Annotated in this window: 46 protein-coding genes and 1 pseudogene (1 of these 47 only partly in view); 20 read left to right on the top strand and 27 right to left on the bottom strand. The window is 55.1% G+C overall.

Features of this window, described 5'->3' with window-relative positions; genetic code table 11:
- The 5 genes in view from dmpH to MEB48_RS04720 are tightly spaced (at most 11 nt apart) and all read right to left on the bottom strand, a layout consistent with a single transcriptional unit that may run on beyond the window.
- On the bottom strand, positions 1 to 593 hold the 5' portion of the coding sequence (gene dmpH, locus MEB48_RS04700; protein WP_237882348.1) for a 2-oxo-3-hexenedioate decarboxylase. The gene continues 208 nt to the left of window position 1, outside the view; the window shows 593 of its 801 coding nt (coding positions 1–593); its start codon is at positions 591 to 593; its stop codon lies off the left edge, out of view.
- An 11-nt stretch (positions 594 to 604) separates the two neighbouring features.
- Positions 605 to 1,381 carry a fumarylacetoacetate hydrolase family protein gene (locus tag MEB48_RS04705; protein ID WP_237882350.1) on the bottom strand — a complete coding sequence of 259 codons (777 nt, stop codon included), beginning with the start codon at positions 1,379 to 1,381 and terminating at the stop codon, positions 605 to 607.
- A gap of 8 nt (positions 1,382 to 1,389) precedes the next feature.
- Positions 1,390 to 2,847 (bottom strand): 2-hydroxymuconic semialdehyde dehydrogenase, encoded by a 1,458-nt coding sequence (locus MEB48_RS04710; protein ID WP_237882352.1) that lies wholly within the window; start codon positions 2,845 to 2,847, stop codon positions 1,390 to 1,392.
- Positions 2,844 to 3,548: a class II aldolase/adducin family protein gene (locus tag MEB48_RS04715; protein WP_237882354.1), complete on the bottom strand. Its 705-nt coding sequence runs from the start codon at positions 3,546 to 3,548 to the stop codon at positions 2,844 to 2,846. The genes MEB48_RS04710 and MEB48_RS04715 overlap by 4 nt, the downstream gene beginning before the upstream one ends.
- Positions 3,545 to 4,408, bottom strand: a complete 864-nt coding sequence (locus MEB48_RS04720) for a VOC family protein (RefSeq protein WP_237882356.1) — start codon at positions 4,406 to 4,408, stop codon at positions 3,545 to 3,547. The genes MEB48_RS04715 and MEB48_RS04720 overlap by 4 nt, the downstream gene beginning before the upstream one ends.
- Here MEB48_RS04720 and MEB48_RS04725 point away from each other — a divergent pair.
- Positions 4,407 to 5,444: a LysR family transcriptional regulator gene (locus MEB48_RS04725; RefSeq protein ID WP_237882358.1), complete on the top strand. Its 1,038-nt coding sequence runs from the start codon at positions 4,407 to 4,409 to the stop codon at positions 5,442 to 5,444. The genes MEB48_RS04720 and MEB48_RS04725 overlap by 2 nt on opposite strands.
- A gap of 129 nt (positions 5,445 to 5,573) precedes the next feature.
- On the opposite strand, the gene MEB48_RS04730 is transcribed toward MEB48_RS04725, so the two are convergent.
- Positions 5,574 to 6,512 carry a SphA family protein gene (locus MEB48_RS04730; RefSeq protein WP_442969061.1) on the bottom strand — a complete coding sequence of 313 codons (939 nt, stop codon included), beginning with the start codon at positions 6,510 to 6,512 and terminating at the stop codon, positions 5,574 to 5,576.
- A gap of 465 nt (positions 6,513 to 6,977) precedes the next feature.
- Positions 6,978 to 7,892, bottom strand: a complete 915-nt coding sequence (locus tag MEB48_RS04735; RefSeq protein ID WP_237882360.1) for a LysR family transcriptional regulator — start codon at positions 7,890 to 7,892, stop codon at positions 6,978 to 6,980.
- A 236-nt stretch (positions 7,893 to 8,128) separates the two neighbouring features.
- Here MEB48_RS04735 and MEB48_RS04740 point away from each other — a divergent pair, with 236 nt between their 5' ends.
- The 5 genes from MEB48_RS04740 to MEB48_RS04760 all read left to right on the top strand — a co-directional run bounded on the left by MEB48_RS04740 (position 8,129) and on the right by MEB48_RS04760 (position 14,665).
- Positions 8,129 to 9,193, top strand: a complete 1,065-nt coding sequence (locus tag MEB48_RS04740; protein WP_237882362.1) for a CDP-6-deoxy-delta-3,4-glucoseen reductase — start codon at positions 8,129 to 8,131, stop codon at positions 9,191 to 9,193.
- Entirely contained in the window at positions 9,190 to 9,726 is a 537-nt protein-coding gene (locus tag MEB48_RS04745; RefSeq protein WP_237882364.1) for a VOC family protein, read from the top strand. Before MEB48_RS04740 ends, MEB48_RS04745 begins: the two co-directional genes overlap by 4 nt.
- The gene (locus MEB48_RS04750; protein WP_237882366.1) at positions 9,723 to 10,640 is read left to right on the top strand and encodes a fumarylacetoacetate hydrolase family protein; all 918 of its coding nucleotides are present in this window, start codon (positions 9,723 to 9,725) and stop codon (positions 10,638 to 10,640) included. The genes MEB48_RS04745 and MEB48_RS04750 overlap by 4 nt, the downstream gene beginning before the upstream one ends.
- Before the next feature lie 91 nt (positions 10,641 to 10,731).
- Positions 10,732 to 13,362, top strand: a complete 2,631-nt coding sequence (mdeB, locus tag MEB48_RS04755; RefSeq protein WP_237882368.1) for an alpha-ketoglutarate dehydrogenase — start codon at positions 10,732 to 10,734, stop codon at positions 13,360 to 13,362.
- Between the two features lie 13 nt (positions 13,363 to 13,375).
- A complete protein-coding gene (locus MEB48_RS04760; RefSeq protein WP_237882370.1) occupies positions 13,376 to 14,665 on the top strand; it encodes a 2-oxo acid dehydrogenase subunit E2 in 1,290 nt (429 codons plus the stop codon).
- Between the two features lie 124 nt (positions 14,666 to 14,789).
- Here the strand turns inward: MEB48_RS04760 and MEB48_RS29330 are convergent.
- The 4 genes and pseudogenes from MEB48_RS29330 to MEB48_RS04780 all read right to left on the bottom strand — a co-directional run bounded on the left by MEB48_RS29330 (position 14,790) and on the right by MEB48_RS04780 (position 19,698).
- Positions 14,790 to 15,121 (bottom strand): annotated as a pseudogene (locus MEB48_RS29330) (OprD family outer membrane porin).
- Complete coding sequence (locus tag MEB48_RS04770; protein WP_237882372.1) at positions 15,072 to 15,365, bottom strand: hypothetical protein; 294 nt, start codon at positions 15,363 to 15,365, stop codon at positions 15,072 to 15,074. The pseudogene MEB48_RS29330 and the gene MEB48_RS04770 overlap by 50 nt, the downstream one beginning before the upstream one ends.
- 74 nt (positions 15,366 to 15,439) lie before the next feature.
- Positions 15,440 to 18,574 carry an efflux RND transporter permease subunit gene (locus MEB48_RS04775; RefSeq protein WP_237882374.1) on the bottom strand — a complete coding sequence of 1,045 codons (3,135 nt, stop codon included), beginning with the start codon at positions 18,572 to 18,574 and terminating at the stop codon, positions 15,440 to 15,442.
- A complete protein-coding gene (locus tag MEB48_RS04780; RefSeq protein WP_237882376.1) occupies positions 18,571 to 19,698 on the bottom strand; it encodes an efflux RND transporter periplasmic adaptor subunit in 1,128 nt (375 codons plus the stop codon). The genes MEB48_RS04775 and MEB48_RS04780 overlap by 4 nt, the downstream gene beginning before the upstream one ends.
- 271 nt (positions 19,699 to 19,969) lie before the next feature.
- Here MEB48_RS04780 and MEB48_RS04785 point away from each other — a divergent pair, with 271 nt between their 5' ends.
- Genes MEB48_RS04785 through MEB48_RS04795 form a run of 3 tightly spaced genes read left to right on the top strand, consistent with a single transcriptional unit; the run spans position 19,970 to position 22,777 of the window.
- Positions 19,970 to 20,731 carry a MipA/OmpV family protein gene (locus MEB48_RS04785; protein WP_237882378.1) on the top strand — a complete coding sequence of 254 codons (762 nt, stop codon included), beginning with the start codon at positions 19,970 to 19,972 and terminating at the stop codon, positions 20,729 to 20,731.
- Positions 20,731 to 21,417 (top strand): response regulator transcription factor, encoded by a 687-nt coding sequence (locus tag MEB48_RS04790; RefSeq protein ID WP_237882380.1) that lies wholly within the window; start codon positions 20,731 to 20,733, stop codon positions 21,415 to 21,417. Before MEB48_RS04785 ends, MEB48_RS04790 begins: the two co-directional genes overlap by 1 nt.
- Positions 21,386 to 22,777: a sensor histidine kinase gene (locus MEB48_RS04795; protein WP_237882382.1), complete on the top strand. Its 1,392-nt coding sequence runs from the start codon at positions 21,386 to 21,388 to the stop codon at positions 22,775 to 22,777. The genes MEB48_RS04790 and MEB48_RS04795 overlap by 32 nt, the downstream gene beginning before the upstream one ends.
- A 137-nt stretch (positions 22,778 to 22,914) precedes the next feature.
- On the opposite strand, the gene MEB48_RS04800 is transcribed toward MEB48_RS04795, so the two are convergent.
- The 3 genes from MEB48_RS04800 to MEB48_RS04810 form a co-directional block, all read right to left on the bottom strand.
- The gene (locus MEB48_RS04800; protein ID WP_237882384.1) at positions 22,915 to 23,808 is read right to left on the bottom strand and encodes an SDR family oxidoreductase; all 894 of its coding nucleotides are present in this window, start codon (positions 23,806 to 23,808) and stop codon (positions 22,915 to 22,917) included.
- A gap of 61 nt (positions 23,809 to 23,869) precedes the next feature.
- Complete coding sequence (locus MEB48_RS04805) at positions 23,870 to 24,817, bottom strand: quinone oxidoreductase family protein (RefSeq protein ID WP_237882386.1); 948 nt, start codon at positions 24,815 to 24,817, stop codon at positions 23,870 to 23,872.
- Between the two features lie 110 nt (positions 24,818 to 24,927).
- On the bottom strand, positions 24,928 to 25,296 hold the full coding sequence (locus MEB48_RS04810) for an antibiotic biosynthesis monooxygenase family protein (RefSeq protein ID WP_237882387.1): 369 nt from the start codon (positions 25,294 to 25,296) through the stop codon (positions 24,928 to 24,930).
- Between the two features lie 265 nt (positions 25,297 to 25,561).
- Between MEB48_RS04810 and MEB48_RS04815 the strand changes: the two genes are divergently transcribed.
- From MEB48_RS04815 to MEB48_RS04830, 4 genes are all read left to right on the top strand, one after another.
- A complete protein-coding gene (locus MEB48_RS04815) occupies positions 25,562 to 26,026 on the top strand; it encodes a MarR family winged helix-turn-helix transcriptional regulator (RefSeq protein WP_237882389.1) in 465 nt (154 codons plus the stop codon).
- The gene (locus MEB48_RS04820; RefSeq protein ID WP_237882391.1) at positions 26,016 to 26,489 is read left to right on the top strand and encodes a hypothetical protein; all 474 of its coding nucleotides are present in this window, start codon (positions 26,016 to 26,018) and stop codon (positions 26,487 to 26,489) included. The genes MEB48_RS04815 and MEB48_RS04820 overlap by 11 nt, the downstream gene beginning before the upstream one ends.
- A 214-nt stretch (positions 26,490 to 26,703) precedes the next feature.
- Positions 26,704 to 27,663 carry a quinone oxidoreductase family protein gene (locus MEB48_RS04825; RefSeq protein WP_237882393.1) on the top strand — a complete coding sequence of 320 codons (960 nt, stop codon included), beginning with the start codon at positions 26,704 to 26,706 and terminating at the stop codon, positions 27,661 to 27,663.
- Between the two features lie 146 nt (positions 27,664 to 27,809).
- A complete protein-coding gene (locus MEB48_RS04830) occupies positions 27,810 to 28,076 on the top strand; it encodes a hypothetical protein (RefSeq protein WP_237882395.1) in 267 nt (88 codons plus the stop codon).
- Here the strand turns inward: MEB48_RS04830 and leuD are convergent.
- The 7 genes from leuD to MEB48_RS04865 are packed head-to-tail and all read right to left on the bottom strand — an operon-like array spanning position 28,053 to position 35,485.
- Positions 28,053 to 28,715, bottom strand: a complete 663-nt coding sequence (gene leuD / locus MEB48_RS04835) for a 3-isopropylmalate dehydratase small subunit (protein WP_237882397.1) — start codon at positions 28,713 to 28,715, stop codon at positions 28,053 to 28,055. The two genes, MEB48_RS04830 and leuD, sit on opposite strands and share 24 nt — an antisense overlap.
- Positions 28,712 to 30,121 carry a 3-isopropylmalate dehydratase large subunit gene (leuC, locus tag MEB48_RS04840; RefSeq protein WP_237882399.1) on the bottom strand — a complete coding sequence of 470 codons (1,410 nt, stop codon included), beginning with the start codon at positions 30,119 to 30,121 and terminating at the stop codon, positions 28,712 to 28,714. The genes leuD and leuC overlap by 4 nt, the downstream gene beginning before the upstream one ends.
- A 24-nt stretch (positions 30,122 to 30,145) precedes the next feature.
- Positions 30,146 to 30,901 (bottom strand): hydroxypyruvate isomerase family protein, encoded by a 756-nt coding sequence (locus tag MEB48_RS04845; protein WP_237882401.1) that lies wholly within the window; start codon positions 30,899 to 30,901, stop codon positions 30,146 to 30,148.
- A 5-nt stretch (positions 30,902 to 30,906) separates the two neighbouring features.
- Positions 30,907 to 32,058 (bottom strand): CaiB/BaiF CoA transferase family protein, encoded by a 1,152-nt coding sequence (locus MEB48_RS04850; protein ID WP_237882403.1) that lies wholly within the window; start codon positions 32,056 to 32,058, stop codon positions 30,907 to 30,909.
- Positions 32,059 to 32,117: 59 nt separating this feature from the next.
- Positions 32,118 to 33,734 (bottom strand): bifunctional 3-(3-hydroxy-phenyl)propionate/3-hydroxycinnamic acid hydroxylase MhpA, encoded by a 1,617-nt coding sequence (gene mhpA / locus MEB48_RS04855; RefSeq protein ID WP_237882405.1) that lies wholly within the window; start codon positions 33,732 to 33,734, stop codon positions 32,118 to 32,120.
- A 57-nt stretch (positions 33,735 to 33,791) separates the two neighbouring features.
- Positions 33,792 to 34,598 (bottom strand): citryl-CoA lyase, encoded by an 807-nt coding sequence (locus MEB48_RS04860; RefSeq protein ID WP_237882407.1) that lies wholly within the window; start codon positions 34,596 to 34,598, stop codon positions 33,792 to 33,794.
- Between the two features lie 26 nt (positions 34,599 to 34,624).
- Entirely contained in the window at positions 34,625 to 35,485 is an 861-nt protein-coding gene (locus MEB48_RS04865; protein WP_237882409.1) for a dioxygenase family protein, read from the bottom strand.
- 106 nt (positions 35,486 to 35,591) lie between these two features.
- Between MEB48_RS04865 and MEB48_RS04870 the strand changes: the two genes are divergently transcribed.
- The 3 genes from MEB48_RS04870 to MEB48_RS04880 all read left to right on the top strand — a co-directional run bounded on the left by MEB48_RS04870 (position 35,592) and on the right by MEB48_RS04880 (position 40,089).
- Positions 35,592 to 36,521 carry a LysR substrate-binding domain-containing protein gene (locus MEB48_RS04870; protein ID WP_237882411.1) on the top strand — a complete coding sequence of 310 codons (930 nt, stop codon included), beginning with the start codon at positions 35,592 to 35,594 and terminating at the stop codon, positions 36,519 to 36,521.
- A gap of 945 nt (positions 36,522 to 37,466) precedes the next feature.
- Entirely contained in the window at positions 37,467 to 39,110 is a 1,644-nt protein-coding gene (locus tag MEB48_RS04875; RefSeq protein WP_237882413.1) for a CocE/NonD family hydrolase, read from the top strand.
- Between the two features lie 67 nt (positions 39,111 to 39,177).
- A complete protein-coding gene (locus MEB48_RS04880) occupies positions 39,178 to 40,089 on the top strand; it encodes a SphA family protein (RefSeq protein ID WP_237882415.1) in 912 nt (303 codons plus the stop codon).
- 719 nt (positions 40,090 to 40,808) lie between these two features.
- Here the strand turns inward: MEB48_RS04880 and MEB48_RS04885 are convergent.
- Positions 40,809 to 41,825: a DNA-binding protein gene (locus tag MEB48_RS04885; RefSeq protein ID WP_237882417.1), complete on the bottom strand. Its 1,017-nt coding sequence runs from the start codon at positions 41,823 to 41,825 to the stop codon at positions 40,809 to 40,811.
- A gap of 30 nt (positions 41,826 to 41,855) precedes the next feature.
- Between MEB48_RS04885 and MEB48_RS04890 the strand changes: the two genes are divergently transcribed.
- Positions 41,856 to 43,010 (top strand): site-specific integrase, encoded by a 1,155-nt coding sequence (locus MEB48_RS04890; RefSeq protein ID WP_237882419.1) that lies wholly within the window; start codon positions 41,856 to 41,858, stop codon positions 43,008 to 43,010.
- A gap of 1,592 nt (positions 43,011 to 44,602) precedes the next feature.
- On the opposite strand, the gene MEB48_RS04895 is transcribed toward MEB48_RS04890, so the two are convergent.
- Genes MEB48_RS04895 through MEB48_RS04905 form a run of 3 tightly spaced genes read right to left on the bottom strand, consistent with a single transcriptional unit; the run spans position 44,603 to position 48,122 of the window.
- The gene (locus MEB48_RS04895) at positions 44,603 to 45,589 is read right to left on the bottom strand and encodes an ATP-binding protein (protein ID WP_237882421.1); all 987 of its coding nucleotides are present in this window, start codon (positions 45,587 to 45,589) and stop codon (positions 44,603 to 44,605) included.
- Positions 45,586 to 47,469, bottom strand: a complete 1,884-nt coding sequence (locus tag MEB48_RS04900) for a Mu transposase C-terminal domain-containing protein (RefSeq protein ID WP_237882423.1) — start codon at positions 47,467 to 47,469, stop codon at positions 45,586 to 45,588. The genes MEB48_RS04895 and MEB48_RS04900 overlap by 4 nt, the downstream gene beginning before the upstream one ends.
- Positions 47,469 to 48,122, bottom strand: a complete 654-nt coding sequence (locus MEB48_RS04905) for a hypothetical protein (protein WP_237882425.1) — start codon at positions 48,120 to 48,122, stop codon at positions 47,469 to 47,471. Before MEB48_RS04905 ends, MEB48_RS04900 begins: the two co-directional genes overlap by 1 nt.
- Before the next feature lie 814 nt (positions 48,123 to 48,936).
- Here MEB48_RS04905 and MEB48_RS04910 point away from each other — a divergent pair.
- Entirely contained in the window at positions 48,937 to 49,824 is an 888-nt protein-coding gene (locus MEB48_RS04910; protein WP_237882522.1) for a LysR family transcriptional regulator, read from the top strand.
- Positions 49,825 to 49,832: 8 nt separating this feature from the next.
- Here the strand turns inward: MEB48_RS04910 and MEB48_RS04915 are convergent, their stop codons facing one another.
- The gene (locus tag MEB48_RS04915; protein WP_007937833.1) at positions 49,833 to 50,084 is read right to left on the bottom strand and encodes a hypothetical protein; all 252 of its coding nucleotides are present in this window, start codon (positions 50,082 to 50,084) and stop codon (positions 49,833 to 49,835) included.
- Between the two features lie 163 nt (positions 50,085 to 50,247).
- Between MEB48_RS04915 and MEB48_RS04920 the strand changes: the two genes are divergently transcribed.
- Positions 50,248 to 50,565 (top strand): DUF883 family protein, encoded by a 318-nt coding sequence (locus MEB48_RS04920; protein WP_237882427.1) that lies wholly within the window; start codon positions 50,248 to 50,250, stop codon positions 50,563 to 50,565.
- Between the two features lie 969 nt (positions 50,566 to 51,534).
- Here MEB48_RS04920 and MEB48_RS04925 read toward each other — a convergent pair.
- Positions 51,535 to 52,575 (bottom strand): Ldh family oxidoreductase, encoded by a 1,041-nt coding sequence (locus MEB48_RS04925; RefSeq protein WP_237882429.1) that lies wholly within the window; start codon positions 52,573 to 52,575, stop codon positions 51,535 to 51,537.
- A gap of 261 nt (positions 52,576 to 52,836) precedes the next feature.
- Here MEB48_RS04925 and MEB48_RS04930 point away from each other — a divergent pair, with 261 nt between their 5' ends.
- Positions 52,837 to 57,666, top strand: a complete 4,830-nt coding sequence (locus MEB48_RS04930; protein ID WP_237882431.1) for a M35 family metallopeptidase — start codon at positions 52,837 to 52,839, stop codon at positions 57,664 to 57,666.
- Positions 57,667 to 57,671 lie beyond the last annotated feature (5 nt).

Below are 57,671 nucleotides of genomic sequence, written 5' to 3' on the forward strand. Positions count from 1 at the left end.
GCGGCGGTGGCGACCACTTCACCGTTTTTCTCCATCACCACGCCGAGGCATTTCAGGTCGATACCCAGCGGGCTGCGGGCCTGGCCGCCGGTGACAAAGCGAGCAGACGAGGTGTTGTCGGCGATCACGCTCTTGAGGTCGAAGCGGAAGTTTTCATAACGCGAGTCGATCACCTCGACCGCCGGCAGGATGAAGTCGGTAGCCGCCAATACATCACCCACGTGTACGCCAGGACCTTTGAGCGGGTGCTTGAACACAAACGCGATCTCGGCTTCAACCTTGGGGTGAATCAGCGAATCGACGTCGATCACCGCACCATCCGCGCAAGAGCCGTAGTCGGTAAGAAAACCATGAATCGGCTCGGCGACGCCCATCTGCCTCATCTTGGCAAAGGACGTCAGGCCCATTTTCAAGCCGACAATGCGCACGCCGCGGGCTTCCTTGTTGGCCCGAATCGTATTTTGGATCGCGTAGGCATCTTCCCAGTCCATGTCCGGGTGGGCATCGGTGATCTTTGCCACGGCCTCGCGGTTCAGCTCGGCGTTTTCCAGGTGGGTGGCCAGTTCGGTGATGATTGCTGCTGAGAGATTCATGGGGTTGTCCTTCAAACAAATCGGATGGAAGCCGAGCCGATACCGCCCAGGCTCATGCGTAATTGATCACCGGGCTGTACCGGAACCATGGCAGCCAGAGAGCCGGACAGAATCACCTCGCCTTTTTTCAAGGCAATGCCCAGCTCACCCAGGGTGTTGGCCAGCCACACCACCGCATTGGCCGGGTGACCGAGGGCAGCGGCACCGGCGCCGGTGGCGACGATCTCACCGTTCTTTTCCAGGGTCATGCCGACACAGGCGAGGTCGATATCACGGAGGTCGGCCACGCCGTTACCGAGTACAAACGCTGCAGCGGAGGCGTTATCGGCCACAGTGTCCTGGATGCGGATCTTCCAGTCCTTGATCCGCGAATCGACGATCTCGAAGCACGGCATCACATAGGCGGTGGCGCGCATCACATCGGCCAGGGTCACGCCGGGGCCGATCAGATCTTCCTTAAGCACAAAGGCAATCTCGCCTTCGGCCTTGGGCGCAATGAAGTCGGCGCAAGCCAAGGCCGCGCCGTCGCTGACCAGCATGCCGCTGAGCAGGTGCCCGAAGTCCGGCTGGTCGACGCCTAGCATGTCCATCACAACCTGGCTGGTGACCCCGATCTTCTTGCCGATCACGGTTTGACCGGCGTCCAGGCGCGGTTGCAGCATCGCCAATTGGATCTGGTAAGCGTCGGCCACCGTCAGCCCGGGGAACTGTTCGGTCAATGGCGCCAGCGGTTGCTTGTCGGTGAGCGCCTGGTGCAGCTGCGCGCCGAGATGATTGAAGTTAGTCATGGCGGTACTCACAGGCGGATGCACACGTTGCGCAGTTCGGTGTAGAACTCCAGGGAATGCACGCCGCCTTCGCGGCCGATGCCCGATTGCTTGGCGCCGCCAAAGGCAGTGCGCAGGTCACGCAGGAACCAGGAGTTGATCCAGCAGATGCCCACGTCCAGCGCCGCGCCCATGCGGTGGGCGACTTGTAGGTTGCTGGTCCACACACTGGCGGCGAGGCCGTAGGGCGTGTCGTTGACCAGGCGCACCACTTCTTCTTCATCATCGAACGGCGCGATATGGCAGCACGGGCCGAAGATTTCTTCGCGCACCACGGCGGAGTCCTCCGACAGGCCGGTCCAGATGGTCGGCTGTACCCAGGCGCCTTCGGCCAACTCGGCAGGCATATTCGGGATGCCGCCGCCGGTAACCACAGACGCGCCGTCACGCGCGGCTTGTTGGTAGTAGCTCAGAACTTTCTGGCGGTGACCCACGGAAACCAGCGGACCCATGGTCACGCCTGGCTCATTCGGCGGCCCGACCTTGATGGCTTCGGCGCGCACCTTGAGGGCCGCGACAAACGCATCAAACAGCGGGCGTTGAACGTAGACGCGCTCGGTACCGAGGCACACCTGGCCGCTGTTTTCGAACACGGCGCGGGCGATGCCTGCCACGGCCTTGTCCAGGTCGGCATCGGCAAAAATCACTCCGGCGTTCTTGCCGCCCAGCTCCAGCGACACCGGGCGCACGCCCTTGGACGCGGCTTGCATGATCGCCTCGCCAGTGCCGGTTTCACCGGTGAAGGTGATGCCGTCGACGTCTTTATGTTCGGTCAAGAATGCACCGGCCGAGTGCTCACCAAAGCCATGCACCACGTTGTACACGCCCGCTGGCACACCGGCGTCGCGCATCACTTCGCCAAGCAAGGTGGCGGTGGCCGGGGTTTCTTCCGAGGGCTTCACCACCACGGTGTTGCCACAGGCCAAGGCCGGGCCGACTTTCCAGGTCATCAGCAGTAGCGGCAGATTCCATGGGCAGATCACACCGATCACGCCACGTGGGTTACGCACTGCATAGTTGACCGCCTTGCCACCGTCGGGGGTGTCCATGGTGAAGCTTTCGGTGGGCACATTGCGAATCAGGTCGGCGAAGACCTTGAAGTTGGCCGCGCCACGCGGGATGTCCAGATGGCTGGCGAGGCTGTGGGGCTTGCCGGTGTCGGCCACTTCGGCGGCCACGAATTCTTCGGCGCGTTGTTCGATACCGTCGGCCACCTTGTGCAGCAAGGCGGTGCGCTGGGCGATGGTCATCATGCCCCACGGGCCATTCAGCGCGGCACGGGCGGCGTTGACAGCGGCGTTCACTTGCTCGCGGCCGGCTTCATGGACCTGGCCAATCACGCTGTTGTCGGCAGGGTTACGGTTGTCGAAGGTGCGCACGCCTTCAACCCATTGGTTATCGATAAAGTTGTGAAAATGCTTGGTCATGGTTGGCGCTCTTCTCTTGTTATCAGGTTCAGCTCGGCATCGCCGGCCGTCAGGTAGTCCCACATGCGTTCGAAGATCCGGCCACTGTTGGTTGCCCGTTGCCGGGCCTCTTTGAGGCTCAGCCGTGGCGCCCGGTCGGCCAGACCGGTGGCCAGCAGTTGTAGTTCGATGCGGGCGGCGTCTTCGAGGTAGAAGTTAAGGGTCAGCGCTTCCACCAGCGAACCACCGACCACGATCGCGCCGTTGCCGCGCATCACCAGGGCCTGGGCGTTGCCCAGTTGCTCGGCGAGTGCCGCCGCCTGGGTGTCGTCGCGCAGCAGTTGCGGGTCATCCCACAGCGGCACGCCGTCCTTGAAATAGGCGCCCATGCCGTGACGCAGCCGTGGCGTGAGGCCGGCGCACGATAGGCTCATCACCTGCATCGGCATGCTGCGAGTCACCGCCTGCACATCGGCGCGGCGCTGGTAGATCTGTTGATGGATGCGCACCTCGCCCAGCACGCCTTCAGGCAACGGGCCATGCACCGGCACCACCGTACCGGGCTCGCCGGGCTGGATCAGGCCCATGGGTTTGGCGGCGCACACCAGAAAACTGTCGGCATCCAGGCGCAGGCTGCAATGCCCATAGGCGTGCACAAGTCCCGCCTTGGCCAACGCACGAGCGGCAACCCGCACTTCGGCCTCTTGGCTCAACGTGCTCATAACTTGAACTCCGGAATATCCGGCTTCGAGCCCCAGGCGCAGAACGAGGTGGTGCCCAGGGGAAACTGCCGGGGCTGGTGACTGGCATCGTCTTCCGGGGCGATGTGGCTGACCCCGGTGGAGTATTCGTAGGTCATGCCGTCCGGGCCTTCGAAGTACAGGAACATGGCGCCTGATGTGGGGTGGCGGCCTGGGCCGAACAGGATCTTGATCCCGCGCTCCTTCAGGAAGTACCAGGCACGCATCACGTCATCGATGCTTTCCACCTGGTGGTTGATGTGCTGCACACCGGCATGGCTGGAGGGGAACAGGGCGATCTTGTGATGCACCTCGTCGATGCGCAGCAGCGGTGCTTCGCCGATACGGTCACTGACCCGGGCGTTGGCAAGTTGGGTCCAGAAGGCTTCGTCGCGCTTGGCATTGGTGGTGCGCAGGCCAATATGGCTGAAGCCAGTGATGCCAGCATCGCGACTGGCGAAGTAACGGCTGCCGCTGGCGTGAGGACGCAGCACCAGTTCGATGTTGTTGCCGCTGGGGTCACGAAAGTGGATCAGCTCGTTGACATGGCGCACCTCCGCTTCTTCGCGGCTGCCGTGACGCACGGCAAAACCGTTGTCTTCCAGCAGCTGTGCGGCATGGTCGAGCTCATTCCCGTGGGTGAGTTCGAACGCGGTGGTGGTTTCCCGTGGGTCGCCTTCGTAGTAGCACAAGGTATGGTCGCGACTGTCGGAGCGGAAATAGATAGCGCCGCAGGCCTCGCGGGCCACTTGCAAGCCGAGCATCTGCGTAGCGTACAACTTGGCCTGGGCAAGGTCCGCCGTGCCCAGCCGCACGTAGCGGATGTCATGCAGATTGATCATGAAGGTGCCTCTTGGTTTTATTCTTGTCTGGACACAATCCTCGCCGTCAGGCACAAATAGCAGAAGCGAATTCTGTTTATTCAATCTATTTGATTTGGTTATTATCATGCGCACGGATTTGAACCTGCTACGCGTGCTGTTGGCGATTCACGATTGCGGCAATGTCACGGCCGCGGCCAAGCGCCTGGGCATGAGCCAGCCAGCAGCGAGCGCTGCGCTGTCACGCCTGCGCCATTCTCTCGGCGACCCCTTGTTCGTGCGCAGCGGTACCGCTATGGAACCTACTCCAAGGGCACGTAGCATCGTCGATCGAACCCGTGAAGTAATTGCCACCATCGACCAAGAAATTCTCCCCAGCCCTACGTTCACTCCCTTAAATAGCACGGGTGAATTTACTTTTTGCCTTAGCGAAATTGGCGAAGTCGTGTTCCTACCCTCACTTTTTGACCGCCTTCGCGCCGAAGCGCCGCATGCAAGGATTCGCTGCCTCAGCCTTGCTCCCAAGGATCTGCTGGAAGCACTTCGAGAGGGCAAAGTCGACTCCGTACTTGGTTATTTCCCAGACTTGGACGCGCCTAATATTTACCAACAACGCTTATTCTCACACGATCTTGTTTGCCTGATTCGTAGCGACCACCGTATAACCGATACGCGGCTGTCTCTTAAGGACTTTTGCAGCCTTGAACATTTGCAAGTGCGAGATGGCAGCCGTAGCCAGGAAATGTATGAAGCTTATTTAGGAAATATTGGTATTGAACGCAACATTGTCTTGGAGATGTCTCATTACATGAGCATTGCGGCAATCATCGAAAGATCGGATCTGGTAGTAGTACTTCCGCGCACCGTGGCTAATTTGTATGCACGCCATTCCGCAATCAGGTTGATCGAACCCCCTGTGGAAATACCGCCTTATAGTCTTAGACATCATTGGCATGCCCGGCACCAGAAGGATCCAAGGCATGTATGGTTAAGGAAACAGATTTGGGAACTGTTTGGTGACTACGCGATGCCTGAGGCTGAACTAAACCAGGCCTGAATCCGCGCATCTGCCCCCAACGGCACAAATAGCCTGGTGGCGCGACTACACCAACCATCGGAGCTTTGTCTCCGCCAGATTAGCATACAAACATATACCAATCATGACAGAGACAGCCCCTGCTAATGATTACCAGAATTTATATGCCAACTGAAGCCAGATTCGATCACCACTGGCACGATTTTCCACGGCTGTTTCGTGTTGCCACTTCAGAACAACTCCTATTTCTGGAGTCTGGTACTTAATTAACGGCCCAAAGGCGACCACTTGACCACGGTTTCCATCGTTATAGGTTAGACCGTTTCGCTGATCATCGCTCAATTGTTTATATAAGTACCCACTCATACCAAACTGCCAATGCGGCGTAACGTTATACGCAATATTATAGTCAGCATTAAATTCTTTACCGGAGCGATAATGAGTAGCATCATTTGTTCCGCTGATTAGGTAGCTCAACTTTGAACTTATTTCAAGATCAGGAATAGGAAAAGCGGTAAACGCATACCACGGTCCATAAGTCCAAACGTTTCGACCGGGGTTGAACAGGTCTTTTTTATCGTATTCGCCGGTTGGCGCAAATATATCAACCCCGATAAGCTGCTTGTAATTTGGCGTGCCCCATCCCAACATCAAAGGTACCACGGTCAAATCAGCGAGGCCTTGCTTGGACCCACTATGACGAACGCTACCCGTAGGGGTGCTGCCAGTGAAACTAAGATCTCCCTTTACATAGGGTAGCGCAACACGGCTGCTCATCTTGGCTCCGAACAGCGTCTGATCGTACCCATAATCAAGACGAAGCGAAATAGCCCGCACGTGAATATCAAAATCATCTATATTCTTTTTATTATGGCCGTCACCGTCCTTGGTTTGAGTGGCATGATAGTCACTCACATAAGAATAAGAACTTAATCCTAGCGGCGGACTTTTACCGGCCATTACACCATTGATACCAATCGGATAGGCACTCCCTCCTCCTTCGGTGGCCTTAACAGCTTCCATCATAAGGACTTGACTGCAGAGAATTAGACAAAGCGATTGCGCACGCAGATGGCGACTATTTTTCATCTCATTTTTCCTTTCTTATTTTTATTCTTGGAGAACTAGGTCGAAGCTATCACCTTCATAAACTTAATGGTTTTACAATCAACGCCTCTCTTTTCAACTAAATCAATCGACAAATCTATAACAAAAGAAAATCACTAACGACTTAGCAAATCAGCTGCATTAATCAGATATCAAACCATTGAGGATAGTATGCCGAAGAAAACAACTTTAAAGTCGTGGCCTGGAGGTCGGAGCGTTGATGAAGGAAAGCGTTGAGGAGGATCGTTCACGATGAATCACCTCTATTATTTTTGTTAGAGTGAAATTATCGTGATCGCGATGAGTTTCCTGAAGCAAATTCTCATTATTCATACTATTTGATTTGTTTATAGTGCGAAGTCCTTCGCAGAGGATCCTTCATCTACCTTCGCGGCGTCGATCACAATAGCGTGAACGGGCGAGACTTTACGTCGACAGCGCAGCAAGCTAGCGGAACAGCGAAACGATCTTGCTTCGTAGCCACCTGTTGCCAGGATGATGATGGAAACGCTTATGCCAGTGTTGCTCGACATCAAATGATGGAAGAGGTACGGGCGCGGCGAGAGTCTGCAGCGGTGTCAATTTATCCAGCGCCGCAGCAAGTTGGGTGGGCAGCACGGCGAGATAATCACTTTCGGCAATAAGCGTCCAGATACCCAAACAGTATGCCACGTAGACGGGCGGAAAACGCTGCACCCCGTAATGCTCAAATACAGCATCAATTGAGGCTTTCATTGATGCGTGGCCGCTTCCTTGGGGAAGATAAATCAAATGTTTTTCCTCCAGAAACTGCTCAATTGAGAGACTACCGTTAATGCGCGGGTGACCAACTCGCGCCATACAAACAAAGGTTTCCGTAAACAGCCGCTGGCGATAGAACGGCCCTTCGAACTGCTCAAAATAACCGATAGCAAGATCAATTTCGCCACTCTCCATGGCGATCTCCCGTAAACGGTGAGGGCGCACTTGTTCGGTATGGAGCTGTATCGAGGGTGCTGTTTCCGAAAAAATTCGAAATAGCGCCGGCAGCATGATGAGCTGCCCTGCATCCGTCATGAAAAGCTTGAACGTTTGTTGTGCCGTCGCGGGATCGAAGCTGGATTTGCATTCAAGAGTTGTAACGATTTGAGCCAGACTTTCGCGGATCGGCTCTGCGATGCCTTCAGCCCAAGGGGTAGGCATCATGCCTTCCGAGGTACGGACGAAAAGCGGGTCCCCCAAAGTTTCGCGCAAACGATTCAGGGCATTGCTGACTGTTGACTGGGTCAGCCCCAGACTGTGAGCGGCGACAGTGACACTGTGCGTGCGCATGATCGCGTCGAAAACTTTAAGCAGATTAAGGTCAATGCTGTTCGGGTTCATCTTTTGCTCCCAGGCGGGAATGAGATTTTTTTGATTACCCTGGGGCTGACCCGCCTAGCTTGTCAATCAGGAATGAGGCGGCTAGACGATCTTTATTCATAAACCCAATACAGAGAATCCCAGTTGTCAATTCGACGGCTACACCGGGTATTCGTATCGTCTTCAGGCCACGTCCAATCTTCGGCCCCTTCACAGTCTCGCAAGGGGAAAATAAAAACAATGTGGAGAAGACCTCTATGAATTTTAGAGTGACTTTGCGGCAAAGCGGCCGCACATACCATGCTGCGCAAGGGACAAGCATTCTTTCCGCAGGCTTGTCGGCAGGGCATTCTCTGGCATACAGCTGCCGCGCCGGCGTTTGCGGTACGTGCAAATGCAAAGTGCTGGAGGGCAACGTAGATCACGGTAACGTCTCGCAAGCCTATCTACCCGAGAGTGAAAGAAAACAGGGATTTGCTCTGATTTGTCAGGCAAAACCTCTCTCCGACGTTGTGATCGACGCCCAGGAGCTGAGCGGTCTGGCAGGAATCCGCTCGAGAATAACGCCTTGTCGCGTAGTGAAGCTTGAGCGTGCGGCATCCGATGTCATGGTTGTGCGCGTTCGCTTGCCGATGAACGAAAATCTCATGTTCGTCCCTGGACAATATGCGGACTTTTTGTTGCCCGGTGGCGAGCGACGAACCTATTCCATCGCCAACGCGAGCAGTGCGCAAGGCGTGACCGAACTCGAGTTTCACATGCGGTACATGCCTGATGGTTTGTTCACCACGCATGTCTTCAACGCCATGGGCGTTCGTGATTTGCTGACGCTTGAAGTACCGCTGGGAACCTTCTTCATTCGTGAGGAAAGCAAGAAACCCATGATTTTTATTGCGGGGGGAACCGGGTTTGCACCGATTAAGTCGATGCTTCTCGACGTCTTCGCCCGACGCGTTCATGAAGTACGCCCTACCCACCTTTACTGGGGTGCACGAACACAGGAAGGGCTGTACATGCTGGACTTGGCTAGAGAATGGGCCGCCCGCTATCCGAACTTCACATTCAGCCCCGTCGTTTCCGATCCTATTGAGAGCGGCATCTGGGACGGTCGCAAGGGGCTGGTTCATAACGCCGTGCTGGAGGATCACGCCGATCTGAGCGGATACCAAGTGTACGTCAGTGGCGCGCCCGTACTGGTCGAGTCAGCAAAACGCGACTTCATCGCAGATCGGGGTCTTGATCCACACAATTTTTTCGCAGATGAATTCCTGCCCGCAACTAATAAAAAAGCCGCTTTGATGAACGAGGAGTGCATTTCATGAGCAGTGCCCGCGAACTGACTGACGAGCTATTTGTAGAAACTAAAAACAGCACATCCGTGGTAAAGCCATATGTAATGTCTCATGGAACGTTGCCTTGTATAGACCTTGGACAATCGCGGCGCTTTTACGAAGAATTCCTCGGCTTGGAGTGCGTTCAACACGGGATTACTTCGATGGTGATCCGTTGCGGTATGAAGTTTCACATTGTGTGCGTACGCGTTGGGGAAGACTGTGAGCCCTGCCAGATGCACAACCATTGGGGAGTGGACGTCGCTTGCGAAACTGAAGTTGATGCTGCCTATGAAGCCGCGGTCAACCTCAAGGAAGTTTATGGCATTCGTGAAATCATGAAGCCTGAACAACGCCATGGGGTCTATTCCTTTTACATGATTGATCTCAACGGAAGTTGGTGGGAAATCCAGCATTATCCGGGCTTCCAGAACGACGATCTGTTCGATTTCGGTGATCGCTTCAGACCTGACGGCCAAGCTGTCACGGGTACGCCTGGGCAGACAGGGAGCCAAACCTCATGACTTACGCGCTCGCCTCTATCGCGCACCAAGGCAAACTGAGAGCTGCGATCAAAATAGGTCAAAAGCTATGGATTCTGGCAATGGCTGCCAAGCAGCTTGGTGAGAACGCTTTGCCGGAACAACTTATCGGGATTTTTCAGAACTGGAGCGAAAGCCAAGTCATCCTGCGCCGCATAGCTGCTGCGGCGGCCGCGGGCGATCTGGCGGATTTTGCTCTGGACGAACACGACGTAGAGTTCGCTCTTCCGCTGCAATATCCCAACAAGGTGTTCTGCGTGGGCGCCAACTACGCGGATCATCTAAAGGAGATGGGAGTAGTGATGGATAAGGTAGAGGGCCGCTCTCCATTCTTTTTCGTCAAGCCCGCTTCGACCTGCCTGACCGGTCCCGGCAAAAGTGTTCACAGACCGGCCGGATGTAACGACTTCGACTGGGAGGTTGAAGTCGTCGTGGTATTCGGACGCGGTGGAAAAAATATCAGTCCCGAGAAAGCGCTTGAACATATTGCGGGCTACACCCTGGGTATTGATTTCACCGCGCGCGATCAATTCCTTGCCCCTCATCTACCCTTCAATTACGACTTTGCACTCGGGAAGTGCCAGGATAAAGGTACCCCCATCGGGCCGGTCATCGTGCCAACCGATTTCGTGAATGGTCAAAATATTCACTTTTCCTTATCCGTCAATGGCGTCAAAAAACAACAAGGCTGCACGGCCGACATGGTCTATTCGCTTGCCGAACAGATCGCGGGAATCAGCAGGGCTATCAGCATTGAACCCGGCGACATCATGTTCACCGGGTCTCCGGCGGGCGTCGGTGCGGCGAGCGGTGAGTCACTCGCTATAGGTGACCGAGTCGTCGTAGAAGCGGAGATTATCGGACGCATGGAGGTCGTCATTCAGCCGCCATTGTAATCAGGGCGTTCTAGGTCCTGACTCTTTCATCGAAGTGATAATACAGAGATGCATACCCTGCGCGGCCTATGCAATCTCTGAGGGATTAGTTATGTCACAAGAACAACATGATAGCGATCCTCAAGAAACCCAAGAGTGGCTCGAAGCGCTACAGGCTATCGTTGGTACTGTAGGCAAAGCACGAGGGTCTTTTCTACTCGACAGACTCAACAGTAAGGCACGGCTGCTCGGTGTTGCCGATAGTTTATTGCCCGTCACGGAGTATCGGAACACGATCGGCCTTGAACACCAAGCGCCCTACCCTGGCAGTTTGGAGATAGAGGAGCGCCTGACCGCTATTATCCGGTGGAACGCGCTGGCGATGGTGACCCGTGCCAACAAAGCTTACGGGGAACTGGGCGGCCACATAGCAAGCTACGCTTCGGCCGCCGAAATCTTCGAAGTGGGCTTCAATCATTTTTTCCGTGCCGACAGTGATACGGGAAAAGGCGATCTGGTGTTCTTTCAGCCCCACTCAGCGCCTGGGGTGTATGCACGCGCGTATCTGGAGGGGCGGCTGCAAGAAGAGCAATTGCAGCGCTACCGCCGAGAGGTCGATGGCGGCGGTTTGTGCTCTTATCCTCATCCTTGGCTGATGCCGGACTTCTGGCAGTTTCCAACCGGTTCGATGGGCATCGGCCCGATCAGTGCTATCTACCAGGGCCGCTTTCTTCGTTATCTGGAACACCGCGCAATGGCGCAAACCGCTGAACGCCGGGTATGGGGTGTATTCGGCGACGGAGAGATGGATGAGCCAGAGTCGATTGCCGCGCTCTCCCTGGCTGCCCGCGAAAAACTCGACAACGTTACCTTCGTAATCAACTGCAACTTGCAACGCCTGGATGGCCCGGTGCGCGGAAATGGGCAGATTATTCAGGAGTTGGAAGCGCTGTTCCGGGGCGCCGGCTGGAACGTTATCAAGGTCGTCTGGGGGTCTGACTGGGATGCCCTGTTCGCCCGTGATCACAGTAATGTGCTGTTGCGCCGCTTTGCATCAACCGTAGATGGTCAATATCAAACCCTGGGCGCGAATGACGGCACTTACAATCGAACGCGATTCTTCGACCTTGATCCGGAGTTGCAGGCACTTGTCTCGCACATGACCACGGAGGAAATCAACAGTCTGCGCCGAGGCGGCCATGATTTTCGCAAGCTATACGCAGCTTTCGCGGCAGCACGTGATCATAAAGGGCAGCCCACGGTAATTCTGGCCAAAACCAAGAAGGGTTTTGGCATGGGGCATGCCGGGGAATCTCGAAACACCTCTCACCAACAGAAAAAACTCGACATCGATGCGTTAAAAACTTTCCGCGATCGTTTTGGCTTGCCTCTTGACGACAGCGCCTTGGAAGAAATGCGGTTCTATAAACCTGCCGAAGACAGCGCTGAGATGCGTTACCTCCGTGAGCGGCGCCAAGCCCTCGGGGGATACCTTCCTCGTCGCAGCACTCATGCAGAGCCAATACCGGTACCCGGCCTGGATACTTATGCGCAATTCGCTCTACAGCCTGATGAGCGAGAAACCTCAACCACCACTGCTGTGGTGCGACTGTTCACCAATTTACTCAAGGACAAGCAACTGGGGCCGCGCATCGTGCCAATTGTCGCTGACGAAGCCCGTACTTTCGGCATGGCCAACTTGTTTCGCCAGATCGGGATTTACTCGCCCGCGGGACAACTGTACGAGCCGGAAGATGCTGGAGCGATGCTCTATTACAAGGAGTCGCGCGATGGGCAACTACTCGAAGAAGGGATTACCGAAGCTGGGGCGATCTCTTCCTGGGCGGCTGCCGCGACTGCTTACAGCGTCAGCGGCGTGGCGATGCTGCCATTTTATATTTACTACTCAATGTTCGGATTCCAGCGAGTGGGCGACCTCATCTGGGCGGCGGCGGATCAGCGCGCAAGGGGATTCCTGATCGGTGCAACAGCGGGGCGCACTACCTTGTCGGGCGAAGGCCTGCAGCACCAGGACGGGACCAGTCAGCTCATCGCGTCCACCGTTCCAAACTGTCGCGCTTATGATCCCGCATTCGCCAGTGAGGTCGCTGTCATCATCGATTATGGCAGCCGTCGGATGCTGGAAGACCAGCATGACGAATTCTACTACCTGACGGTTACCAACGAGAATTACCGGCAGGAAGCCTTGGATCCGGCTCAGCATCTTGATGTCATCAAGGGAATGCGTCGGTTCGGCAAACGCGGAGAAGGGCCATGCCAGGTCAACCTGCTCGGAGCCGGCGCTATTTTGCGTGAAGTAATTGCCGCTGCAGAAGTGCTGGCTACGGACTGGGGAGTATCGAGTGAAGTCTGGAGCGTCACGAGCTTTTCCGAACTCGCACGTGACGCCCGGGAGGTCGAGCGGCAACGGCTGTTTGGCGGCATGACCGATACGTCGAGCCATCTTCAAAGCTGCCTCTGCGGTTCTACGCCTGTAGTTGCAGCCAGCGACTATGTACGGGCTTATGCTCAACTGATCGCGCCTTATCTTAAAGCCACCTTCATTGCGCTGGGAACGGATGGGTTTGGTCGCAGCGATACCCGCTCTGCACTGCGTAATTTTTTCGAAGTGGACCGCATACATATCGTCCTGGCAGCACTGGCATCCGTTGATAGCGAAAAGCACGCGCAGGCCTGTCGACACTATGCCGTCGATGTGGCTGATGCACCTTGGAACCGTTGAGGAGAGAATGATAATGCAGCAACTGGTGGTTCCAGACATTGGCGATTTCAAAGAATTGCCCGTCGTAGAAGTCCTCATCAAAGCCGGAGATATCGTTGAAATCGAGCAACCACTTATCGTCCTGGAGTCCGACAAGGCAGTCATGGACGTACCCAGCACACAGTCCTGTACGATCCGTGAAGTTATTATCAAAGCCGGAGACAAGGTTTCTAAAGGCAGTGTGATTGCTCATATCGAGCAGACTGAACCTGGCTCGATAACGCAAAGTCCCGTTATCGAGCCAAGTCCCCTGCAAAGTCCAACATCGCTCGATGTGGACATTGAAGTGCAGGTGCCTCCTGCTCAACCATCAGCCGCCACAGAGCGGACTGCCCCGCCCGATAACGGTCAACTGACGCAGCCAGCACTGGCGGGCCCAGCGGTGCGCAAGCTTGCGCGCGAGCTAGGGGTGAACCTCGACAACATTTCTGCTAGTGGCCCTAATGGGCGGGTTCTTCGAGAGGATGTTCTGAGCTTTGTCAAAACGGAGCGCGAACGTATTGAAATGGCTCCGGGTAAAGTTGGAACTGTGCTTAATGTCCTGCCGTGGCCCCAGGTGGACTACCGCCAATACGGTGAAGTTGAACGCCGCTCGCTGTCACGTATCAAGCGAATTTCGGCGGCCAACCTGCATCGCAACTGGGTGACCATTCCGCATGTGACCAACCACAGCCAAGCCTCTATTTCCGAGTTGGAGGCTTTTCGTATCCTGCTGAATAAAGAAGCTGCTGACGGAGCCCCCAAGATCACCTTACTGGCTTTTTTGATTAAGGCCTGCGTCGCGGCACTTAAACGCTTCCCGCAATTTAACGTCAGTCTGGACGGCGAAGAAGTGGTGCAGAAGCATTATTTCCATATCGGTTTCGCAGCCGATACGCCTAATGGCTTGGTAGTCCCTGTCATCCGGAATGCAGATTGCAAAGGTATCGCCGCGTTGGCGGAAGAAATGGCGGAACTGTCGAAGTTGGCACGAACGGGCAAGCTTTCTCCGGCGCAAATGCAGGGCGGCTGCTTCTCCATTTCTTCGTTGGGAGGTATCGGCGGCGGCCATTTCACCCCCATCATCAATGCGCCAGAAGTGGCGATCCTGGGGGTTGGCCGCTCTGAGCTCCAACCGCGCTGGGACGGCAAGCAGTTCCAGCCAAGCTTGCAATTGCCCTTGTCCCTGGCATGGGATCATCGGGCAGTAGATGGCGCCGAAGCGGGACGCTTTCTCGCCTATCTGGTCATGTTGCTTGAGGATTTCCGAAGAGTGACGATCTAACGGGTACCCTCCTCCATCACCTAGAGGTCAGGTTGCTGATGGGTAACCATCAGCAACCAGGTGCATACACACCAGCTCTGCCTTTTTCATCGGCCATTCAATTGAGAGTTCCACGTGCGGACTTCTAGCGGGCTCCCAAGGGATAACTGATGATCAAGCGATTCTCATCGTAATCCGCGCTGCTGAACCCCCGACGCACACTTGCATTGCGCCAGCGCAGGGCCATGTTTTTCAGGCTGCCGCTCTGGACAACATACCCAAGCTCACTTTCACGGACCCACTCCGATCCGTCATCGACGCGTTGCAGCCTTACGTTATCGCCTTGACGTAACGCGTTATCAACGACAAACCCGGCATGTCATGACCGGCGAAATCCAGATCGTAACGCAACTGCCAGGACCGTTCCCTAATCGTCCTGTGCGGCACCCTTCTGGTAACCAAAACGCAGCCAGCCATGAGAGGGATAAACCAAGCTTGCGCTGGCACCTGCGTCAACCACACGTTGGGCTTCTTCGGCTGCCGCTTGGGTGCCTTCTCCAGTAATGTCTAATGATCGGGGTTCGCCCCCCCCCCCGACCAATTCCTTGAAGCTCTGAATCACCCAGGCTTGCTCGGCCTGGGTGAGAAACGTGTCCTCGCCCGCATGCCCCAACACCACCAGGCCCTTGGCGCCGTCGAAGTTACCCAACCAGGAACCCAACTTCTAGATCGCGTCATGGTCGCCCTTGCCGTCGCGAGTAAACGGTCTCGCTCCTTGCCCCCTAACTAAAAATATCAGCGTTCAACCCCCACTTGATTGTTTAAACCAATTGATTCATCAGGCCCGTCATCAGCCCGCGCGGGAACGTTGCGGATGCGTTTGTACAACCACTGCGCGCCATCGTCCACATAGGAAAACACCACCGGAATGACCAGCAGGCTCAGCACAGTCGAGGTGACCAGTCCCCCAATCACCACGATGGCCATCGGTGCGCGGAAGCTCGGGTCGGTTCCCCAGCCGAGTGCGATGGGCATCATGCCTGCGCCCATCGCGATGGTTGTCATGATGATTGGCCGTGCGCGCTTGCCACACGCGTTGATGATCGCTTCGTGGCGACTCAGGCCATGGTCTCGACGCGCAAGGATGATGTAGTCGAGCAGCAGGATAGAATTTTTCGTCGCGATACCCATCAGCATGATCAGGCCGATCATCGAGGGCATGGACAATGTCGATCCGGTGACAAATAGCGCCAGGAAGGCTCCTGGCACAGAGAGCACCAGGGCCGCAAGGATCGTCACCGGTTGCATGAAGTCCTTCATCAGCAGAACCAGTACCATGTAGATACACAACACCCCGGTCAGCATCGCCACGCCGAATCCCGAGGCCAGCTCACCCATTGCTTCGGCATCGCCAACCGAAGTTTGCATCAGGCCGGGCGGCAGGTTTTGCAAGCTCGGCAGGGCAAGCACAGCCTGCTCTATTTCGCCCAACGGCTGTCCATTCGTATCTATCTCGATATTGACGTTACGCATGCGGTCGTAACGCTCGATTTGCGCCGGGCCGCTGGCGATCTCAAGCGTCGCGACATTTTCCAGCGCTACCGGACCGCGCGCACCGGGCACCGGCAGACGCTTCAGCGTCTCGAGATCCTGGCGAGCGGCGTCGGTCAGCCGCACGACGATGGGTACCTGCCGCTCGCTGAAATTAAGCTTGGCAAGTTCCTGATCATAGTCTCCCAAGGTGGCAACGCGCAGCGTGTCGGCAATGGCGCTCGAGGTAACGCCCAGGTCGGCGGCCCTGGCGAAGTCGGGTCGAACCACCAGCTCAGGGCGCATCAAACTGGCGGTCGAGATCACGGCACCGACGCCCGGCAGGGTACGCAGTTCACGTTCCACCTGCCGCGCATGACGGGTGAGCAAGGCACCGTCTTCACCGGCAAGCACCAGCACATAGTTTTCCGATTCGCCCATGCCGACCTTGATGCGCGCGCCAGGCAGTACGGTAAGCGATTCACGCAGCTGGTTTTCGATCTGCTGTTTGGTCAGTCCCGGTCGGTCGTTGCGGTGCGTCAGGTTAAGCGTCAGCACCGCCGTGCGGACATTGGCGACATTGCCGCCGGCCTGCTCTATTGGGTCAGCACCGGCGCTACCGTCACCCACGGCGGTATAGACCTTTTTGACGTGCTGGTTTTGCTCGACAATCTCCCGCGCCTGCTCGGCGAGCACCAGGGTGTCGCCCAGTTTGCTGCCGGGTGCAAGCGTCACAGTTACTTGGGTCTGCCAATCGTCATCCGGCGGGATGAAGGTGCCCGGTAACACTGCCGCGAGCATCAGCCCTGCGGCGAAAAAGGTAACGGCGCTGATGGTGGTCACGGCACGATGGCGCAGGCACCAGCCCGCCCAGGACAGGTAGATGTTCACCCACCAGGCTGTCCCGCGAGCAGGCCTTTTCGGTGCGCGCATCAGGTAGGCCGCCATCATCGGCGTCAGCAGGCGGGCAACGACGAGGGAAAAGAACACCGCCGTCGCCGCCGTCCAGCCGAACTGGACGAAGAACTTGCCGACCGTACCGCTCATGAAAGCGGTGGGCAGGAACACTGCGATCAGCGTGAACGCCGTGGCGATCACCGCCAGGCCGATTTCGTCGGACGCTTCCATGGCGGCTTGATAGGGTTTCTTGCCCATCTGTAAATGACGCCCGATGTTCTCGACTTCAACGATGGCGTCGTCCACCAGCACGCCGATCACCAGGGACAGCGACAGCAGCGTGACGGTGTTGATCGTGAACCCCATCCAATGCATCACTGCAAAGGTCGGTATCGCCGACAACGGCAACGCGACAGCCGAAACGATGGTCGCTCGCCAATCCGGCAGAAACAGGAACACCACCAGCACTGCAAGCGCCGCCCCCTCGTAAAGCAAGTGCATGGATCCTTCGTAATTCTCGATTACCGGGTCGACGAAGTTGAATGCCTGAGTGATGGTGATTTCGGGGTGACGGGTTTTGAGCACCTCCAGGGCGGCACGTACACCTTTATCAACCTCTATCTCACCGGCACCTTTTGCCCGCACGATTTCGAAGCCGACCACCGGCTCGCCGTCCAGGAGCGCCGCAGAATGGGGTTCGCCGACGGTATCGGAAACCGTCGCAATCTGGTCGAGCCGGACACGCCTGCCGTCGCTCAAGGTCACGTCAAGCGAGGCGACTTCTTCAGCCGACTGCACCGTGGCGAGAGTACGCACCATTTGTTCGATACCGCCCAAGTCCACACGACCGCCGGAGGCGTCTTGCTGGACCAAGCGAAGTTGACGAGAGATGTCCAGGGCCGTGGTGTTCAGCGCCAGCAGGCGCACTGGATCCAGGTCGATGCGTATTTCCCGGGTCTCCCCTCCGACACGAGTGACTGCACCCACGCCAGGAACCGCCAGCAAGGCCTTGCTGACGGTGTTGTCGACAAACCATGACAGCGCTTCGTCGTCCATGCGCGTTGCCGAAACCGTATAAGTCAGGATCGGCGAGCCGGCGAGTACGATCTTTCTGATTACCGGGTCGCGCAGGTCGGCGGGCAGGTCGGCCCGAACCCGGGAGACCGCATCACGTACATCATCAAGCGCTTCCTGGGTGGGCTTCTCGAGGTGGAACTCGACCGTGATATTGACGTTGCCGTCGGTCAAGGTGCTCTGGATATGCTTGACGCCCTGCACGGTCGTGAGCGAGTCCTCGATCTTGCGGGCCACGTCATTTTCCAGTTGGGCGGGCGAAGCACCGGGCAACTCGGCCGACACGGTGACCATGGGCAGGTCGATGTCAGGAAAGTTCTGGACCTTCATCTTCCAGAAGCCCATCGCGCCAGCCAAGGTCAGCAAGATGAACAACAGGACGGAAGGCGTCGGATTTCGGATCGACCAGGACGATACGTTCAGGCTCATTGCGCGCTCCCGCGTGTCACGTTGAGGGGAGCCTGGACAACCCGGACGAGGTCACCCTCGGCGAGAAAGCCTCCTCCGCCTTCTACCACGGCGGCCGTACCGTCAATACCACCGGTTATCTCGATGCGATCGCCGATACGGCGCCCTACTTTGACTTTGGCTTGGGTCACCTTGAATTCCGGTCCTACCTGCAGGACGTAACTGAAACCGTCACGCTGCAACACAGCGCTTTGCGGCAACGTCATCATCCGCTCGGCACCGACATCGAATTCGCCGCGTGCAAACATCCCGGCACGCGCCGCAGTCCCTGCGGGGAGGTCGACATAGACCAAGCCGTTGCGCACTAGCATGTCGACCGTGGGCGCGACCATGCGCACCCTGCCCTCTATAGCCTCGCCATCAACCGGAATCACCTGCGCAACCTGGCCGGGACTGAATTTCCCAAGGTCCGATGCGGCAACTTCAGCGCGCCATTCGAGCCGACTGCCGCGAATCAAACGGAACAGCTCCTGGCCGGCGGGTAGTACGGCGCCCACAGTGGCATTGCGCGCTGAAATCACCCCGTCGTCGGGCGCCAAGACCTGGGTCTGGGCCACGCGCAGATGTTGCATCCGTTCGAGCGCCCTGGCCGCCTCCAGCCTCGCCTGTGCCGTGCGTTCGGCCGTCACATGCTGGTGAACCTGCTGCTTGGATAACGCCCCGCTCGATTGCAATTCCCTGGCGCGCTGCGCATTGGTCTGTGCTTCGGCGAGCGTCGCTTGCGCTTCGGCGGTGGCGGCGCGACGCTGCGCGAGCTCGGCGGCCACTGTGTCGGCGGCAAATGCGGCGAGTACCTGGCCCCGCCGGACCACATCACCAACGTTGACCTTGACCTCGGCCAGCCGCAAACCATCGGCTTCGGTGCCGACGCTCGCTTCCTGCCACGCCATGACATTGCCATAGGCCAGGATACGGATCGGCAGCATGGTTGATTGAAGTTGGGTGACGGACACAGTGAGCGCAGGCTTGGCGCGCACCTCAACCTTGCTGTGTTCAGCGTCAGGCGAAACGGCCATCATCACGATGATGATGACGCAGGCCAGGGTCACGACAAACAGAACGACATGCCGTGTTTTTCTTTTCATAGGGATCGTATTCCTGCGCAAGATGCCGCGTGTTGGCAATGCTCGCGGAGTGTTGAATCACTTCCGCTTTGGCGCGATTGCTCGAGGCAGCAACTATCCAACAAGGAATCTTTCGGAACTCTTACTAGCAAAAAGGGTGTGATCCAGGCCCAACCGTAAGTGTCCAGTAAGAAGAAGTTCTCAACGATAGGGGGGCTTTCATCCTATTACTCTGGAGACCGCCATGCGTTCCATGCCCCAGCCCACCTCGAAAACTTCAATTGCGATTCGGTTGACCGCCGCCACCTCGGCGTTTGTGCTTGGCTTGTGCTCCTCAATGGCGGCCTGCGCTGCCGAGCCTGAAGGCTCCAAATGGGGACTTGGCGTGGGTGCGGCCAGCAGCCAGCAACCGTACCAAGGCATCGACCGGGACAGCCAAGTCATACCGCTGATCTACTTTGAAAATGAATATGTGCGAGTATTCGGCCCTACCGCCGAGCTCAAGTTGCCGGGCCTGGACATTAGCGACGCCCAACGGCTCGAATTCAGCATCGTGGGTGAATACGATTTCAGTGGCTATGACGACGATGATGCCCGGATCCTGAATGGCATGAGTGACCGTAAAGGTGGCTTCTGGGCGGGAGCCAAAGTGAAATGGCGCAATAATGTGGCCGATGTCAGCGCCGAATGGCTGGCCGACGTATCGGGTAACAGCAAGGGGCAGCGCTTCGCCCTGGGCCTGGAGAGGTCATGGCAGTTTGGCGAGCACATCATGCTCACGCCACGGCTGGCGGCCATATGGCAGGACGACAAATATGTCGATTACTACTTCGGCGTTCGCGAAAGTGAAGCTCGCGTCGATCGAGCCGCCTATGATGGAAAGTCCGGCATCAACACCGAACTTGGCGTTCGTGGAAATTATATGTTCGATGATCATCATTCCGTGTTCCTGGACCTCAAGGCGACGAGCCTCTCCGATGAAATCAAGGACAGCCCGCTGGTAGACCGATCAACCGAGAACAGCATGCTGTTCGGCTATCTGTACCGTTTCTGATGAGCCGCATTCTTCTGGTCGAGGACCACGAGCGCTTGGCGCAACTGGTGAGCAAAGGCCTGTCGACCGCCGGGATCGCCGTCGACGTCATCAGCCGCATCGATGCCGCGTGGGCGGCCATCCAGCAGGTGCCTTACCAAGCGCTGATTCTCGATCGGGGCTTGCCGGACGGGGATGGACTGGTCTTGCTGCAGCGTTTGCGTAATGCCGGGCTTGGCCTGCCCTGCCTTGTCTTGACTGCGCGTGACGCGCTGCATGATCGGGTCGAAGGGCTCAACGCCGGGGCGGATGATTATTTGCCCAAGCCATTCGCCATGGACGAAATGATCGCGCGGGTGCGGGCACTGCTGCGTCGCCCGGTGGAACGTCGTCCATTGACCCCTTCCCACGGCGACCTCAGCGTGCAACCCGATACCGGCGTCATGTGCAGCGCCGAAGGTAGCGTCCCGTTGGCGCCTGCGGAGATGCAGATCATGCTGTTATTGCTGCGCAAGCCCGGCGAAATCGTCCGTCGCAGCGCCATCGAAGCAGCCGCGTGGGGCCTGAGCGAAGCCGTGACGCCGAACGCCCTCGACGTGGCCCTGCACCGAATTCGCCGCAAGCTCCTGGCGATCGGCTCCCATCAACGGATAGTCAACTTGAGAGGCCTGGGTTATGCCCTTCGTCAAGACGATTTGGCGCAATAGCATCAGCTTCAAGGTACTGCTTGCCTACGTCGCAGGTGTGGGATTGAGTATTCTGCTGATTGCACTGGGCGCGTTCGTGCTCATCACGTCAAGGAACGATATTCTGTTGACCATGGACGTCGCCGAGCGTACCCATGAACTGGCCGGCAAGCTCTTGTTCGACGCTGCGGGTCGGCCCAGCGGGTTCGACAGCAGTGAGGGTGATCGAGTCTGGACCTTCAAGAGTCTGGAAGAGGAAATCGGCTACCGCGTGCTGGATTCGAACGCAAACATCGTCCTGGCCTCCACGGACGATGCATTCTGGTCTCCCGCCGCAACCCATCATCCATCGGAACACTCTCGATTCAAATTCGAGCGAGAAGGCATCACGATGTACGCCGCCACCGCCCCTGTGGAGCACGACGGCAAGATCTGGTATTTGCAATTTGCCGCCAGCGAACGGCTGATGGAACTGCTTCATGAGGGTTTCGCCTGGCCTTTCATGGGGGCCGGCATCGTCCTTTTCAGCCTGGTGCTGCTCATCGTCTTCGGTGCCTGCGCCTACTTTACATTGGGCTATGCGCTCAAGCCCTTGCGGGAAGTTTCGGAGTCAGCGGCGGCCATCTCCCCTCGTTCGTTGCATTCGCGGTTGGAGGTCAAGACCGTGCCGTCCGAAGTGGCGCCGCTGGTCAGCAGCTTCAACAGTGCGCTTGAACGCTTAGAGCACGGCTTCCGCTTGCAGCAGGAATTTCTGGCGACCGCAGCACACGAACTGAAGACACCGTTGGCACTGATCCGTGCACAGATTGAATTGACAGAAGATTGCCAAGGCCGCGGCGCCCTGCTTAATGACGTCGCGCACATGACACGCCAGGTCCAACAACTCTTGCTGCTGGCTGAGACCAGCGAGGCTCACAACTACAGCTTCGCCGCAGTGAGTGTATTGGAGGTAGCCAAGGAGGCCGCAAACTATCTGCAACGCATGGCCGATGCTGCGGATGTGCGCGTCGTTCTAGCGGGTCATATGGATGCGCAGGACTCATGGCAGGCCGACCGGAGCGCCCTTTTCACACTAGTGAAAAACCTGCTGGAAAACGCCATTCAGCACGCCCCGCAAGGAACGGAGGTCCGAGTGGAGCTTACTGCGGATATGTTAACCGTACGCGATTGGGGCTCCGGAGTGGAGCGAGATCAATTGACACAGATTTTTGCCCGCTTCTGGCGTGGTTCCCATCGACGCGATCACGGCGCAGGGCTGGGCCTGACGATTTGCAAGGAAATCGCGCGGGCGCACGGGTGGACGCTATCTGCGCAAAGGGCGGAGCCGGGGTTGTCATTTCATGTATCCCGGCTCACTAGCGATCAGCCCTATGAACCATAGCCTGGCGGCACCACGATTACATCGATCTGACCGCTTTGGATCGACGCAGCATTGCTGCCCGTTAAAATCCCAGACATGTCGCACCGGCGTCAAGATGGCGAGGAGACTCTGCCAGGTCTGACAGATGTACAGGACTGTCAGGCACGTGCCAGCGTGGCGTTATTCGCAGCCAGCCATTCGCTGAGTTTCTGCGGCGCAATGCCGGTGAGTGCCCGGAAGTCACCCGTCACCGCAGCCACACGATGTACCTTCGTATTGGTGTCAAAGGAAGCTATTTCAACAGCTATTGCCTCCGGTATACCGGCGCCAGCCACCATGCCTCGAATCAAATCTTCCACCGATACCTGGATCACGTCCAGTGGCTTATTGACTGCGGCGCTTGCCAGTCGTGCGATGTTCTCTGTGGAGAACGCTTCCGAACCGGTTAGGGTGTAGATGCCCTTGTTGCCGTTATGGCAAGCCAGGGCGGCGGCGGCCGCCCTGCCGAGATCGTCGCGGCTGATGTAAGCGATTTTTCCATCACCTGCGGCGGTGTACAACTTGCCATCAGCCAAAGCTTGCGGCAGGCTCATAAACAAATTTTCCATGTACCAACAATTACGCAGAATGGTCCACGTCAGAGAGCTTGCAGCCAGGGCGTGCTCGGTCCCCAAATGGTCGGGCGCGATCAACAAGGGAGAATTTTTGGGCATCGGCATCGACGTATAGACCACGTGCTTGACCCCTGCGTTAATAGCCGCTTCCAACGCATTTTTATGTTGGGCCAGCCGATGACCTGGGCGCCCCAGCGTATCCGTGCTGATCAACAGCAGTCGCTGTGCGCCAGCAAAGGCCGTACTAAGAGACGCAGCATTATCAAAGTCGGCTTTGCGCACGGTGACGCCTTTGGCCGCTAGAGCACTTAGGCTTTCGGGGCTGCGGGTGGTGGCGATGATCTTGTTGGCAGGCACCTTGTTAGTATCAAGCAGATGAGCAATGACACGTTGGCCCAAGTGGCCTGAAGCACCAGTAACGAGCAGGGTATCGGACATGGATGGCTTCTCTTTTGATTGGAAATCGGGACATGCAGGCAAAGTTCAATACGGAGGCAGCTCACGGGCGAAGTACAATTCGGCGATTGTCGGATTCGTCATCCCAGGCTTCAGCCACTGCGGAGAGCGGCAGCGTCGTCACGGGTGTGTCGAATCCCGCAGCCGGTATAGCGGCAAGTAATTGCCCTGCCGCTGCGACCAGCTCGCGAATCGAAACACTACCAATGCCGCTGCCGAGAATTTCCAGGCCGGAACTACGCAGCGAGTGTGCAGAAATCGGTATTGTCTCTCCGGCAATCGAACCAAGCTGTATGTAGCGAAGCCGGGACTCTCCAAGCCGCGAGCCGCGGCCAGCGGTTGCTGCAGCAATGACTCGGCTTGCTGGTTCTCCCCAAAGATAATCCAATACCACGTCGACCTTACCTGAGAAAACCCGGCGCAGTTCCTCGTCGGCGAACTCATCCAGTGGAATTTTTTCGACACTTTCTGGCAGCAAAGCCAGCTTCGCCTTGCTGCGACCCGTGACGATAATCTTGTCTGCGCCAAGATATGCTGCAATCTGAACGGCAAGCCCTCCAGCGGAACCAGTAGCTCCGTTAATCAATACCGTTTCACCGCGCTGAAATGAGGCACGCAGCGTGAGCGCGACCCATGATGATATTCCTGCTGTGACGACCGCGGCCGCACGCTCATCGGTAACGCCTTCTGGCACTGGCACTACCGTATCTGACGATACCAACGATTTTTCGGCCATAGAGCCAAACGGCGATTTGGGGAACAAGAAGTAAACACGCCGACCGTCAGCATCAGTACCGACACCATCGATCCCAGGCACGAAGCCAGCGCTGCCAGCACTTGTGTAATGCTTACCTGCAGCAAGAGTTTTCACGATGGGGCTTAGTGGCGCGGCGAGAACATTGACCACCATCTCACCTTCATCCGCTTGCGGCTCTGGGTAGTCGCCGAAAACAGGTGGGGATCCAAACTCACTTACGAATGCAGCGCGCATTTCCGGCTTCTCCAAATTTATAGGCGGCGGAGGCAGTCAGCAAGCTGTTCGCTGCCAGGAAATGCACTGCCTCGCACATCTTCAGTAACAGGCCCTTACACATGAGGCTGTCAGCTAGTGCAGAGGTTCGGCATTGCGACCCGGCTGAATAGATGCGGTCTGGCGATAGTGCTGGATGGATAGGCAGCTAGCGAATTCGAAAATTCCGGGCTCGTGAAGGCCGTACGAAAATGCTCGACGGACTCCCATATGGCGTAATTCAGAAACGTGCAACTGCCGGCAATACCTCGATGCAGCTGGGTAGAAATATATCCCGGCTGCTTTTTCATCCAATTTGCGTCGTGCTCCCAAGCGTCGAGTAGCGCGTCAACGTCAGCCGCATCAACTGTAAAAATGTTGATCAATACGACAGGCGAAACGATGGCATTAAGTTGTTGAGTGATTGGAACGAGTGGATCGAGCGGTTCCATGGCAACCATGAGCGTCTCCTCGGACGGTATGCATTTATTGCCGCTCTTCCAGTTGAAGAAGATCTCCAATCAGCGGCTTGAGAGCAGCGTCCAATATTGGAAACCGGTTGTCAATATCTAGTTTTTCATACTGCTCCCAGCCGCTGGCCGCTCGACAGTCAAGATAAGTGCTATCGCGACGATGAATGCCTATCACTCACGTTAGCAGACGTGCAGCATTGACAACCAGTTGCCATTATGGAAAATGGTCGTCTATTTTTGGTGAGAACAGCACATGACTTCCGAAGCAGCTAAACAAGTCACGGCTTTCACATTGGCTACCTTTCGATTGAATGGCCTTCTACTCGCCTGGGGGGATCGGTTCAGCGCGGGATTTGGAATAACAAGCGCACGCTGGCAAATGCTAGGCGCCATCGCCATTGCGGGTCAGCCTCTGACGATCCCACAAATAGCAGTGAACATGGGGGTAACAAGGCAAGGCGCGTTGAAGCAACTCAATCTTCTGACCAAAGAAGGCCTGGTTACGGCAATGACCAACCCGATGCATAAGCGCTCCCCTCTATATGTACTGACTGATCAGGGCCAGCAAACCTATAGCGAGATTGAGAAAAAATGGAATGAGCACGCGGAGAGGCTTTCCACCGCAATCGATCCCCATGCGCTACATACAGCAAACGAGCTTTTTGCGCAGGTAGCGGAACTATTCGCGCAAGAACTAGAGCGTCAAGATGAAGCGTAAAATACACGCGACCGCGGCTTTCCTTAGTTTTTTCCTAGTAGCTAGCTTCTGGGCATCTACAGTTGTTTCCGAACTTTTCATGACCAAACAGGCAGTAACCTATGTCAAGGAAGCGATCGTCCTGGCTCTATTTATCTTTGTCCCAACAATAGCCATCACCGGCGTCACCGGATTTTCGATGGGGGGAAAAGGCCGTAACCCCCTGCTTGCCAGTAAGCGTCGGCGTATGCCTCTTATCGCTGGAACTGGCCTGCTCCTTCTGCTGCCCGCCGCAGTTTTTTTGTACTTTAGATCCCAGGCCGGATTATTCGATCAGACATTTTACTGGGTTCAAGGGTTGGAGCTTCTGGCCGGTGCAAGCAACCTTACTCTCATCGGGCTGAACATTCGGGACGGACTTCATCTTTCTAAAAATCGAAAGTCAGTAGTTGCTCGCCACTTTGAGCGGAAGGCCCAGCCCTGAGGCTATCTATGCGCAGCGCAACGCTCGACTGAAACCATTGTATGAATTACTGCTGGACGACATCCGCCGCGACCTGAGACGGACGTCGTTGAAAAAACGATAGCCAAACCCGAACTTGCCTTCTGGCAGCTTCAGACTTTAGGCATCAGCACACGGCAAACACTACCTGTCACGACTAACGCAGACCATACTAATTTCGACTCGGAGTAAATACATGAAAGCTGCCATCGTAAATGCCTTCGACCAACCACCACGTTATGACGAAATTGATGCGCCGCTGGCCGGATCTGGTGAAGTATTGGTGCATGTTCGTGCGGCTGCACTCAGTCAGTTGGTACGCGCCCAAGCTAGCGGCAGGCATTACACTAGCGGGAAGACGCTCCCGATTGTGCCCGGCGCCGATGGCATCGGTCTGCTTGAAAATGGCACCCGAGTGTACTTCGCCTTTCCTCGTGCTCCTCTTGGCGCCATGGCTGAAATCGTTTCCGTAAATGCTCGATACTGCGTCGCGGTGCCAGATGGCATCGACGACATTACCGCGGCAGCAATTGCCAATCCAGGCATGTCTTCATGGGCTGCTTTGCAGGAACGTGCCCACTTCAAGCCCGGCGAGCGAGTGTTGATCAACGGTGCCGCCGGTGCCTCTGGGCGACTGGCGATTCAAGTGGCCAAACACCTGGGTGCATCGCGAGTTGTGGCTACCGCACGTAATCCCGCAGTAGAAGCGGAACTGCGGGCACTAGGCGCGGATGATTTCATTCGCCTTGATCAGCCGGTTGAGCAATTGACCGCTGCGCTACGCGAAGAGATGCAGGGGCCAGGAGTTGAAATTGTCTTGGATTACCTATGGGGACAACCTGCAGCTTGCATTCTTGATGCGCTGGTAGGCCATGGAAGCGGAAGTGCAGCGCCACGTGTGCGTTTCGTTAACATTGGCGCGCTGGCCGGGGCTACGCTGCCACTGAACCCAGGAGTACTGCGCAGCTCGGGGCTGGAGATTGCTGGAAGCGGCTTGGGCAGTGTCTCTAACGAAGACCTGGTTAAAATAGTTGGGCGTTTGTTGCAGGCGGCAAGGCCAGCTAATCTGAAGATTGAAGCACAGGCAGTTGCACTGAGTGAGGTCGAATCGACCTGGCGACGAAGTGGTAGCGAGCGCATCGTTTTCACTATGTAATCTGGCGGAGTCTAAGGAAGCGCCCGGTGGAAACCGAGCGCCTACCACAGCCATGACAGATAGCTGGAACCGTCTTTTTTAAACGTTCGGCAGGAACATCCGGTTTCCAGGGAAAAGTCAGAGGAATGAGGAGTTTGTTACGGCTTTTGAAAAAACTACTACCTACAAGCCAGTCGGCGCTCCAGGCGCGCGACAATCACCCTGAGGTGCTGTCGTTATCCGGATTAATCACAAAAAGAAAATCAAACTTCTGCCAGGCATTTTCAGAAAAATTCTTTCTGCAGGATGCTTTCGTACTGTCCAATCATCTGGGCCAGGGGCTAACTGCTATTAAACAGTTTACTTTCAGGAAAAATCACGATGGCAATTTTTTACCATCATGGCGCGCATTAACCATTGTCATCATTGATTGACAGCTCATATAGCCATGGCAGTGCACGACGGCGAGATACCTCAAAAGCTCGAATTTTATCAGCATTATGAAGTGTTAGCTCAATATCATCCCAACCATGCAGTAGTTTTTCACGAGCGCTGGATTCGATGCTAAATGAATACTTAACCTCATCTGGTGTGGTGACGGTACGAGCCTCTAGATCAATAGTGATTTGATAACTAGACCTAACTCTGACTTCTTCCAGAAATAGATTGATAATTTGTTTATCTAATGTGATCGTTAGAATCCCATTCTTCAGGCAATTTCCACGAAAGATCTCAGCAAAACTTTCGGCAATGATGACCTTGAATCCGTATTCGAGCAGTGCCCAAGGGGCATGTTCGCGGGAAGATCCACAGCCAAAATTGGCTCGAGTGAGAAGGATCGACGCCCCTACAAACTTCGATTGATTCAGTTGAAACTCTTGGTTGAGCGGACGCTTAGTACAGTCCATTCCCAGCTCTCCCACATCTAGATACCGCCACTCATCAAAAGCGTGCTGGCCAAAGCCACTTCGCTTGATCGACTTCATAAACTGTTTCGGCAAGATTGCGTCGGTGTCGACGTTGTTGCGATCCAGAAGTGCGAGCTGGCTCGTTTCCCTAACAAATGGCGTCATGACATCATCTCCGCAACATTGGTCAAGTGCCCGGTCAATGCTGCAACGGCAGCCATCGCCGGGCTCACTAGGTGACTGCGACCTCCCATACCTTGGCGCCCTTCAAAATTACGATTGGAAGTTGAGGCGCACCGTTCTCCAGGATTGAGTCGGTCAGAATTCATTCCCAAACACATGGAACAACCTGGCTCTCGCCACTCAAAACCAGCAGCCAGAAAAATAGCATCTAGTCCTTCTGATTCTGCCTGTCTTTTTACCGCCCCTGATCCAGGGACTACCAATGCCTGCAGAATATTACCGGCAACTTTTTTCCCCTTCACAATGTGAGCCGCGATGCGAAGGTCTTCGATTCGGGCGTTTGTGCAAGATCCGATGAACACCTTATCGATTTGGATCTCAATCATCGGGGTACCCGGTGCAAGGTCCATGTAACGTAAGGCGCGTTCCAACCCCTGACGCTTGATAGCATCCGGTTCCATTTGTGGATTAGGCACCAGGCCTTTAATGTCCACCACCATCTCTGGGGATGTACCCCAAGTAACCATTGGTCTCACGCGACTTGCATTGATGTACAGGGTTCGATCAAAAGTTGCCAAGTCATCAGAACGCATAGTTCGCCAGTAATCGACGGCCGCGTTCCAGTTCGAATCATCTGGAGAAAATCGCCGACCTTTCAAGTAACTGATAGTCACGTCGTCAACAGCAACGAGGCCTGTACGTGCGCCGGCTTCGATCGCCATGTTGCAGAGCGTCATCCTGGCTTCCATTGTTAGCTGGAAAATTGTGCTTCCCATGAACTCTATGGCGTAGCCTGTAGCCCCAGCCGTACCAAGCTCAGCAATGATCGTCAAAGCCAGATCTTTTGCATAAACCCCAGTGGGTAACTCGCCTTCTATCTTAATGGCGAGATTTAGGGACTTGTGCATTAGCAGGGTCTGGGTAGCCAATACATGCTCGACATCGGAAGTGCCGATGCCAAAGGCAAGCGCTGCAAAAGCTCCATGCGTTGAAGTATGGGAGTCACCGCAAACAATCGACATACCTGGTTGAGTCGCCCCTAATTCAGGCCCGACAACATGGACGATTCCTTGGTCGGCTGCCCGGAACGGAAAATATACCAATGAGCCACTTTCTCGAATATTGCGATCGAGTGTTTCTACCTGCGTGCGCGCAAGAGGATCTTCGATACCTCGTTCCCAGTGTTCGGTCGGGGTGTTGTGGTCAGCAGTTGCGATGATGCTTTCATGGGCCCAGGATTTTCGCTCTGCAGCCCTCAGGCCTTCGAACGCTTGCGGGCTGGTGACTTCATTGATGAGGTGTCTGTCGATGTAAATTAAGCACTCACCACTTTCATCTTGGAACACAACATGGCTGTGCCAAAGTTTGTCGTAAAGGGTCGAAGGCATGTTCGGTTACCGTGTGGAACTGAGTCAGAGACAGGTTATCCAGCCAAGGCCTTCAAGAGTCCCGTGCGCAGGGATGTATTCGCAGCCAACCCAACCGGAATATTGGTTGAGCCGTAGGGCTTCGGCGATTTCAAGTAGGGGCAGTTCCCCTTTGTTCGGTTCATTCCTTCCTGGATACCCTGCTAGCTGAACGTGTGCCGCTTGGAGCAAATAGGAGTCAAGAAACTCCAAAGGGTCCTTTCTTTCCATCGACGCATGGTAGATATCTAAAATGTAACCAAGGCCTTGACACTGCTTTCCCCATTCCCGCACATCACTCAATGACCGCACGAAGTAATTCGGTACCGATACCTGATTGATGGCCTCAATAACTACGGTGATCCCAATATTTGCCGCCTTCTCGACCGCCCAAGATGTGTTGGCCTTAAACACTTCGCAAGCGAGCTTATAGTTTTGGCGATCGACCACGCCCGCCGTCATATGTATCAGCGGAGCTTTGCAGATGGCCGCGAAGTGAAGCCCACTCAGGAAGTCGCTCTTGAAGTTCAGCTGTTCGCCTTCCAGTGCTGCCAAGCCTTTGGTTCCGGTGCGAAGGGGCATATTGGCTAATACTTGCTTCAGGTTGTTGCGCTCCAGAAGCGTGGCGATTTCATCGGCGCTGAAGCCTTTAGTAAACATGAATTCCACAGCTTCAAAGCCGGCGTCACGTGCGGCTTCAAAGCGATCAGAAAACGACCACTCAGTAAACATCAAGCTGATATTCGCTGCGAATTGAAGCACTTTAGTCAGGCCTTCTTGCGTTCAGCTGCGCAGTACTTATCGCGTAGCTCTGCATCGTATTCGCCCAATAAAGGTGGGGCAGTCACTTCGAGCGATTGCTCTCCATCGAACGAGACGGGAGAACGAACGGTACGCCATTGCCCTTGTATCGGGTGAGGTACGCTGATCTCCAGCCGCAAATGTTTGGCCTGTGGGTCTTCCAGTGCTTCACTGGTGTCGTACATCGGCGCATGCGGCACGTCTTCAGACTCTAGGCGAAGACACCATTCGGCACGATCAAATTGCTTGAATGCAGAGCCAAGGAGATCGATCAGCAGTTCCTGGTTTTTGATACGCATCTCCCGATTGCAGTAGAGCGGGTCTTGAAAAAGATCTGGCCGCTCGATCGCGTTGGCCAGGCCTTGCCAGAATTTTTCGGGTGACGACATGTGCAGTGCGATCCATTTGTCGTCGGCACATTTCAGAACATAAGATTGCGAGACGCTTGGGCGGCTGTATGGCCCCATAACCTCGTCCGCAGAGAAGTAGTGAGTGAAAGCATCGAGGTTGAAGTGACACATCGATTCCAGCATTGAGACCTCGACGGTGCGACCGACACCGGTGGCATTGCGTTCATGTAACGCACCCAAGATGCCGTAGGCTGCGTAGAAACCGGTCAAGGAGTCGGCCATTGCGGGGCCGACTACTCGCGGGTTGCCCGGGTTGACGAGAAGGTTGAGGAAGCCGCTTGCCGCTTGCGCTACCGTGTCGTAGGCCGGGCGCTTCGATGCTGGTCCATCTTGGCCGAATCCACTGATCGCGCAGTAAATCAATCGAGGATTGATTTGGCGTAGGCGCTTTTCACCTGCCCCCAAACGCTCTGCGGCGCCCGGTCGAAAGTTCTGAATGTATATGTCGGCGTCGCGGATCATCTGATCAAAGATCGCCAGATCCTGTTCCAGTTTGGTGTTCAGCGTCACGCTGCGCTTGTTGCGGTTATACGTTTGAAAATGGGGGCTGTAGAGACCGCCCTGGAATGCTCGAAAAGGATCACCGCTACCAGGTTGTTCAACCTTGATAACTTCCGCGCCCAAGTCGGCCAGTAACATGCCAGCATTTGGCCCTGTGATGAACGTACCCTGCTCGATGACGCGAATGCCCGAGAGAACCTTGGCCATTTTATAAACTCCTGGTGCTAGCCCAAAAAGGAAGCAGTAATTCGTGAATGAATGCTGGGTCAGCTCGCGGCGCGATCGCGGTTTTGAAGGTTGGTCCTGGTCTGCAGGGAAACCGGATCTTTAACCCTCAGGGCGCGATGTAATTGGCTGAACAATGTCGCAAGTTCACGCGCATCCTTGGCTCCGCCGAATACATAGAAGTCCGGGCGTACCAATAGGCTTGAGAAGCCCGTGTCAGCGAAAAAGCGCGAGAGCTTGCCGGTAAAATCTTGGATGGCGTCGACCGAGGAGTCATGTAAATCGCTGAGATACACACAACGACCATCGATCAATTTCAGCAACGCGAGCTCTTCCTCTGTGAGCGTGGCATACGCATCTGCATTCTTCATCAGCAGCGTAAAGCCGGTACCAAGCAATGTATCCATGCGCCCCGTAGCGCCATGGGCGTGGATTTCAGCATGAGGAGCTAACCGACCAACCCAATCGCTCTCCACCGAGCTCAATGTGCCTTGCTTGAGGTGCGGGAAGGCGGCCATTGGAGGAAAGGTGCCATCGAAGAACGCTTGATCACGTTTGGCCGCCAGCTTTTTGTCGGCAACACAGACGATCTCGCCCAAGTACACCGAGGTATCGATGATGTCGGTGATGTGCGGTTTACGCTCCACCTCATAGTCGTCAAGCAATTCAGTATCGCAATGCCCTTTGAGTACCATGTCCAGTCGCCAGCCGAGATTAAGCGCGTCACGGATACCCGAGCACATGCCTTGGCCCATGAAAGGAGGCATGGTGTGAGCGGCGTCGCCTACAAGGAATACTCGGCCCTGGCTCCAGCTTTCAGCGACCAACGAACGGAAGGTGTATACAGCGTGGCGAACCAGTTCTGCTTGGTCACGTTTCACCCACCGTTCCAGCAAGCTCCACACATAGTCAGTGTCATCCAGGCACTCGCGAGACTCATCAGGCAGGCGCATGATTTCCCAGCGACGCAGTGGACGGCCATCTTTGATGCCACCTGGTACGAAGGTGGTAGGCCTTTCTGGGTTGCAGTATTGGCCTGCTGATGGGATATCAAGCACTACCCCTTCGTTGAGCAACACATCGACTACCAGCCAATCAGCTTGGAAGCCGCGATCATTCCAGGCAATTCCCAGTGAGTTTCGAACGGCACTATTGGCACCGTCAGCACCGATCAGGTACTTGGCACGCAGTTCAACGGCGCAACCTGTTTGGTTGTTGACCACTTCCACGACTACACCGTCCTCGGTGTGCGTAAATGATCTGGCTTCGTGTTGAAGCAGGACATTGACGTTGCTAAACGAGCGCACCTTTTCATCCAACGCTGCTTCAAGCGACGGCTGGTAGAAGAAGTACGCCTCGGGGCCTCCTGAGATAGAGCCGACAGTCCAATCGATATCCAGCAGCGTTTTCCACTCTTGGTTCATCCACTGATAACGCGGAGATGGGGCACCAAACGTCGCGAATGCATCCGCACAGCCGTGGGCTTGAAACGCCCGATGGATCTCGTGATCCATGCAAACAGCACGAGGCAACGGGTATGCATATGCATGGCGTTCCAGGACGGTGACGCTATGGCCTTGTTGGCCAAGAACTACTGACAGCATCCGACTAACTGGGCCATAGCCGATAATTACCACATCAGATTTAATCTGTTTCATACCAAGCCTCGTTTTTATCTTTGTAGGCGTGTTTTCTAAACGCGTTGGCGCTACCGCTTAATCGTGGGAAGTGAACCCGGCAGGAACCTGACCGGTATATTCAAATTCGCGTGTGGCTTGATAAGAGAGAGCGAAACCGATGGGGGTGGTTTGCTCTTCGTAAAGGTGGGCAACCAAGCCAGCGCTTCGCGCTAGGATAGGAACGCCACGCAAAGCGTGCAGCGGGAAACCTGCGCCCAGCAGAACTGATGGAATGGCTGCCGAGACATTCAGTTTCAATTCACGGCCATAGATGTCCGGAATCACGCTTTCGATAGCTTCTGCGATTTTCACATAAGTGAGGTCTGATCCAGCCTTTTCAGCAGTACTGAACAACGCCTCAACCCGTGGATCACGAGCTTTGTGCAGCGGATGACCGTAGCCAGGCAGAGGGCGCTTGGCCGCGCGGTATTCGGATACAACCGCCTGAGCGGCGGCAATCACTTCGGCGCCTTTACCGATACGCTGCTGAACCTCGTCGAGCAGGACACCTGCATCCGCCGATGCACCGAGGATCACCGAGCCACAACCCAAAAGACCAGCCGCGACTGCACCTTGCATAGCTTCGGGGGAAGCGGCGTAAGTCATTCGCGCTGCCTGTACGCTGGGTACAAGGCCGTGCTCGGTAATGGCGACGAGCGTGGCATCCAGAACCGCCAGGGTAGAGACGCTTGGCTTTTTACCAGTGAGCAACGTGAAGAAATATTCGCTGAACGAAAACTTGCCGATCACGTCATCACAAAGATTCAGACCGCGTACAACGATAGTGTCTTCGTTTGAGGTGCAAATAGCGCTACGCGGTACTGTTTCTTTACCAATTTTCATGTGTGGTTTCCTGAAAGATTTTTGGCTTAAGCAGCGGTCAGCCGGAAGTCAAAAGGTACGCTGTAGTACGGTGTGTTCAGGTGTTTTCCGTCGGGGGAAATGCCGGCTGGATGCTTGACGTAGTCGATGATCAAACTGGGCTTCACGCCGAACACACAGTCGGAGTCCAAGTACGGCCCATTGGCGATAAATAGTTGGGTATTGACTGAATAAAAGCCTTCAGCACTGATCTTGAAGTGGATGTGCCCTGGGCGATTAGGGTGGCGCCCTAGCTTGCCCTGCATCAGGCCTGCAGGCCCATCTTGGGGAATGGGGTAGTAGCTAGGCTTGATCGACCAAAACGAATAGCGACCTCGCTCATCGGTGTGAAACTTGCCGCGAGCTAGCATCTCCGTCTGCTCAGGCAGCTGCATGTCGTAATTGCCTTCACCGTCACCTGACCAGACATCGAGAAGAGCATTCGCCACTGCGCGTCCATCCGCGTCCAAAACCTTACCGTAGTAAAAGGCTTTCTCGCCGCAGACACCGTTTGAGATATCGGCACCCAAGGGCAATTCAGGCGCGCCCTCCCAGTAATAGGGGCCTTCCACAGTTTCTTCCAGGCAGTCGTCACCACGGTGTTGATTGATACCAGTTGTAAGGGTGGACACGCCTAACAGGTCAGACAGCAGAATGAATTCCTGGCGCTTATCGGTGCAAATGGCGCCGGTTGCAGTCAAGAATTTGATGGTGCTGATCCACTCTTCGGGAGACAGCTTCACCTCGGCAACGCAAGCGTGTAGATGCCGTACTACGCTCGTCATAATTTCTTTGAACCGGGCATCTTCACATTGGCTGAAGCTGTCGAGAACTTCTTGGAGGTGGGCAGCGGTATTAAATTCGGCCATGGGGTATCCCCTGTTGTTATTGGCTGGTGACGGTTCTGATCGCGTGAACTCAGATTAGGGGCTATCAACCACATAGAAAAGTGATAAATTTACATAAAAACAATCGATGGCATCACTGATTGAGGCTCTAATGGAACTCCGGCACTTGCGGTATTTCTCTGCCTTAGCAGAGACGCTGAACTTCACCCGCGCAGCGGATCGAACCCACGTCACTCAGTCGACGCTTTCGCATCAGATCAAACAGTTGGAGGAAGAGTTGGGCGTTCGGCTGTTTGATCGTATCGGAAAGCGAGTAGTCATCACCGAGGCGGGAGACAACCTGCTGGCCCAAATCGCGCCGGCGCTGCGCCAGATTGACGTTGCAGTTAATTCACTCAGTACCCCTGCCGGTTCGATGGAGGGCAATATCCGAATTGGAGCGACCTACAGCTTCAACACTCGATTGGTACCCCAATGCATCGCCAGCTTTATTGCGCCTAACCCAGCCATCAGAGTCACAGCGGAAGAGCTCTCCCAGGCAAAGATTGTGGAACGACTAGAGTCAGGTGACTTGGATTTGGGGATCGCTTACAGGCCTCAAGGAACGAACGATCTATGGTTTGAGCCGCTGTACAACGAGGAAATGGTGCTGGTAGTGCGCAGTGATCATCCGCTCGCCAAACGCAAGCGAGTGCGCATGGTTGAGCTGCACAATGTGCGTATGGCGCTGCTCCCCAAAATGTTTAGTACGCGGCAACAATTGGACGAATGTTTCCGGGCCTGCGGTGCACAGCCTCTGGTAGTCGCGGAGATGAATACCATCATGCCAATGATTGAGTTGATCAGGCAGACAGATCTGGCAGGTATTGTTGGTGAGACGGCTATTGAGGTTGTCGAGGGTTTGAGTATCGTCGCGCTGGAAAATCCTACTCCGATTCGAACCCCCGGTCTCCTTTGGAAACGCGGGGGTACTGAAGACTTTGCTATTAAGCAATTTGCGGCTGTGGTGCGCCGCGCGACCGAAGCCGGCGTAGGGCGCGAACGATTTAAGCCTTAACCGGCTCCTTCAATTCTGCGCTTACTTTTACTTTGATCGGAGCAGTTTCAACGCCAGAGCTATGAAAAAGCCGACGATCAATCCCGCCACCGAAGATCTCACCAATATGCCCTTGTTCCTTCGAGTTGCTTCACGTACACCTTAAAGTCCCATCGACACGCTACTGATCAGGCTCAGTGTCCGGGCCGCGGGGGGCCTGTCGGTGTTCCCCTTGGCTACGTCCTTTTCCTCCACTATCTCCGCAGGGCCAGGCCCTTTGTTCGATGGCTTCTCAGGTACTACGGACGTATCCGACTTCTCAGCGACGTGGACAACAGGGTTACGGTTTTTGGCCTTTCCTGCTCCGCCCGATGCTTGCGCACCGGGCAACGTTGATATCTCCCAGTTTCTGTGCGAAGGACGTTCCCAACGTGCACAGGGTCTCCGACCGCGCAGGATCAGGGCATGACTGGCGTATATCGCCATGCCCCGTATTGCCTTCTGCTTCGGATAACAGCATCGGCATCCCGGATTCCTGATTACGCGGCTCAATGGCTGGCCCATCGGTTTCCCCTGTCAACGCTTCACCCTGCACCTCACGGTGCAACATGCATGACTCGGAGTCTGGTTGATTCGCCATTGCTGAATGCCGATGTTCATCCCCCCGACGCGTAGGTTTAGATGCTTCACCGGTCGCGGCATTGCTCTAGAGCTGGTTGAAAGTGAAGAATTTCTCTGCAAATGATCGCTGCCATCGATTGGATTGATCGCCAACTCATTCGGACATCCATAATGCGCTATACGATTAGCTCGTAAAAATAATGAGTGATAGCATCGATTGTTGAGATCGAAAAAGGTCATTTAACTTCTCTACCCCCCTGTAGCAGACTCGATACCAGCTCAGTTCAGAGAATCCTTGCTCTGCTCGCTGAAGCCCTTTGAATATAAAAATAAGAGGCTTGAGATATGACTCATCAGAATTTCGCACGTTCTCGTGTAGGTACTCCTCCTGTGCAAGGGGGATATCCTGGTCTCAATCCTCAGACCAAGCAGGTCGCGGAAGGCATCATCTTCCAGCAGGATGTCGCGATAAAACTGCGTGATGGAACGATAATTTATGCTGACCTCTACCGTCCGAGTGATGCCCGAGATGTGCCTTGCGTAATCGGTTGGGCGCCTTATGGTAAGCATCCTCATCTCAGTTTCGACGGCTGGCCGGGCGCGGAAGTGCCCCCAGGATCAGTGTCGGAATTTACCCCTTTCGAAGCTGCAGACCCCCTAGTCTGGTGTAAAGCCGGGTATGCCTTATTGTTTCCTGACGTGAGGGGAACTTGGGGTAGCGGTGGCGATGCTTCCTTTTTCAGTAAGGCCGAGGCTGAGGATGAGTATGACGTCATCGAATGGGCTGCAGAGCAATCTTGGTGTAGCGGTAAAGTCGGTCTGCTGGGTGTCTCTTACTTGGCCATCAGTCAATGGGGAGCTGCGGGGCTCCAACCACCACACCTCAGCGCTATCATCCCTTGGGAGGGGGTGACCGATGTCTACCGAGAGTTCTTTTTTCACGGAGGGATACCTAATACCCAGTTTGCCGAAGCATGGCAGCACTTGGTCAGCTATTCCCAAGGGTATGTGGAAGATATTGCAGCTGCGATGGCCGACCACCCTACATTCGATGATTACTGGCAAAATAAGCTACCAAATCTGGAAGCTATTCAGGTACCTGCATATATCGTAGCCAGCTGGACTGATCACGCGCTGCACACCCGGGGAACCTTGGAGGCGTTTAAGCGTATTGGCTCGAAAGATAAATTTCTAGAAATTCACGGGCGAAAAAAATGGCAGTATTACTACAAAGATGAAAGTGTTCGTAAGCAAATGGCGTTCCTTGATCACTATCTAAAAGGTCTCGACACTGAAGTTAAAGAATGGCCACCCGTTCAGCTAGAAGTAAGAGACAGCTTTTATGAAGGCGAAGTGCGGACGGAGAATGAATGGCCGCTTGCTCGTACCAGTTATGAAAAACTGTACTTGGATGGTTCAAACTCAACTTTAAAAGCTGATCCCGTATCAACGGTATCGAAGAGTGTCTACGTTTCTACCAATGTAGATCGGCTTTGCTTTGATTACACTTTTTCCAAGCAGACGGAATTGACAGGGCACTCCAAGCTTCGCATTTGGCTTTCCACAGATAAAGCTTCCGACGCTGATGTCTACGTGGGAATCCAGAAGCTGGACAAAGAAAGCAATTTTGTGAACTTTCCATTTTTTGCAACCTACGATGACGGTATCGCGGCTCTTGGCTGGTTGAGAGCTTCACATCGAGAACTCGATGAATCTCGCTCTACAGACTTTCAGCCGTTTCATTCGCACAGTCAGAAGCAACCATTGAGTCCTGGCGTTCCAGTTCAGCTTGATATTGAGATTTGGCCTGCGAGCACGCGGTTCGAAGAGGGGGAAACACTTCGGATCATCATCCAAGGCAGCGATATTCAAAAATATCGTCCTGGACTCTTTGCAGCGGGTCATTACGCTTCGAATAATCAGGGCAAACACACGGTTTACTCAGGTGGGGAATTTCAAAGTTACCTGCTTATCCCGGTAATAAAGTAAAAATTTCAGAAGAGACGCCCCCCCTTTTTCGCGGGCTACTACAAAAATAAAAATACGGTACCAGACAATGTTTAAAGCATCTTATGGTTTGGCAGCTTCGTGCGCGCTTTTTTTAGCTACTATGGCAAATGATGTAGATGCTACCGAAAATGGGCTAACTAACTATCCAGTTGGGGTGAATACCGCCTTGAACGGAATTCTGCCGACGCCAGGACAGACCTATTTCTACAACTACTTTCAATACTATCGAGCAGAAAGCTTTCGTGGGTCTGACGGTAAAAGCTCAATTCCGAAGTTTTCGGCGGAAGTAGTCGTTGACGCTCCTAGGGTAGTGCATACATGGAATCAGATGCTTGGCCCGTTCACCTTGGCGACCGGCGTGATAGTTCCTTTATTTCATGTGTCCACGACAGTTTTCGGGGAAAAGGACGTGGAAAACAATATTGGGGACGTGATTGTTCACCCATTGATGTTTGGTTATGTCAACGAGGTACACAATTTTTTCACGTTTTTAGCGCCTTTTGATATGGCACTTCCTACCGGAGAATATGACAAAAACAGGATTGCCAACACTGGCCAGAATCACTTGGCCTTTATGCCAAACTGGCAGGCCACTTGGTTTCCCAATCCAAAAATAGAAATTTCAACTGCCTTCACAGCTGAGGTTTACACAAAAAATCATGATACGAACTATCAGTCGGGAACAGTGCTTAGTGGAGAAGCACTGTTCGGGTACTCGTTCAATGATAAATGGCAACTTGGTATTCAGGGCTTTTACACAAAACAGGTCACTGATGATGAGCTAGAGGGCCATACCTACTTAGATGGCTTCAGGGGGCAGGCCGCTGCAATTGGCCCACAAATACGCTATACGATTTCCCCTGGGGTTGCGGTAATCGCTAAATACCAACATGAGTTTGACGTAGAAAATCGTTCTAAGGGCGATAAGTTTTGGGTGCAATTCGCGTTCCCATTTTGAAGAAGAAATATCCCTACTCTGACCGCTTCGTGCCGTGTCGGGTACCATTTGCAAAGCGGTGTTGCCACGCACATCACCGCTGTTGCGTCGAAGCTAACCATTTACAGCTCCTTCTGTAATGGGACGCATATCGAGCCGGCTTTTGCCGGTTTTTTTCGTAGTTCTGCCAGTTGCGCAGGCGGTGGCAGGGCCGCAGTGAACGCAGTGTGCTAGAGCTTGCTCTCTAATGATGATCTGATTCTGAGCAACTCGAACGGGAAAGCTGTTGCTTATATGGGCGAGATTTTACGTACCGCGAAGGCACTATGGTGATACGCGATTCAGCATCACGCACTGCCAGCATCCACCAAATGTTCAGCATTCAATGTCGAGCAAACAGCGCCTGCCTTTATCCTGACCTTGAAGACGCCTTGCTTGCTAGTTGAACCAAGGCGAGTCCTTGTAGCGCGAGGGACCGCAACTCAGGGGGAAGTTCCCGCCATTGCGGTTTTCGCTGCGGATCGACGCCGGTGGCGCTTTGGTCCCGCGAGTCGAGATTCCTCGGCGAGAAGTGATCGCATCACGTACGCGCGAAAATCAGGGGTACCTAGTCCGAAATAAGCTCAGTTTGTGAGCGCGCACATCTACCTGAGGAACTTGCACCGAGGGAGGCGCTGATTGTTGTCGGCTATCACCCCAAACATCATCTCCATCGCCGTCTGCTGACTACTGCTGGCGTGTCAGCTAGTTTTCGGCGGCGCTTTGCGTGGACGTCGAGGGCGCTCTGCAGTGCTTGTACTCCGGTTGGCCATACCCAGTTGTTCACCCAAGGTCTCCGCGCGGGCCTGCGCCGCAGCGGCCTGTTCGCGAACATTGGCCAACTCAGCTTCGGTGCGCAGCAAGCGCTGCAGCATGGCCTGGTGCTGTCCAGCCGCGTCGGCGCCCGCCTGGTGGTGCTGTTCTAATTGGTCGCGTAGAGCATTGGCTTGAGTTTGGGCGGTGGCGCGCTGTTCGCGGACCTCGGACAGGTCTCGCTGGCTGGTCAGCAATGTCTGCTGCATGGCCTGCAAGCGGTCATTCGCTTCCTTAAGCTGAGTGATCGCCGCTTTGCTTTCCTCGCGAGCCCGATCGATCTCGCGAAACGCACGATCTTCCACATCGCGAGTGTAGCGTTGCTGCTCAAACCGTGCCTGCTCAGCCTGCTTCTGGCTTACCTGTAGTTGCTGACGGACCTCGCCCAACTGCTGCCGCGCCTCGTCAAGCTGACCGAGCAACTCGTGCCGCTGCTGCCGCAGGTCCTCGATTTGTATCAAGCGCTGGGTCAACAGCTGCTCCAAATCGGAGAGTCGGGTCTCGGCGGTCTGTCGGGCGGCCAATGCTTCGGCCGTTTGCTGGCGAGCTTGCGCCTCCTCCAGGCGCACCCGCGCTTCCACTGCAGCCAGTTGCTCGCGCTCGACCACCAGGACTTGGCGCTGACTCTCCAAAGATTGCTCGACCACACCTTGGGCCAGCTTGATCGCCTGCTGCCAGATGGCGACAAAGGCTTGTGCCACTTCCGCCGGCAATCCCGGCAGACGGGCCTCACCGCGCAAACGCCCGACCAACGGGTCCCACCATTGATCGAGCAGGCTGCCGACGCGCGCCGGGCTGCCGCGGCCCAGTTCCAGACGGACACGCTCCACGGTCGGCCGTTCGCCGCGCGCCAACACCGCATCCGCGGCGGCAAACACCTCGTGTTCCGGTACCCCTACCGCCATGACCCACCTCTGGCTAGGTCTGATAATAGAATGTTATCCGCCGTTAATTCCGAAGACGGAAATTTCAGTCCGAGGGCCGTACTCAATAACACCGATCAGTTAGCGCTGGTCGACGCAACGCCCCTCGACCCGCATGTTCTGGCGCTCAACGCCCAGGAAGCCGCGGCCGCGTTCATCGCTGCGGGCACCGCGACGAACACGGTACGCAGCTACCGCGGCGCCCTCACCTACTGGTCGGCCTGGCTGCAGTTGCGGTATGGCCAGGCGCTGGGCGAAGCCCCGCTGCCGCCGGCGGTGGCGATTCAGTTCGTCCTTGATCATTTGGCCCGGCCGCTGAGCGACGGTACCTGGGCGCACCTGCTGCCGCCGGCGATCGACGCCGCTCTGGTCGCCGCCCGGGTCAAGGGCGGACTGGGGGCGCTGGCCTTCAACACCGTCAGTCACCGTCTTTCGGTGCTCGGAAAATGGCACCGGGTCAATGAGTGGGACAGCCCAACCGAGGCGTCGGCGCTGAAAACCCTGCTGCGCGAAGCGCGCAAGGCCCAGTCACGTCAAGGCGTGACGGTGCGTAAGAAGAGCGCGATGGTGCTTGAGCCGTTGCAGGCGCTGCTGGCCACCTGCGACGATGGCGTGCGCGGTATTCGCGATCGCGCCCTGCTCCTGCTGGCCTGGAGCGGTGGCGGGCGACGGCGTTCGGAAATGGTGGGCCTGCAAGTCGGCGATGTACGCCAACTGGATGCGGACACCTGGCTGTACGCCTTGGGCGCGACCAAGACCGACACCGGCGGTGTGCGTCGCGAGAAGCCGTTGCGCGGGCCGGCGGCACACGCCCTCACTGCCTGGCTGGCTGCCGCGCCAGCCGACAGTGGCCCGCTGTTTCGCCGCCTGCACAAGGGCGGCAAAGTCGCCACTGACGGTCTGTCGAGCGACCAGGTGGCGCGCATTGTCCAGCGCCGCGCTAAATTGGCCGGCCTCGAAGGCGACTGGGCGGCACACAGCTTGCGCTCGGGTTTTGTCACCGAAGCGGGACGTCAGGGGGTGCCATTAGGCGAAGTGATGGCCATGACCGAACACCGCAGCGTCACCACCGTCATGGGCTACTTTCAAGCGGGCTCGCTGCTCAATAGCCGCGCTACCTCACTACTGCCTTCACCCGAAGACCCGAAACGAAGCGAAAGTTCCTGAACAAGATTGAAATGGCGTAGAGGACGCCAAGGCGAAAGGGTCGAAGTACTGCATTAACAGTGTCAGGGGCCGACGATAGGTGCTGCATCGTGACGTGCTCTCCGCTCTATGCTCTTTCAACCCTACGCAATCACCACCGAGTCTTGCGGCCTCAATGGCAGCGAGTTCAACAGGCCGCATGGCCAGTGATATGAACTGCAGATGGCACGACAGCAACAGACTTACCCCCATCAGATGAACCAAACCATGCCTCTTCAGACGACAGACAAGCAGAGTAATGGTGGTAATGGAGTACGCGATACGACGTGAACGATGCCGGCTCGACGAACGCCACTAACCAGAGTGGTTTTCGTGGACGCTGAATTTGCTCCAGCAGGCAGGTATCCGGTATTGAGGAGGGACGATCAATCATACGAGCGATCGTCGCAATAGATTCCACAACCCAGTCACAGAATTGATGTGTGAGAAACCAAGCAGTGACGCTCAAGGGCACCGCATGCGCATCGGCACTCTTTGCAGAACCACAGAGCCACGTGTTTATCACGGACAACGAGACGCTGCGTCTCCCCCCTTCTCCCCTCACACACGGCTCACTGGAATGTCCACACCAATGTCTTAAGAGGAGGCAATAGGCTTCCTCGCGATGCCTTTGCAAGCCATCTAGAGTGTTCGCAGACAGATGTGCAATATGCCAGCGCTTACGCAGATGGCGTAAAATTGACTTCAAGCATTGCACCAGGTAACCGGCGACCTCAGGGCGGGAGTTTGCAGCATTAGTCGAATACCGTTTGCGGGGTGATCTGACCCGTGCCCCCCTAATCTGAATGTAACCGGAACAACTGCTCCAGTCCTTATCATTCCAATCATGTCCATACAGTGGCAAGTTCGCCATGGCACACCATTGATCGAAGTCACCACCACGGGAACCGCAAACAATGTAGCCGGGCCACTCCTCAACCGCACCGCCGTTTAAAGACTGCACCGTGGTCCGTTGTCCATTCGCCCACGCAATACGGTGAGCACGCGTTATCGTGTGCAGGTCGAAAAAAACAATGTTCCCACGTCGAACGCCCAGAGGTTCTCGGCAGTGAGCACAGCGAAATGGGTGACTCAACAGCGTGCTGCTCCAATTATACAACATGGATTTGCCGCAATAAGCACAACTGCTTCGCAGGGGGAGGGAATGGAATGGGCATCTGCTAAGTGCTTCAACTTGAAATATGGTGTAATGCCTGTGTGCACTGGCGCAGATTGAGCAGTACCGAAAATACGGGCAGCCGACAGGCGCTTTAAATCCAGGACGCAACGAGAAAAACATTTCATTGAGTTGAGATTGACTGACTCCTAACCAACGCATTGCCTGCTCAGCGTTGATTAAAGCCATATCCGCCAGGCCTTTCGAGCCGGAATAATAGGTCAGTATTCTGGATTTAAAACGATCCACCAGATCCCTTTTTGATAGCGTATTCGCGAGGGCAAATCGACACAAAACGGCATAAATGGACTCATACCGATCAATGGTCCCACCTGACGAATAATTCAGCTTAGCCAACTGAGGTGAGCGGTCGGTATTTATTAGCTGCTGAAGACTATTACCTTCCATAATCATGCCTCGACGGGCTGGAGAGCGTCGCTAAATAGAGTGAAAAATCTCCCTCGGCGAGCAAAAAACCAATAAGCTCTTTATCAATCGTAAAATCAGGCGCATCCCTAAAGCAGTACTCCTGAAATAAGGTCTCGACCAAGATGGTGAGATGCTTCATCGGAATCCAATGCTCTAAAAGTTTACCATTAGCATCAATAGCCTCGACAAACGCATTCCATATTATCTCAGTCGCCTCTTGCAGGCGAAAGCCGGCCAAATACGCTTGCGGAAAGAAAAACCGGGTAAACGGCCACGCCAAGTCAGACTCTATGATGGTGTCATACCCGCCTAAAACCACCTTAAGTTCTTCAGGATCTCTGACACCATGAAACTCAATGGCCTCTCTCATCAGGCGATCGGTCAGTATACCGTTCCCCCGGTCAATATAGTTTTGTCTGAATGCAACAAGGGTACTTTGACCGACCATTACAGAGATCAGCCGAACATTGTGTCGTTCTAGCTTATCATATATTTCACACAGCCAATTCAGCTGCAGGTCTGTCCATTTTTGCGGCTCATCTATAAATAACAGAAACAAACGTTTTGCGTTTCGTTCACCCATCAAAATCATTCGGTCCACTGCACGCCTTTTGCATTCACCGGAGGAGCCATTGGTACTGACTCCGAGTTCCTTGCATAGATCTGCAAAAAAATCGCGCTCCGAAATATATAATTTTGTTTCACCTTCTAAAGTAGCTGTGAATAGACCCTTATATTTAGCTTGTGCTACCTTCTGTAGATATCGGATGGCCGATGATTTACCTATACGCCAGTGCCCCCACATGACAAAACCGCCCGAGCGTCGACGCAGTGTCTTATCTAGGTATTCCCACACTAGGGAGATTGAATCGGTAGGCACGAGGTAATTTTGCGAGCACAACGGGTGTTCTTCAATTGCTTTAGGTCTGATGATAGAAGTGTCCAGAGCTGTCATTTTTTATCCCCCGTCAGTATATACCCTAGGGTTAAGCGCTCAATTGGCTTAGTGACGGGTTTAGGCGGCCGCTCGGTTTTTGACGGTAACGTAGCAGCCCCTAGATGCTTAAGGTTATACGTTGCTGTTTCGCGTTCTTTCCACCCCTCCGACAACTGCAGCGAGTGCAATAAGTCGGGTATGGAATCACCCTCCCGGTACGCAATCTGGCCGCTTTTAAGACTGCGCTGAAGTCTAAGTCGCAACTTCTCACTATGAGGAGAACTCCAAAGGCTTGGGGGAAAAACCTCCCCCAAATAACCCCCCTTCAAATCATAAACACGCAGATAAGAAATGTTCATCGGGTCCCATTCGACCATCACTTCGCCACCTACAGAAAAGCTCAGAACAGGCAAATTTCTGTATCTGGCCCCTTTGAAATTTATAAATGCGCTTTGCGGTCCATCTTGGTGAACAGGGACTATGGCGGTCCGACAGATAAACTTACGAATGTCACGATTTTCAGGACGCAACCTGGGGAAGATGAGCTCCCGCTCTGCAACCGAACGTAAAAAAAGCTGGAGGGGACTGTGAGGAGTTATCCCTGTGTGCGGTCGGCCATTGTAGTCAGATATCACCACATCCAATGCATGATGCAATTCCTCAACGGTCAATAGAAGCGATAAATCGCCTCCTTTTGGCGCCAAACGCTTGATAATTTCATCCTTAGGGCGCGCCCCCGTTGTGCCTATTACCCGATGAGAGAAATTATCCACCAAATAACGGAAAAAAGTTTCTACAATCGCTCGTTCGTTGGGTCGGTGAGGCGGTCCAAAGTCATCAATACAGCCTACAACATCACGCAGTTTAGCCTCGACATCCTTAGCCTTATGGGACATGGCATTATCGAGTTTGTACACTAACCCGCAACACCAGAACACTTCCGGACTTTTGTCACTTGGAAATCCACCCTCCGCTCTATACTTGAGTCCTGGAATAACAGCGGGAGGTCTTTTATGAGGCGCTAACGAGTTATAGATGGCGGTGAGCACATCCGTCTGATCATAGTTCTTACCCAACGCCAAACTATAACCAAGCACGCATCGGGTAAACACATCGATCACTAGAATGACCCACAGCGTGAGAATTTCCGTCACGCAAGTTAACCCGTAAGTGTCAACTTCTCGTACCGTCAGACGTATATCCAGACTATGGCCATCCAGCTCCACTTCTTGAAGCGGTTCAATAGGAGGAAGGATGGCAAGATCTTCGGCGCTCCGAGTTTGCGCGCGCTTTTCTTGCGCGATTTCTCTCGCTTTATTGTGCAAATGTCTGGCGAAACTTCGTAGCGCTTTATCCTCTCGTGTAAAAGGATACCGGGGAGCGAAAATCCCGAGCTCTTTGCATTTCGTCAAGAACCCGTTATGAAAATCCACCAGCCGTCTGGTTCCACCTTCCTTACGAGATCTATACAGACTGGCATAGCGCCGCATCAAACTGTCAAGTTCGGGATGACGTTTCAGTAACTCTGAAAATACACCAGCCTCACCGAACGCTTGCTGTTGATCTCCTTCACCCGTCAAATCCATGTGGCGCTCATTGGGCTTGACTCGAAACTGCGAAATAGCAGCTCGATAACCTATATACTCCCCCACTTTATCAGGCTGAAGTGCTTTTTCGATCATCAGATATAAGGAAGACTTTGCCACACCGTATCTATTTTGAATTTCCTCACAGCTCGCCCCCTGAAGAAAGAATGCCTTCAATGCGGATATTCGATTTTGAACCTTCCCCCTGAGTTCCTCAGGCAATACTCGCAAGTCAGGCGTCTGCCAATCTTCAAATTTTACACCCTGCAGCAATAGCCTAGATTTGGAAAATCGCTGTTTTTGGTCGTTCATTAAACGTCTCCTTTCGAAGAACATACAACTAGCGTATTGCTAGCGATCCATCGTTCGTGCAGAGAGGGCAGTTGAAATTTTCCAACTCTGACCATTTCCAGCGCGAACGCCAGCCCCCTGCCATCGCTGAATCCGTCAAGCTGATCAAAACTGTCAAGCGCACATGAAGAGCAATGGCTGAGACTGAAAACAAACCTTTTGACATTCTCAGCAGTAATTTCATCCTTCCATCGCGTAATAAATGACAAAATTTTAAAACGGTTCCACACTTCAAACTTGGCGTTATTTATCACTTCTTGTCCTAGGCGTTTGCTGGCAACGCCCACTGCCTGGCAGCATTGCTCGAATGCTTTCTCCACCGTCTCGAGCCCCGACTCGGCGATATACACCAAAGTTTCGGAGTTAAGATAGACAAGTTTAAATGCGACAAACAGACGTCCATCCGTCGTTTTGAAAACCTTATTGACGGGAGTAAAACTTAAGAGATGCCCGTCAAATTCTAAACGAGCCCACTCTATCACTTGTGTCCGGTAATAAAAATCAAATGGACTTCGGTTCTTCATGCTGTAAACCCGGAACAGATGGGCCCCCTTGGGCCGCGAAATATTTTGGAATGGCGCTTCGCCGAACAAGCCGGAATTTTCATCTTGCATAGCAGTGCCCTCCACAGGCGAAGGAAAGTTCATGACATAACAAATTTTTATTTACCCGACAGCTACAGATTGACCGCGGAAGTGACCACAAAGCGACTCCGGGACTATTTAAAGATGATTGACGAGTACATTGGGCGCGGCGCCTCCCTATCAACGTGTCAGCCCGGAAGTCAAACTCGTACATCAACCGAACAAATATGGCTATGCCGCTATTATTCAGGCTGGATAACCAAGGGCGAGAGCGCAGATCGGGAGACAAGGAGCAGCAAGCGAAACCGCATTCGCCAACAACCCCTAAGAAAGGCAATAGATAAAAAAAAGACATACCTTACCTCCAAGAAATTAATTCTTCGGAAAGTAAGGGCTGCCTTTATCCTCTTAGGTACTCTGGGGGCATCCTCACAACAGCAGAGATCAAGCTATCAAGCCACTCGCCGACTTGATAATAGTTTTTCTCTGTTAAAAACTCCAAACCAAAAGACGAGCACTATTAAAGAAAACTTCGACCCATGAGAAAGTTCAAATTAATGATCTAAAAATCAATAACTTACGTGACAAGCAGAAATCCATCTCCTTCTAAACAGTCCGCGATTAAAAGTCCATACTTTTTGTCTCCACGATAAAATATCCATCTAGTCTGTCGCTAGGCTGCAACCACCATGGACTTTTCAACAGCAAAAAAACAAGAAACTCTAAATCCTTATGACTTTACATCACCTTTTTTCCCTTTTTTCATATCAATTACTCTCTGTATTTTTTGCAAAGTTCAAAGTAGAAAGTCCAGCATCTTTGTCGGTGCGGGGTCGACCTCAATCTGCTCAAAGTCTTCGAAGCCCTGCATGAAGAATCCAGCGCCAGCCGTGCCGCGCTACGTCTGGGCGTGACGCAATCGGCGGTCAGCGCGGCGTTGCGCCGATTGCGTGAGGTGTATGGCGATCAATTATTCGTGCGCACTGGCCGAGGTCTTGCGCCGACGCTCCAGGCCAACCAGTTGAAACCGGTGATCAGCGATGCCCTGAATAAATGCCGACAGAGTTTGGCGATGGTCGATCCGGCCGCCCACCAGTACGAAGGACGCTCGGTCACGGTCGGCTTGTCGGATGATTTCGAAATCGCCTATGGGCGACGATTGATCGAAGAGATCGCTGATCGCGCGCCGAAACTGCGACTGATCTTTCGCCAAACCCACAGCCAGATCGTCGCCCGGGCCTTGATGGAGCGCAGCATCGATCTGGCGATCACGGCAGGCGGGTTTGCCGAGCGTTTGCTCAGTCGTCAGGTACTGGGTGAGGGAGATTATTTGTGTTTGGTGGATCCCCGCAGTCTGACCGAAGGACAGCAGACTCTCAGCCTTGAGGCGTTCGTCGCACGCGAGCACATTCTGGTGTCATCGGGCGGTTTTATCGGGATTACCGATGAAGGCCTGGCGGCGTTGGGGCTGAGTCGGCGGGTATGCGCGTCGACCACGCACTTTGCCGCGTTGCCGTATCTGCTCAAGGGCAGTCAGGCGGTGGCGACCATCCCGGCTCATGCGGCTCGAAGTATCGCCGCGCTCAGTGGACTGGCGCTGCTGCCCTGCCCTTTGGCGCTGCCACGCTATCCGATCGAGCTGGGCTGGCGCACCAGTACGCAGCTCGATCCGGTGGTGCTGAAAGTGCGCGAGGCGATTATCGCGACCTTTTCCCACTCTACGGGGGGATAGGGTCGAATTTATTTAGCGGCCATCAGCCGATTGACTTCACTGCGCACCATGTTCGCGAATTCCGGGGGTGACATGCCGTCGAGTTCGGAGCGGACCCATTCGGCCCATTTGCCTTTGCGCTTGGCACGCTCACCGAACAACCGTGCAGCCTCGCCCTTGGCTTTGCCCAGGTTGTTTTGCCAGAGTTCGAACAGACGGGATTTTTCATCTTCAAGCGCCGCGCGCTCGGCAAGGGGTTTGTCGGCCAGATTGAAGCTCATGGGAATTTCCTGCTGCGTAAAATAGGCGACATCTTACACTGTAGGAAGAAATGTCCTGCCCTGGATTTTCCTCAGGGTGTCGTCGCCAGGCAAATGGCTGCAACTTTTGTCATGGCGCCAGACTCCATTGTTCACTGCCCATTCACCTGCAAGGAGTACTTCAATGGCCCGTAAAATCATCGATCAAGTCGCCGACGATCAAATCAAGGATCAGGTCTTCAGCGAACTTCAGGCCCTGATCGAAGAGTCGGAAAAACTGCTGAAGAGCAGTGCTTCACTGGTCGGTGAAGAGGCGGACACCCTTCGCGGGCAAATCGCCCTGAAACTCCAGCAAGCCCGGGGTTCAGTCTCCGGTATGCGTGATCGGACCAGGCCCGCGGTCGACGCTACCGAAATTTACATCGGTGGTCATCCTTGGCAAACCGTGGCTATATCCGCGGGATTCGGTTTGGTGGTGGGGCTGTTGTTGGGTCGGCGTTAAAAATGCCGGTCAGTTAAGCTGCGGAACCTGTGGGAGCGTGGCTTGCCCGCGATAGCGATCTATAGGTATCTACGGATCTTCCTGAGTTTGATAGTGGTGTACATATCCGTTTCTGCGGTAACGGCCACCTAGGGTTCCGCCCTGACGGCGGGTCACTTTCGAAAAGCCTGCGCGGCCCGGCGGAAAGTAACCAAAGCGCTCTTGCCCCTGTCGTTCGGTGCCTCGCTAAGGCTCGGCATGCCCTCGCTCCGGTCCTGCTCCGTGGGCCGCCGCGATCGGCCATCCCTGGCCGTGCGCGGCTAACCCGGCATCCATGCCGGGTTGCCCACTGCGCAGAACCTCCACTCGGCCTCTCGAGGGGACGGTGCATCGAGATCAACAGCTGCAGGCGAGCTAACGCTCGGCCTGTTGAGTGGTGAAAAGCAGAGTGGATGGGCGCTAATTCTGGATGTGCGCTGATTTTTTTGTGGCTTGTCGGGTCGCCGCATCGCTGCGATGGCGGCCTGTCAGCCGACCCATCTTCCCCGGATGCACCCGGTCCAACTGTGGGAGCGGGCTTGCTCGCGAAGCTGTTGATCTTGCCGTTGCCGTTGCCGTTGCTTTGGCTTTTGATCCTGATCTGCTTGCCCCTTTTCCCAGAGGCCGAACGCAGGCGTTGCGCAGGGGGCACCGCGGCAAGGATGCCGCGGTAGCCGCGCACGGCCATGGATGGCCGATCGCGGCGGGCCCCCGGAGCAATGCCGGAGTGAGGGCATGCCGAGCCTAAGCGAGGCACCGAATGGCGGGGCAAGAGCCCTTGGTTACTTGGGGCTTTTCCAAGTGACTCGCTGTAAAAGCGAAACCGCCAGCGGCCGTTACCGCAAAAACGGATATGTACTCAAAAACACCAAGCACCAAGCACCAAGCACCAAGCACCAGATATACCGCTTTCGCGAGCAAGCTCGCTCCTACAGTGGATTGCATTTGAGGCTAAATTCCGGCCAGTTCCCGCAGATCTGCCAACGTTTGAGGGTCGAGTGCAATGCCGTCGATCTTGGCTTTGGCACGCTGCTGATGACGCCGATCACCCGGTAACCGCTTGAGCCCCACACCATGCATCTGCCGGACCAGTTCCTGACTGCGCTCGGCAAAATTCTGCCCCGCCGATTTGCTCGGATCGATCACGATCAGCAGTTGACCGGTCCAGGGTGTTTTCGCCCCCGGATGGTTCGACCAGTCGAACTCGAAAGAAAAATTGCCCCCCGTCAACGCCGCCGCCAGCAGCTCCACCATCATCGACAGAGCCGAGCCCTTGTGCCCGCCAAACGGCAGCAAGGCGCCACCTTCAAGGATCGCTTTCGGATCCTGGGTCGGCTGGCCGAGGCTGTCCACGCCCATGCCCGCCGGCAAACGCTCGCCTTTACGGGCAGCGATCTGTACATCGCCATGGGCGATGGCGCTGGTCGCAAGATCGAAGACGATCGGATCACCGTTGGCCCGAGGGGCGGCGAAGGCAATCGGGTTGGTCCCGAACAGCGGACGATCGGCACCGTGCGGCACCACGCAGGTCATGCTGTTGACCACACTAAGGGCCACCAGACCTTCGTCGGCAAACGGCTCGACGTCCGGCCACAAGGCGGCGAAATGGTGGGAGTTACGAATGGCCAGCACCGCAATGCCTGCGCTACGGGCTTTTTCGACCAACAATGGCCGTGCCGCCGCCAGGGCTTGTTGCGCGAAACCGTTGCCCGCATCAACCCGGACAAACCCCGAGGCCACGTCCTCGACCACCGGCACTGCCTGACCATTGACCCAGCCACTCTGCAGCGTCGACACATAACCGGGAATGCGAAAAACACCGTGACTGTGGGCACCGTCGCGCTCGGCGCCGGCGCAGTTGAGGGCCAGGGTTCTGGCGACAGCGGCTGAGGTGCCGTGGCGCAGGAAGATCTGCTCGAGCAACGCCGTCAGCGCTTCGAAGGACAGGTTTTGCGAAACCGCAGTAGACACATGATCGTGTGGCGCAGACATCTGAAGCTCCAGAGTAATTATTGGAGGGGGCAACAGCGTACGAAAACCAGCCGATTAACAACGCACGACGAGCGAGCTGTCAACTTTTCGGTTGATCACCTGCAGGCCGTACCCGCATGGCCTCCACTTTCCTCTCGAGTTCGCACGATCAACCGGCAGGCTGTGCGGTAACTATTTACCACCTTCCACACTTCAATGACTTTTAGTCTCGAGGCTCAATCCACTGGCGAACTTCAATCGCGCCCTGAACGAGACTCGACGATGTCTACACCTGTTACTCCGCTGTTTTTCCCCCAGGCCCTGAAATCTCCCGGTCATTGGAGGAAACTTGGCCAAACCCACGGGCTGACGCAAAAGGACTTCGAATGGTTCAGCCACCTGCAGCTGGTCAACCACACGCTACGCGGTAAAGAAAAGCCGCCCATGCTCGCCGAAAAAATCCTGCTCAAAACCAACGATCTGGAACCCGTGCCCCTGGCCGGCAGCTTCGTGCTGAGTGCCACACCGGATGACAACGGCGTGATTCTCTACACCCCATACGCCGGCATAAAGAAGTTCGACAGCCGCTCAACCTTGACCGAACAGCTGAACCGCCAGTTGAACAGTGCAACCGAGGACGACGACCTGCTGGCTTTCATGTCGTTATCTCAACGCAGAACGCTGGCAGATGCCGCCACTATCGAGGTGACCTTTCAAACCATCGAAGGCGAGGTGTTCGAAGACCAGAGCAGCATCATCACTGCACATCAGCACATGAACGATCAGGCCATGCTCGAAGAATTGAAAGCGTTGCCGACGCTGACTTCGCTGCTCGACGCAGTGCTCAATGAACTGTTGAAGTCAGCCTTCCCCGGCCTGGATCAGCGCCAGACCCAGGTCACTTTCTATTCCACGGCAACGGCCGACGAACACGATAAGGAAAGCACTCCGGCGCGGCGCTGGATCAACGCCATGTCCTTGAGTGATGCGGTGCTGCTGCACTACCGCAATCAACGCTGGCCGTTAGGGCAATCACATGAATTTTCCCACCCGAGAAAGCACCCGGCGAGCACTGACCAGCGCCACTGGGATACCGCTGTCGCCACGGCTTCCAAAAAACTGATCAGCCTGCTTTCCGGACAACTGCAAGACTATTGGAGTGCCGGGAGTGCCGATGGCGCATCACGTCGCGATTTTTTCAGCAAGGCCATTACTGAAAAGGCGCGAGCGGAGTTCCTGCTCAAGCGCGAAGCCGAAATTATCACGCCTGAACAAAGCCAGGACTTGCATTCGCTGATCGAGCCGACCAGCAGAACGTACGAGACACTGACCGTCGAAACCGTGCGTCTATGGGAATACAAGGCCAACTATGTGGAGCTGGCAGGCTCGCTGATGATCAGTGCCAGCAAGGCGTTTCTCTACACCCCCGCTCAGGGGCTGCAGGTGCTGAATGACTATCAGGACCTCAAAAACACCTTACTGAGCAAATTCAGCGCGGTCGGTCACGAGGATGAGCTCTACGGCCTCCTGAGCCTGGAGGAACGTCAGCGCTTCATCGGTTTTGATCAGCCGAATGTCTCTGGGGAAGTGATTTCCGGTTCGATCTTCAAAAAGCTGTTCGAGGCAATCATCAGCAAACAACAGCAGAACATCGAGTACGCCCTGCAGGTTTTCCGTCACAGCGACGGCATCGTGGACATCAACGCCTTGTTCGACAAGGCGCTGGACATCCGCACGATGATCAGCGAGCAACTGCTGACGCTGGATACCCAGGGACGCTGGAGTACGCGACCGGTATTGTCGGGCGATCAACAGCCCTCGATGGTGCTGGCAGACAGGGCCGCGGCGTTCGTGAAAACCTTCAGCGATATCGAAACACTGATCAGTGCAGACTTTGCCGCTCAACCCGTCACCTCGCTGGGACTGCAGCAAGACCATCTTGAGACCATGACATCCCGGCTGACTCATGCCTTTTCCATAGGCATATGCGGCGAAGCCAGCCTTCGGGTATTGGGCGCCACTTGGGACAACGCTGATCGGGTCATCGTCGATACGGTGCTCAATCCGGATCACTCGGATCGTAAAAGCCGTCTGTCACTCAAGGGGTTCCGGCCTGACGCCTATTCATTGAGCCTTGAGCGCGTCGGCCAAACGAATCTCTTGCCCCTGGCCAATTGTTTGCTGTTGACCGAGCGTGGCGGGCTCGACCCTCAGCATTCGGGCCGAACAGTTCTATGGACACCCGCGCAGGGCCTGGAAGTCTTTGACACCGTCAGTCATGCAAAGCAGGAACTGGAGCGACGCCTGCTTGATCCGCACAAATGTCTGACGCTATTGGAAAACCTCTCCCCGGTCCAACGCACCTTCCACCAGCGCTATTCACTCGGCGCGTTGCGACTGATTGAAGGTCATGTCTTGCAGCGATTATCACAATCATCCATTGACCACTTCCTGGGACGCTGCGAACACCTGCGCGCACTGAAGCTGGACGATGCAAAACAGACCAAAGCCCTTCAAACCCTGACCAAAACGGTGATCGACACCAATTTGCACAGAGCCACCTCCATCGCGCAGGCGATTACCCGACAGCAGACCTTGCCCGCATGGTTTGCAATGGCGCCCGTTGAGGAACAGCAGTTGCACATCGAATTGCTGGAGCAATATCGCAACAGCGTCGACGATGACAAAGACTACCTGCACGGCATAAAAACACTGAGGTCCTATGTGCATGACACCTTGGTGTCATTGCTCGGTAGCCGCTTCTCCGGGACATCGCCAGATCCCGATGACATCGAAATCATCCCCAACCTGACCTTGGCCGGCCCCGCTCGATCCCTGACCGAGTTTGCCTTGAACCATATCAACATCGCCCAAGGCACAGGGTTCAAGATCGCTTCGAAAACCACTCAAGCACTTCCGCAAGGCCTGGACCAGTCCGCTGTCAGGCAACTCCTGCTGTCACTGAACATTCAGCAAACCTATGCAAGACAGGTCATAGACAGCTTGTCGAACAAAAGCGCCGATGCCTACATTCGAAGGCTGCGCTTCATTCGGCAATTGCCCTGGCAATTGATGCAACACGCCCATGCACAAAAACTGCAGCAACGTCTTTCCGACAGTGGCTTCGACCTGATTCGACAGGTGATAGACATGCCGGACGCTATCGCCCGAGCTACTGTCAACGGCGCCCACGCCATTGTTCGCCCTCTGGAGCTGATCAAGACTATCGGCGCTGCAGCCGTCAGGACACTGGGCCTGTACCTGATCGGTCCCGGCGCCGGTCAGAAAGGTCCGCAAATTCTGTATGCGCCCTACCATGCAGGCTCGCCATTCACCGAGTTCGACAATGAGCCAAGTGTTGTCTCGGCGCTCAATACGCCGGGACCGTTACAGGAGCTGCTGATATGTCGCCTTCCAGCCAGTGCGCAATCCGGGTTTCGCAATCTGTTGAAATCCACCGTCGGACAAGCGAGCGAGATCACCCTCGCCTCTAACCCCATCGACGGCAACTTGCTGACCCGGTTGTTCAGCGACAACAAAAGCCTGCTGTGGCAAATGCTCGGAGCTCAGTCCGAAGTCAACGGCCAGTCAGACTGGGAGGCAGCCAAGCACCTGTTCAGCTCCGGCATCCACAGGCTCGCGGGGCTGTTACCCGGCAAACTCGCTTATGGGCTGTTTCTGTGGCAAGCCTACAAAGACTTCAAGGTCTCGGCCGAAGCACTGCAGGACCACCACTGGAAACAGGCATTGCTCGATTTTATTGCCGGTGCGGTGCAGATGGTGTCACTGGGCAGGCTGTCGCTGGAAGAGTCGTTCGGCACTGCGCAGGCTACGACCGACACCGGTGCCGAATCGACGACCATTCCTGTGGCCGCGCCGCACTGGTCGCAAGTGAAGTCCACTGCACCGATGCGCACGTCACTGCAGTCTTTCGAAACCAATGCCGTCGAACTGAAGGATCTGAAGAAGAGCAGCGCGAATGGCACTTACCTGGAAACGACCAGCAGACAAACCTATGCCCCCATCGCGGGCAAGGTGTACCGCGTGACCAAACCCGGGGCAATCTGGCGAATGATCAAAGACAAGGAAGAAGGGCCTGCGCTTCTGACTACGCCTGACAAGCAACTGGTGCTCGATCCGGATATCCATACTGTCCACTATGGAAAGGCCCTGTCGAAAATGCGCAATCAATATGTGACCGCTAAATATGCCAGGGAGGTTCTCAATATCGAAGCACGGGGAATGAAAGACATTCGGGCAAAACATCCGGAAAAAGCCCGCATGATCGTGCAAGCAATAGACCTGGCTCGCTATTACGCTTTTAACAGTCTGCATAACCTGGCACAGCTTAGACAGCAAAATCCGGGAACGCGGCTGGACACTTTTCTCAGAACCTTTTTTGATGCTGACCAAATCGACGCCAGCCTCCTGGACAAAATCAAAAAAGTCATCGTTCCCATTTGCACAGCGCTGGTGGACCCCAACGTGGATTTCATGAATACCGAACGTTTCGTGGTCGGATCAAACAAATACGAAATCGGCAACACGATTGCCTTTGTTATAGATAACGACGCACAGAATCGTGTGCATTTCACGGAGCGGTTCTTTGACCAGCAACTCGATTGGTACCAATCCTGTCTGACGGAGCCTTTCGATGTCGGCGACCATGCCCGGGCCGCTACCCTGATCCATGAGTTCTCCCACTTATTTTCAAAGACCGTGGATATTGCACAGGTTGAGGCAAGGCGTCCGTTCGCCGACCTCATTGCCACCGTCACCCGTTATGGTGCGACAGTCAAACAAACGCAGCAGGATTTCCAGCGACAAGCACTGTCCCTGGACACCCCATGGGAAGAACTGTTTGCGCGCTGGAACAGCACATTGAAGTCATGGATCGATCTGGACTCGATTACAGGGTTGGAGCATGTGGGCAAGGACATCCTCAAAACGACGGGCTGCACAACAATGGATGAAGCTCGCAACATCTTCCTGAATCCAAGTAATGTGCACCAGCGAACCGACATCATTTTGCGCAACGCTGACTCGATCGCTTACTTGATAAGCGAAATGGGTCGACAACTGGATCCGGTGCTGAGCGATGACTTGATCTGAACCTC

The organism is Pseudomonas sp. PGPR40, from assembly GCF_022014505.1.
In the GTDB taxonomy this organism is placed as follows: Bacteria; Pseudomonadota; Gammaproteobacteria; order Pseudomonadales; family Pseudomonadaceae; genus Aquipseudomonas.

What these genes read in the sequence shown, in the direction of transcription:
- MEB48_RS04705 (WP_237882350.1), bottom strand. Translation starts at nt 1,381, where the DNA reads ATGACTAACTTCAATCATCTCGGCGCGCAGCTGCACCAGGCGCTCACC.
- MEB48_RS04710 (WP_237882352.1), bottom strand. Translation starts at nt 2,847, where the DNA reads ATGACCAAGCATTTTCACAACTTTATCGATAACCAATGGGTTGAAGGC.
- MEB48_RS04715 (WP_237882354.1), bottom strand. Translation starts at nt 3,548, where the DNA reads ATGAGCACGTTGAGCCAAGAGGCCGAAGTGCGGGTTGCCGCTCGTGCG.
- MEB48_RS04725 (WP_237882358.1), top strand. Translation starts at nt 4,407, where the DNA reads ATGAAGGTGCCTCTTGGTTTTATTCTTGTCTGGACACAATCCTCGCCG.
- MEB48_RS04720 (WP_237882356.1), bottom strand. Translation starts at nt 4,408, where the DNA reads ATGATCAATCTGCATGACATCCGCTACGTGCGGCTGGGCACGGCGGAC.
- MEB48_RS04730 (WP_442969061.1), bottom strand. Translation starts at nt 6,512, where the DNA reads ATGAAAAATAGTCGCCATCTGCGTGCGCAATCGCTTTGTCTAATTCTC.
- MEB48_RS04735 (WP_237882360.1), bottom strand. Translation starts at nt 7,892, where the DNA reads ATGAACCCGAACAGCATTGACCTTAATCTGCTTAAAGTTTTCGACGCG.
- MEB48_RS04740 (WP_237882362.1), top strand. Translation starts at nt 8,129, where the DNA reads ATGAATTTTAGAGTGACTTTGCGGCAAAGCGGCCGCACATACCATGCT.
- MEB48_RS04745 (WP_237882364.1), top strand. Translation starts at nt 9,190, where the DNA reads ATGAGCAGTGCCCGCGAACTGACTGACGAGCTATTTGTAGAAACTAAA.
- MEB48_RS04750 (WP_237882366.1), top strand. Translation starts at nt 9,723, where the DNA reads ATGACTTACGCGCTCGCCTCTATCGCGCACCAAGGCAAACTGAGAGCT.
- mdeB (WP_237882368.1), top strand. Translation starts at nt 10,732, where the DNA reads ATGTCACAAGAACAACATGATAGCGATCCTCAAGAAACCCAAGAGTGG.
- MEB48_RS04760 (WP_237882370.1), top strand. Translation starts at nt 13,376, where the DNA reads ATGCAGCAACTGGTGGTTCCAGACATTGGCGATTTCAAAGAATTGCCC.
- MEB48_RS04775 (WP_237882374.1), bottom strand. Translation starts at nt 18,574, where the DNA reads ATGAGCCTGAACGTATCGTCCTGGTCGATCCGAAATCCGACGCCTTCC.
- MEB48_RS04780 (WP_237882376.1), bottom strand. Translation starts at nt 19,698, where the DNA reads ATGAAAAGAAAAACACGGCATGTCGTTCTGTTTGTCGTGACCCTGGCC.
- MEB48_RS04790 (WP_237882380.1), top strand. Translation starts at nt 20,731, where the DNA reads ATGAGCCGCATTCTTCTGGTCGAGGACCACGAGCGCTTGGCGCAACTG.
- MEB48_RS04795 (WP_237882382.1), top strand. Translation starts at nt 21,386, where the DNA reads ATGCCCTTCGTCAAGACGATTTGGCGCAATAGCATCAGCTTCAAGGTA.
- MEB48_RS04800 (WP_237882384.1), bottom strand. Translation starts at nt 23,808, where the DNA reads ATGTCCGATACCCTGCTCGTTACTGGTGCTTCAGGCCACTTGGGCCAA.
- MEB48_RS04805 (WP_237882386.1), bottom strand. Translation starts at nt 24,817, where the DNA reads ATGCGCGCTGCATTCGTAAGTGAGTTTGGATCCCCACCTGTTTTCGGC.
- MEB48_RS04810 (WP_237882387.1), bottom strand. Translation starts at nt 25,296, where the DNA reads ATGGTTGCCATGGAACCGCTCGATCCACTCGTTCCAATCACTCAACAA.
- MEB48_RS04815 (WP_237882389.1), top strand. Translation starts at nt 25,562, where the DNA reads ATGACTTCCGAAGCAGCTAAACAAGTCACGGCTTTCACATTGGCTACC.
- MEB48_RS04820 (WP_237882391.1), top strand. Translation starts at nt 26,016, where the DNA reads ATGAAGCGTAAAATACACGCGACCGCGGCTTTCCTTAGTTTTTTCCTA.
- MEB48_RS04825 (WP_237882393.1), top strand. Translation starts at nt 26,704, where the DNA reads ATGAAAGCTGCCATCGTAAATGCCTTCGACCAACCACCACGTTATGAC.
- leuD (WP_237882397.1), bottom strand. Translation starts at nt 28,715, where the DNA reads ATGACGCCATTTGTTAGGGAAACGAGCCAGCTCGCACTTCTGGATCGC.
- leuC (WP_237882399.1), bottom strand. Translation starts at nt 30,121, where the DNA reads ATGCCTTCGACCCTTTACGACAAACTTTGGCACAGCCATGTTGTGTTC.
- MEB48_RS04850 (WP_237882403.1), bottom strand. Translation starts at nt 32,058, where the DNA reads ATGGCCAAGGTTCTCTCGGGCATTCGCGTCATCGAGCAGGGTACGTTC.
- mhpA (WP_237882405.1), bottom strand. Translation starts at nt 33,734, where the DNA reads ATGAAACAGATTAAATCTGATGTGGTAATTATCGGCTATGGCCCAGTT.
- MEB48_RS04860 (WP_237882407.1), bottom strand. Translation starts at nt 34,598, where the DNA reads ATGAAAATTGGTAAAGAAACAGTACCGCGTAGCGCTATTTGCACCTCA.
- MEB48_RS04865 (WP_237882409.1), bottom strand. Translation starts at nt 35,485, where the DNA reads ATGGCCGAATTTAATACCGCTGCCCACCTCCAAGAAGTTCTCGACAGC.
- MEB48_RS04870 (WP_237882411.1), top strand. Translation starts at nt 35,592, where the DNA reads ATGGCATCACTGATTGAGGCTCTAATGGAACTCCGGCACTTGCGGTAT.
- MEB48_RS04875 (WP_237882413.1), top strand. Translation starts at nt 37,467, where the DNA reads ATGACTCATCAGAATTTCGCACGTTCTCGTGTAGGTACTCCTCCTGTG.
- MEB48_RS04880 (WP_237882415.1), top strand. Translation starts at nt 39,178, where the DNA reads ATGTTTAAAGCATCTTATGGTTTGGCAGCTTCGTGCGCGCTTTTTTTA.
- MEB48_RS04885 (WP_237882417.1), bottom strand. Translation starts at nt 41,825, where the DNA reads ATGGCGGTAGGGGTACCGGAACACGAGGTGTTTGCCGCCGCGGATGCG.
- MEB48_RS04890 (WP_237882419.1), top strand. Translation starts at nt 41,856, where the DNA reads ATGTTATCCGCCGTTAATTCCGAAGACGGAAATTTCAGTCCGAGGGCC.
- MEB48_RS04895 (WP_237882421.1), bottom strand. Translation starts at nt 45,589, where the DNA reads ATGACAGCTCTGGACACTTCTATCATCAGACCTAAAGCAATTGAAGAA.
- MEB48_RS04900 (WP_237882423.1), bottom strand. Translation starts at nt 47,469, where the DNA reads ATGAACGACCAAAAACAGCGATTTTCCAAATCTAGGCTATTGCTGCAG.
- MEB48_RS04905 (WP_237882425.1), bottom strand. Translation starts at nt 48,122, where the DNA reads ATGCAAGATGAAAATTCCGGCTTGTTCGGCGAAGCGCCATTCCAAAAT.
- MEB48_RS04915 (WP_007937833.1), bottom strand. Translation starts at nt 50,084, where the DNA reads ATGAGCTTCAATCTGGCCGACAAACCCCTTGCCGAGCGCGCGGCGCTT.
- MEB48_RS04920 (WP_237882427.1), top strand. Translation starts at nt 50,248, where the DNA reads ATGGCCCGTAAAATCATCGATCAAGTCGCCGACGATCAAATCAAGGAT.
- MEB48_RS04925 (WP_237882429.1), bottom strand. Translation starts at nt 52,575, where the DNA reads ATGTCTGCGCCACACGATCATGTGTCTACTGCGGTTTCGCAAAACCTG.
- MEB48_RS04930 (WP_237882431.1), top strand. Translation starts at nt 52,837, where the DNA reads ATGTCTACACCTGTTACTCCGCTGTTTTTCCCCCAGGCCCTGAAATCT.